General features: G+C 51.9%; 5 protein-coding genes (2 of these 5 only partly in view). All 5 read right to left on the reverse strand.

The window, feature by feature from the left end:
- Positions 1 to 9,544: the 5' portion of a non-ribosomal peptide synthetase gene (locus MAMMFC1_RS20615; RefSeq protein WP_126310272.1), read on the reverse strand. Its footprint begins 1,877 nt before the window's first position; the window shows 9,544 of its 11,421 coding nt (coding positions 1-9,544); the start codon lies at positions 9,542 to 9,544; its stop codon lies off the left edge, out of view.
- A 172-nt stretch (positions 9,545 to 9,716) separates the two neighbouring features.
- A complete protein-coding gene (locus MAMMFC1_RS20620; RefSeq protein WP_126310273.1) occupies positions 9,717 to 13,043 on the reverse strand; it encodes a non-ribosomal peptide synthetase in 3,327 nt (1,108 codons plus the stop codon).
- A gap of 1 nt (position 13,044) precedes the next feature.
- Positions 13,045 to 16,614, reverse strand: a complete 3,570-nt coding sequence (locus MAMMFC1_RS20625) for a beta-ketoacyl synthase N-terminal-like domain-containing protein (protein WP_126310274.1) — start codon at positions 16,612 to 16,614, stop codon at positions 13,045 to 13,047.
- Complete coding sequence (locus tag MAMMFC1_RS22530; RefSeq protein ID WP_126310275.1) at positions 16,604 to 44,197, reverse strand: SDR family NAD(P)-dependent oxidoreductase; 27,594 nt, start codon at positions 44,195 to 44,197, stop codon at positions 16,604 to 16,606. The genes MAMMFC1_RS20625 and MAMMFC1_RS22530 overlap by 11 nt, the downstream gene beginning before the upstream one ends.
- Before the next feature lie 69 nt (positions 44,198 to 44,266).
- Positions 44,267 to 57,671, reverse strand: partial view of an SDR family NAD(P)-dependent oxidoreductase gene (locus tag MAMMFC1_RS20635; RefSeq protein WP_126310276.1) — the 3' portion only. 1,976 nt of this gene lie beyond the right edge of the window; only the last 13,405 of its 15,381 coding nucleotides appear in the window; the start codon falls outside the window, past its right edge — the gene reads right to left on this strand; it ends in the stop codon at positions 44,267 to 44,269.

Genomic DNA, 57,671 nt, shown 5'->3' on the forward strand with positions numbered 1-57,671 from the left:
CTTCGGCGAAGACAGCCAGCATTTCTTTATTGCGTTTGACCTGCCCCCGATAGAGATCGTCTATATTGTCCTGGCCATCCAGGTAGTTTTTCAGCTTCTCCTCCAGTTCCGGGAGAGATACTGCGGTTAGGGCCAGGCGCTCCTCCATGGCCTCTCTTCCCACCTGGAGGGTGTAGGCGACGTCGGCCAGGTCGGCGGCGGCGAACTGCTGGGTTTGGATGGCTTGCAGGAGCTGTTGGGCATGTTCCTTCAGGCGCTCCTCGTTCTTGGCTGAGAGTACGATGATGGCCGGGTTTTGGGAGGTGACGGCGATTTTAGGTTTTTCCTGATTGGGGATGTACTCCTCAATCACCACATGGGCATTGGAGCCGCCGGCGCCAAAGGAAGAAATGCCGGCGATCCTGGGATATTCCCGGGTCTGGCCGTTTAGCTCAACTACAGGGCGTCTCCACTCCGCCAGTTCTTGCTGGACGACGAAGGGGGTGTTGGCAAAATCAATATTGGGATTCAGGGTCTTGGAATGGAGGGACGGCGCCAATTGGCGATGTTTCAGCTGCAGCAGCACCTTAGTCACCGCGGCAATGCCGGCGGCGCTCTCGCAGTGTCCGATGTTGGACTTGGCTGAGCCGAGGGCGCAGTACTGCTTGTCTTTGGTGTACTCCTGGAAGGCTTTCGTCAGACCGGTGATCTCAATCGGGTCTCCCAGAACGGTCCCGGTGCCATGGGCCTCAATATAGCTGATGGTCCGGGGATTTATGCCGGCCTCTTTGAGGGCTGCGCCGATAACGCTGGTCTGGGCGTTGGGGTTGGGGACCGAATAGCCGTTGGTCTTCCCGCCGTGATTGAGGGCGGTCGCCTTGATAATGCCATAGATGTGATCGCCGTCGGCGATTGCCTTGGGAAGGGGTTTGAGGAGTACCGCTCCCACACCTTCTCCCGGCACATAGCCGTCGCCTCCCTGGCCGAAGCTTTCGCAGCGGCCCTTGCTGGAGACAAACTTGCCCTGGCCGAGCATCAGGTATTTGTTGGGATGGACGGAGACATTGACGCCGCCGGCGACGGCCATTTCGCAGCCGCCCCGCTGCAGGCTGTGGCAGGCCAGGTGAATGGCGGTTAAGGAGGAGGAGCACATGGTGTCCAGACCAATGCTGGGGCCATGAAAATTGCAGAAGTAGGAAACGCGGTTGGCAACTGACGACGGACTGCCGGTAAGGGCGATATTGCGGCCCCGGGCTTGCTCCTGGGCCCCGTAGAGCTGGTACTCTTCATACATTACCCCGACGTATACCCCCACATTGCCTTCCAGGCCGAGACCCTTATACATACCGAGGTCTTCCCTGGTATAGCCGGCGTCCTCCAAAGTTTCATAAACGCATTGCAGGAATAAGCGCTCCTGGGGGTCCAGGATCATTGCGTCCCGGGGTGAGATGTTAAAGAACAAGGGATCAAATTGGTCCACTCCTTCGATAAAGCCGCCCCACTTGCTGTAGGTTTTGCCAATCTTGCTCTTGTCTTCATCGAAGTACAGGCTGTGATCCCAACGGTCTTTGGGAATCTCGGTGATGCAATCCTTGCCGTTTCTGAGGTTTTCCCAGAAGTCCCGCAGGTTTCGCGCCCCGGGGTAGCGCCCGGAGACGCCGATGATGGCGATGTCCGGGAAACTTTTTTCTTTTTCTTGCCGGGGTTGGGCTTCCAGGCGCAATGCTGCAAAACGGGAACGTCTTTTACTGCCGGCGAATGGCTTTTCCGGTTCGGCCACCGGTGTGGCTTCCTGGGATGCTGCCGGAGATGTTGTCTGGGTAGCTGCCGGTTCTTTTTCGTCAATTCCCAGCAGCGCCGTCAACTGATCCAGGTGGGATTCCAGGAAGTAGCCGGTCAGTTCCTTGATGTTCTGGTATTCAAAGAACAGGGTTTTGGACAGGGAGCCAAATGTTTTTTCCAATTGATTGGTCAGTTGGGTGACCATTATCGAATCGATCCCGTATTTCTCCATCGGCGCATCCGCTTCAATGCGGTGCGGCGGGAGTTTGATGACGGACGAGAGCAGTTTCTTAAAGTAATTGACAGCTTTTTCCCGGAGCAAGTCCTGGGCCATGACGGGAATATTTTCGGCGGCGGCAGGCTTAAGTTCAGCCGTTTTTTTCAAGATTGGCTCCGGCTGGGGCGCAACAGGTTTTTCTGCTGCAAGCAGCACTTGCCTTAGCCGGGCAGGATTGCCTTCCGCCACCAGCACCTGAGTTTCGCCCGAGGCCAGTCCCTGATAGAGGGCTTTGATGCCGGTTTGGGTTGCCATGGGGACCATGCCTGTATCTCTAGTCACTATCCTTGCGGTTTCCTCATCAACGCGCATGCCGCCCTCTCGCCAAAGCGGCCAGTTGACGGACAATGTCCGGCCGTGGCGCCGGCCGGAGGCCGCCAGGTTGTTGCGATAGGCGGCGTAGGCGTCCATAAAGGCGTTGGCTGTTGCGTAGTCGGCCTGGCCAGGGTTGCCGAAGCTTCCGCCGGTTGAGGAGAAGAGAATGAAGAAGTCAAGTTTCTGGTCTTGGCTGGCCTGATCCAGGTTGACCAGACCGGTGACCTTGGGAGCCAGTACAGCGAGGAATTCCTCCCGGTTTTTCTTGATGATGAAGTTATCTTTGATCACCCCGGCAGCGTGGATGATGCCATTGAGGCTGCCGAACTCCTGCCGGCTATCTTCGATCAGGCCGCTGACCGCTTCCTTGTCGGTCACATCCACCTGACGGTAGATGACCCGGGCGCCCGCAGCTTCCAGTTCGTTTAGCCTGGCTTGCCGGTCTTCGCCCAAAGGCGAGCGGCCGGTGAGAATGAGGGTAGTATCCTTGGCATTTCGGGTGATTTCCTGGGCAAAAATAAGTCCCAGGCCACCGGCGCCGCCGGTAATTAAATAGACCCCTTGATCTTTCCAGGGGATCTGCATTGTTTCGGCGGCAGTTTCAATTTCCCGCAAGCCGGCAACGAAACGTTTGCCGTCCTGGTAGCGGACCTGCTGGCCCAGGGGGCTGCGGCTGTTCTCCTGTAGCTGTCCGATGATTGTTTCCGTATCTTGTCCCGGTTCTACGGCAATCAACTGTCCTATCAGCTTGGGGTTCTCCAGTTGGGCTGTTTTTAAGATGCCGGCAAGGGCGGAACAGAGTTGCTGCCCATTGGAGGTGGAAACTACCATCTGGACCAGTACTTGGTCTTTGAGCTTGTTCCTGAGGATGCCTTGGATCTCCTCAAACACTTGGGCGGCATAGGTCTGGAAGCGCTCCCCCATATCCGGTTGCGGCGATTGGAGAATGAGACAGCCCGCCTTGTTCATCTGAGCGGTAATGCTCTCAAGGGAAAGCTTGTCCGGTTCGCAAAGAATCACCAGGTGCTGGGCATAGTCAGGGGTTGGGACTTCCTGGGCAAGCGGTTGTTCTCTCCAGGCGGGAGTGAGCAGCAAGGCGCCGAAGGCTGACTGGCGCTCCGCCATACCCGGTTCGCCGTCCAGAATTCTGGATGTGTATGCCTTCATGCGCACGCAAACGCGGCCTTGATCGTCACAGATGTCAATGTCCAGCTTCTGCACCCGCTCCCCAACCGCACCGCTGCCGCTATAGCGGATTAGCGCCCACATGGCGGGGGTGCAGGCGCCAAAGATTTCAAGCTCCTCTAAGGCGAAGGGGAGCGAAGGCTTAAGGGAGGCGTTGCCGCTGGTATCGCCGGAATATAAGCCGATCGTCGACTGTACCGCCGAATCCATCAAACTGGGATGCAGGACAAATTGCCCTTTCGTATCGTAAACAGCGGCAGGTAAGGCCAACTTTGCCAGTACCTGATCCGGACCTATATATACCGCCTCAATTCCCTTGTGTCCCGGGCCATAGCTGATCCCGGTCGCTTTAAATGCCTCGTAGCATTGGCTGGACGAAAGAATTTTTTGGTTGCATTGATCTTGCAAAGCTTTCAGATCCAATACCGGAATTTCCGGGATCCGGCTCAACACCGCATTTCCCTGGCTGTATACCACAAGGTCCGCGTCGGTTTCTTTCGGTTCGCTATAGATTTCATAGCTAATCTCGCCGTTGTCCTCAGGATAAAGTCCGACGTGCACCTGAAAAGGCTGATCGGTAACAGAAATGGGTCGGACCCATACCACGTTTTTCAGTTTGATTCCGGTCTGTTTTTCCTTTAAAGCTCCGGCTGCCCGCTCAACTGCCGCCCTGGCCATTTCCAGATAGGCCACGCCGGGCAATACCTTCTGGCCGTTTACGACGTGATCCCGCAAAAAGAATTCCTTGCCGCTAAAGACAGAGCTGTACCGTTGTTCCTCAAAATCCGAGTCGTTCTGATGCAACAGGGGGTGAATCAAACGGGCGGTGTCTACTGCCGCCATACTGCCAATATCGGTATCCGCTTCATCTACCGCAGGCATCCAATAACGCTCCATGTTAAATTGATAGGTAGGCAAACTGATTCGGCGCGGTTTATTATCGCCATACAGCTTATTCCAGTCAATAGTAAGGCCCTTGACCCAGAGCTTGCCTAGTTCCGGCAGCTTGCGTTTGCCAATCCAGATGTTGATTATTTCCTTGTGATCCTGATCATTGCCGTATAATTGAATAAGATCTTTGGCGCTTGTTGCTTCGCCTCTAAAGCAACCTTCAATATTTTCTTTTTCAGCAATAACCGCCGCTAGTTTTTTCTTAAGATCTTCCATGTTTTTAACAATTAAGATCATCCTGCTATCCATAGCTTCTCTGCCAACCTGAAGCGTGTAGGCAAGCTCAGCTAAATTAACAAAATCAACATCATTAACATCATTAACATCATTAACATCATTCTGGCTAACAGGTTTGCTTATGAAATCCAAAAGTTCTTGGGCATAGGCCTTAAGCCGGTCATTATTCTTTGCCGATAACGGAACGGCAAATACGCCGTTGTACTCATATTCCGCGCCGGTTTGCCCGGCCGGATTATCCAGGGCGCTTTTTTCAAAAATTACATGGGTATTGGTTCCGCCGATGCCAAATGAGCTTAGCGCCGCCCGGTTGGGAATTCCGTTTGATTCCCATTTTCTAAGCTTATCAGCAATATAAAACGGCGAGTTGTTTAAATCAAAAATTGGATTTGGTTCCTTGTAGTTAATTGACGGTGGTATTTCATTATTGCTTAGACACAACGCAACTTTAATACATCCGGCCAAACCCGCAACCGTGTCAAGATGTCCGATATTGGTTTTAACGGACCCCAGCCCGCAAAATTGGTTCTTGTTTGAATATTTTTTATAAACCTCGTGTAAAGCGGCAAATTCTATAGCGTCTCCTAATTTTGTTCCGGTTCCGTGAGCTTCAACATAACCGATTGATTCAGGATTTATGCCCGTTGAATCCAACACTTTCTGAATTACCTCGGCTTGTCCTTTTACACTGGGAGCATAAAATCCTACTTTATCCGCTCCATCGTTGTTTATGCCGATTCCTCTGAGAATTGCATAAATATTGTCGCCGTCTTCCACTGCATCTATTGCTCTCTTCAGTACAACAACCGCAACTCCTTCGCCTCCCATCATCCCATCCGCAGAAGCGTCGAAGGCTTTTATGTGTCCGTCACCGGAAAAACTCAATCCGCTTTGGTAGACATAGCCTAAATTTGATAAAGCCAGTATTGTTGCCCCGCCAACCAGAGCATACTTAACTTCACCGGACATTAAGCTTTGGTATGCCGAATATACCCCGGCCAAGGATGATGAACAATTTGAGTGGACAAAAAAGCTGGGGCCTTTTAAGCCCAATTTATAGGAAACCATTGTGGGAATTGTTCCGCCTTGCGCCAAAATCCACGCCACGTATTGCTCTACATTCTTCATTACAGTGGATGTTGTACGGTTCAGCGATAATGACAATGCCTGATAAAAATTATTGCTTGCCGACATATACACGGCTGTGTCAGGGACCTGTCTCGGAACATAGCCGGCATCCTCCATGGCTTTCCAGGAATGAAGCAATAACAGCCGCAACTGAGGATCCATCAGTTCGGCGTCCCGGTAGGAAATATTAAAGAATTCCGGATCGAATAAATCTTTTCCCTCGATTACTGAGTTTACGGGAACATAGTTGGGATCGTTAATAAGTTCTGCCGGCAAATTAAACTCGGAAAGTTCCTCTTTGGAAAAAAACTTAAAGCTTTCTTTGCCTTCTCTTAAATTGTTCCAAAACTCATTGTGGTCTTTTGCGCCGGGGAATTGGCATGAAATACCGATAATGGCCAGACTGTCCTGATAATAATCAGGATAGGATTTATTGCCTTTTTGCTCATTTTCCCGGTCGTTTAACCAATTAATTTCGCTTATATCACTGCCAGTTGTTTTGAAACCGGTTTCCCTGTCATTGGAATTATTAGCTTCCGTGATATATTTGCTGATGTCTTTAATGCTGGAATATTTAAACAATGTCGTCACGTTGAAATCACTGCTGAGAGTGTTCTTGATCTTTTCGGCTACAACTACTGCTGATAAAGAGTCTCCTCCCACTTCAAAAAAGCCGTCTTCCGTGCTTATATTGCCGACATTAAGAACATCCTTCCATATTGCCAAAATCTTTTCTTCAATTTCCGATTCAGGCAGGCATTCCTCTTTAGTCCTTGTGGACACGACTTTTCGATTCATTAATTCTTTTCTGTCTACTTTTTCGTTTGCGGTTAAAGGGATAGACTCAAGCTCTACGAACAATGCGGGGATCATATAGCCGGGCAGGGTAGTTTTCAAATGATCCCGCAATATTTGCGGATCAAGTAATGCCGAATTCTTTTGTTGCCGGACATAATAGGCTATCAGTTGTTTAATCCCCTCATGCTCCTTCACGACTACAACGCTATCCTGGATGTCTTGATGCTTGGTAAGCTGGCTTTCAATTTCACCCAGTTCGATTCGAAACCCGCGTATCTTTACTTGATGATCAATACGTCCTAAAAATTCAATATTGCCATCCGGCAGCCACCGGGCTAAATCGCCGGTTTTATAGATTTTTGCTTCCTTATTAAAAGGATTCCGGATGAATCTTTCGGCTGTAAGTTCCGGTTTATTTAAATACCCTCTGGCCAAACCATCGCCTGCTATATAGAGTTCACCCAGGATGCCTGCCGGTGCGGGCTTTAAGTCCCTGTCCAATATATATATCTGCGTATTCGCGATAGGCTTGCCAATGGTTATCGGTTCCTTCTCCCTGATCTGTTGCGTGGTTGACCAAATGGTCGTCTCCGTTGGACCAAACATATTCCATACTTCACTATTGGTATTAATAAAATATTGCTTTAATCTTTCCGGCAGCGCTTCGCCGCCGCAAAGGATTTTCACTCCTTCTTCGTTCTTCCAGCCGGCCTGAAAGAGCATTGTCCAGGTAACCGGCGTAGCTTGCATAATTGTTGGTTTTACTCTTTTTATTTCCTGCCTTAGCTTTTCCACATCCTTTGTCTTTTCCGTACTGCAGATATTGCATTGAGCGCCGTTAATCAGAGGTAAATACAACTCCAGGCCGGCAATATCAAAACAGTATGTTGTTACAGCAAGCATTTTATCTTGTGAACTTATTCCCGGTTTATCGCTCATGGTAATGAGGAAATTCGTCAATGCCTGGTGAGGGATCATTACCCCCTTGGGTTTTCCCGTTGTCCCGGATGTGTACATTACATAAGCTAAATCCGATGGTTTGTTTAAGATTTCTAAATCTTCACTGTCTTCTTCATACAGCGACTCATTGTCTAAAATTATTTTAGCGCCTTTAAAATCTATCCTATCCGCCATGTCCGCCACGCTTGATTCCGTAAGAATCATTCCGGTTTGGCTGTCTTCCAGCATGTATGATATTCTTTCTTCCGGATAGTCAGGGCTTATCGGCAAATATGTGCCTCCCGCCTTTAATATGCCCATGATTCCTATGATCATTTCCAGCGATCTTTCTACCATAATCCCAACTATAGTATTCGGTTTCACGCCTTTTTGCCGCAGCGCTCTCGCAAGTTGATTGGCTCTGGTGTTTAATTGACGGTAGGTAAGGGTATTTTCTTCAAACGCTACCGCTGTATTATCCGGCGTCTTCTTTACTTGTTCCTCGAAAAGTTTATGGATTGTTTTTTCCTGGGGATAGTCTGTTCTTGTATTATTAAATTCGTTAAGTATTTGTTCCTTTTCCTGGTCTGATAATATCTCGATTGATGATACTTTTTCCTCCGGCTTTTCGGCTATTTGCTGCAGTATCTGCTTTAAATGCCCTTCTATCCTCTTTACCTGGGATTCATCGTAAATATTGTTGTTATATGTAAGCTTGACCGTCATCTCACTGCCTGGCATCACATATATATTAAAGTTGAAATTTGTTTGCTCCGATAGTTTGATTGCTTTAACCTCAAGCAGCTCTTTTTCTGCTCCTGCTTCTGCCACTTTCTTCTCTATGGGAAAATTTTCATATACCAATACATTATTTATTAAATCTCGCTTTAATGCGGTGCCTGCCTGTATTTTGGCCAGCGGCAAATAATTATACTTTGTAGCCGCGAAGGATTGCTCCTGCACTTGTTCTATCACTTCATTGAAGGTACGGCTATGTTCAAAATTCATTCTTACCGGAATGGTATTTATAAACAGTCCCACCATGCTCTCTATGCCTTCAATTTCTGAAGGTCTTCCTGACACTACCGCCCCAAAAACCGCATCTTCCGTATAGTTGTATTTATGAAGGAGTATTCCCCATGCTATCTGAAATATCGTACTTAACGTGGTTCCCTTTTGTTTGGCCAACTCGGTAAGTTTATTTACCAAGGGATTACTTATGGTAAATATTGTTTCTCCCAGAACATACGGAACGTACCTTTCGGCCTCCTTATTTTTTTCTATACAAGCAGGAATCTCCGCCTTTTGTTCGTATCCCGCCAAATAATTACTCCAATAGGATAATCCTTCTCCTGTTTCTTGTTGCCCAATCCAATTAATAAAGTCGCTATAAGGCTTTGCCGCCTGCATTTTTAGCGGCTGGTTATTTTGCATCATATAATAGTTTTCGAAAATCTCGTTCAGTACAATCCCCAGCGACCAACCATCCATAATGATGTGATGAAAGGTCAGTATTACTGTATAGGATTTTTCATCAGTCTTAAATACTGACATCCTGACAAGAAGATCCTTGGATAGGTCAAAACCTCTTTCCTTATCTTTCTGCAAAAACGTTTCAGCATATTTTATTTTCTCATTGGCCGCCATTGCTGATCCTGTTGATCCTGTTAACCCTGATATATCTTCAAAATATATTTTCGTTGTTCTGTCCTTTAAAACCAGCTGCATCGGCTTCTTGACTTTCTTATAGATAAACATGGTTTTTAAGGCATCATATTTTGCTATAACAGTATTAAAGCTTTCTTCCAATAGCGCGATGTCCATATCTCCGGCCAGGGTAACGGTTATTTGCTGAATATATGCCCCAAAGCTTTCATCGGCTATGGCATGGAACAGCATACCCTGCTGCATCGGGGACAATGGATATATGTCCCTTATATCTTTTTTATCCAAAACTGGAACCTCCTCTACGATTTAGTAAGGTATACAATTCGCCACAAATATATGGAACGCCTTAAAGAATTGACACATCCGGGCATCAGGATAAGCTGAGGTTAAGCGACAGCGTCGAAGCGTTCCTGATACCCGGATATAATTTTAATTCTTTAATGCGACATATATAGTTTCAAACTGAATTTTCCTCAAATTCCATTAGGATATTGTCAAGCTCCTCCAACTCAATTTTGTTGGCGGCAGTATCCCTTGGTGCAAATTTAACCTCTTGTGTTACATATTTGCCGACTTCCTTGATTACCGGATTTGTCAGTAAATATTTAACGTCCAATTTTAGTTTTAAACGCTGCAGCCTTGTCAACACTTGAATTGCTTTTATTGAGTCGCCGCCCAGAGCAAAGAAATTATCGTTAATACCGATACCCTTAGTCCCCAATACTTCCTGCCATATTTCAACAAGTATTTTTTCGGTTTCGTTTCGCGGCGCTTCGTATTCCGTACCTGCTGTCATCATGCTGCTGTCCGGATCGGGCAGCACTTTTCTGTCGGCTTTGCCGCTGGATGTCAGTGGTATTTTTTCCAACTGGATAATATAGGCGGGTACCATATAATCCGGCAATTCCTTGGCAAGATACTCTTTTACTTCAGCCACGTTAAGCTCTTCCTGGGTGACAACATAACCGCAAAGGTACTTGCTTCCTTCTTTGCTTTCTTTTGTTACTACAACCGCTTCTTTTATTGCCGGGTGACTCAAAAGTTGATTTTCAATCTCACCCAGCTCTATTCTCAAGCCTCTGATTTTCACCTGGTGATCAATTCTTCCCAGATATTCTATATTCCCGTCAGGCAGCCATCTTGCCAGGTCGCCTGTTCGATACATTCTTTCACCGGGTGTGAATGGATCAGAAACAAATTTTTCAGCCGTCAGATCCGGCCGGTTCAGGTATCCTCTTGCCAGTCCATCCCCGGCTATATATAATTCCCCTGTGACGCCCACAGGTTGCAGCCTTTGGCTCTTATCCAGCACATAAAGTCTGATATTGTCTATCGGCTTGCCGATAGGTATAACATTTAACTCTTCGCCTGATGAACAATCGAAATATGATACGTCAATACTCGCTTCCGTTGGTCCGTACAAATTGTGCAGTTTGGTATTGTTGCTGGCATTGAGGGAGTTGTTGAAGCGTTTAACCTGTTGTAAGGGAAGCGCTTCGCCGCTGGCAAATACCTGCCTTAAACTTGCAAGCCTTTTTAAGTCCATACCGCCTTCAATATATTCCAGAAACGCATTCAGCATGGAAGGTACAAAATGCATGGTTGTTACCTTGTTTTTCTCTATTTCATCCACAATTTTGCCGGGGTCTTTTTCCCCGCCCGGTTGCAGGAAGCATACTCGCGAACCCTGCAAAGACCACCAAAATAACTCCCACACCGATACGTCAAAGGTATATGGCGTCTTTTGCAGTATGGTATCCTTTTCGCCGATGGGGTAACTTTTTTGCATCCAATTCAGCCTGTTGATCAGCGAGTAGTGCTCTATCAACACACCCTTGGGTTTGCCTGTTGAACCGGATGTATATATTACATAGGCGATATCCCGCGGTGAGTTTATTCTCGCCAGATTTTCTTTCTCGCCCGCGTACAGCCTTTGGTCTTCCAAATCTATGGTAAGTCCGTCAAAATTCGTTTTATTAAGAAAACGATTTTGGGTGAGAACAATTTTTGCTTCGCTGTCTTTCAACATGTATGCTATCCGGTCTGCCGGGTTGTCAGGACTTATCGGCAAATACGCGCCCCCTGCCTTTAAAATGGCCATAAGCCCGATGATCATTTCCAGCGACCGCGCGACCATTATGGCGACGATACTGTTGGGGGTCACACCCTCTTCCCGCAGCACCCTCGCCAATTGGTTGGCTTTATCGTTTAATTGTCGGTAGGTAAGGCTATTTTCTTCAAAGATTGCCGCTGTGTTATCCGGCAGTCTTTCCACTTGATCTTCAAAAAGTTGATGGATTGTTTTTTCTTTCGGATACTCCGCCTGCGTGGCATTCCAGTCAATAAGTATGGTATCCTGCTCTTCTTGCGACAGGAAGGAATATTCCGCCAGGGCCAGGCTGGGCTGGTCCACAATCTTTTCGACTAATTTGATATAGTGCCCCATCATTCTCTCAATGGTCGAAAGATCATAGATATCAGGATCATATTTGATATTTAGGGTAAACTGATCCCCTTCAAAAATCTCTAATGCAAACTCAAACTCGCCTTCCTGGTGCATATCGTCAATAAATTCTATGGACAGCGAATTGGGACTCAGATCCTTGATTGTTTGTAAACTTGTTGATTGGAGAAAATTTTGATAGACGAAGGCTACTTGAAAAACAGCGGAATTCGTCTGGGTGCGGGGCACATTTAATTCCCTGACTATGGCAGGAAACGGATAGGCGGCGTGATCCAAGCCGTCAACCACATTTAATTGCAATTCTTTGATAAGCTGGGAAAAGCTCTGTTCCCCGGTTACCTGACTTCTTATCGGCAGCATGTTAATAAAATAGCCGGGCAGGGAGTCAAATCTTTCCTGCGGCCGTCCTATGGCCGGCATGCCGACGATAATATCCTCCTGCCCGGTATAGCGATGTAACAATACGTTGAAAACCCCTAATAAAACGATTGACAAATTCATATGCTGGCTTTGGGCAAAGGCTTTTATCCGTTTGGTCAAATCAGCCGAAAGCAAGCTGGTAAAGGTTTGGCCGTTTAGGCTTTGGGAGGAAAAACGGGGACGATCGGCAGGAAGCTCCAATACCGGCAATGTTCCTGACAGTTGCCGCTGCCAGTAAGCCCTGTGCCCGTCGCCTTCTTTGCCTGCCAACATAGCTTGTTCCCATTCAACAAAATCGATGAAGCTGGTTGCAAAGGGCTGGGGCGCCTGATTCTTCCCGCCAATCAGATCCCGGTAGGTTTCCAAAATAGATTTAATAAGCAGAAAGGTGGAACTGCCGTCAAAAATAATATGATGAATGACAATAAGTACGATGTGCTCTCGTTCAGACCGGGACAAAAGCTGCACCCGCATTAAGGGACCGCATTCCAGGGAAAATGGTTCTTTTGCTTTCTTTTTGAGATACGGCAGGATCTCGTCAGATTCAAGGGCGGCAATGTCTTCCTGTTGCCAGGCGAGAGCCTGGGACGGCTGAACAATTTGGTAAGGAACGCCGTCGTTTTCACCAAATACAGTCGTCAGGATGGGATACTGCTTCAGCATGTAAGCACAGGCTTGCTTAAACTTTTCCATATCCAGCTTCTGAAAAACGCGAAAGCATAAAGGAATATTATAGGCACTCATTGCCGGCGAAATTTTTTGCAACATCCACAAGCCTTGCTGGCCTTCGGAAAGCGGATTCTTGCGAGGCTGTTCCTTCAGTGCCCGAAGCCGTTCCTGCAGCTCAGCCGTCGATAGTTTGCCTTCCTTAAATGCGATGAGAAGTTCTGTTCGCGTCACGCTATATCACTCCTTTATCTAACAGGCTCTCTATTTCCTCAAGGGTTAGTTCCCCTTGCTTAAATTTTTCTAAAGCTTCAATTTCAGGATCATTGACGGGCAACTCGCCGGGCTGGGATTTTGCCGTTAAGCTGTCGCCTGCAACAATATCCTGAATATCCTGGCTGTTCAGCCCTTCAAGTTTTAAAGCCAGATGAGCCGATAAAGATTTAATTGTTTGATGCTCCAGCATTTCCCGTCCCGTAATTTTAATGTTAAAACGCGTTTCAAAATCACGCATGAGTTTCATGCCAACAATTGAATCTACGCCGTAGTTCTGGAGATTTTTATTTACCTTGATTTGGTCCCGGGGAAGACGTAGTTCCCGCGACAAAAATTGCACAATGTAATCCTGAATACTTTCCTGGGTTGGTTTGCCGGGCTCAGCTGCCAACTGCTGCTCCTGGTCCGTAACGGGTTGTATAAAAGCTGACGGCTGAAGCTCCTCGCCCTGTTCTGAAATCCAGTAGCGTTCCCTGGCAAAAGGATAAGTAGGCAAAGGTATAATCCGGACTTTTTGACCTTCATGCAGCAACTCCCAGGAAATCCTGCCGCCCTGCGTCCAATACAGAGCAATTTTTTCAAAATCCTGCTCGGCCAGAAAAACTTGCAAAACAGCTTGCTCCGCCTTGCCGGAAAGCAGACTTCTAATTTTCGAGTGATCTCCTTCCTGGTCCCCGGTAAAGGCAGGTATGGAGGTTTCCCCCTCGTTGTTCAGATATTCTTTCATGCCCTGGATCAGCTCTTCCTTGTTGCTGCCTACCATTGCCAGGCGAAACTCCATGGCTTCCCGCCCTACCTGGAGTGTATAAGCTAAATCCGCTAAAGAAATCTCCTTGACATCCTTGATGTCCTTTTCAATTTCTATGAAATCAAGTATTTGTTGGATTACTGCCGCCAATTGGTCCGGGTTTTTTGCCGAAAAGACCACAATCTGAGGTGACTGAGGTGACTGAGGTGAGCCTGGGGAACAAGGTATAGGAGTGGGCTCTGCCTGTGAAGGGATATATTCTTCAATAATTAAATGCGCGTTGGATCCCCCGGCCCCAAAGGAACTTACCGTGGCGCGCCGGGGAAACTCCCGTTCATCTCCGTTGTTCCTGACCACAGGCCGTTTCCATTCCTGAAGCTCCCGCTGCAGGTAAAAGGGGCTGTTGTTGAAATTTATCCCGGGATTCAGTGGTTCTGCTTTGATCGAAGGAACCAGTTGTTGATGCTGCAACTGTAAAATAACTTTGGTAAGCTGGGAAATTCCTGAAGCTGCTTCGGCGTGGCCAATATTGGATTTTACCGACCCGATGGCACAAAACTGTTGATCCCTTGTAAATTTTTGAAAGGCTTTATTCAAGCCGGTGATTTCAATCGGATCTCCTAAAACGGTGCCACTGGCGGCTGCTTCAACATAACTGATGGTCCGGGGATCAATACCGGATTTTAGAAAATTATCTTCGATTAACCGGGCTTGGGCATTGGGATTAGGAACGGAAAATCCACTGGTTCGTCCGCCATGATTGGTCGCTGTCGATTTAATTACGGCCAGGATGGGGTCCCCATCTCGGATTGCTTTTGCCAGCGGTTTTAACAATACGGCGCCCACGCCTTCGGCCGGAAGAAATCCATCCCCGTTGCCAAAGCTCCTGCTGTCGGGATGGCTGCCAAGGAGTTGCATCAAGCTCAATCCCAGGTACTTATTGGGATGAATCGAAAGATTTACCCCCCCGGCAATTGCCAGCTGGCAATCTCCTTTCGTCAGGCTTTCACAGGCCATATGAATGGCGATAGCCGAGGATGAACAGGCGGTATCAATTGCCACACTGGGGCCCTGAAGGTTAAAAAAGTAAGAAACCCGGTTGGCAATAGAGCTGTAGGAAGATATGGAAATCGCCGATTCTTTAACGGTATCTGAATTATAGTAATGATATTGTTGATACATTGCGCCGACATAAACCCCGATCCTGGACTGGTATTGGCGGTGCAGGGTTTCTTGCGTATAGCCGGTGTTTTCCAGCAAATTCCAAACAGTTTCCAAGAAAAGACGGTCCATGGGATCCATGATTTCCGCTTCCCGCGGTGAGATATTGAAGAACAGGGGATCAAACTGATCCACGTCTTCTAAAAAGCCGCCCCACTTGCAGTAAGTTTTTCCCGCCTTGTCCTTATCTTCGTCGAAGTACAAATTGTAGTCCCAGCGGTCCTTGGGAATCTCCGTAATGCAATCCCTGCCCGCTTTGAGGTTTTGCCAAAACTCCTGAATGTTTCTTGCCCCGGGATAGCGCCCGGCCAGGCCGATGACGGCAATATCCGGGGTTTCTTGGGCAGACCTGGCATGATTGGTGAAAGTTTCAACAGGAGTAATCGCGGAAAGAGAATCGCCGTTTTCTTTCTTTTTTGCTTTCAAGTAATCAACTATTTCCCGGATGTTATTATTTTCAAACAACAACGTCGGACTTAGAGATACGTTCAGGGAGTTTTCAATATCATTCACTATCGCCAATAACTGGGATGATTCCAGGCCCAATTCAAAGAAACCGGCATTTATGTCGATCTGAGAGGGCGCCTGATTGAGGCGCCGGGAAAATATCTTCCGTAAAAGGCTTTCTATATGCGTTGCGGTTGTCTCCAACTGGTATTGGGAAGGTTCGGAACCTAAACTTCCCTGGATAGCGGCTGAAACGGTTTCTTTTTTGAAGCCGGGGTTGATCTGTTCCTTAAACCGTATCCGTTTTGCCGTTATTCCGTTTAACTGCGCAACCTGTTTCCCGGCGGTATTAAAGAAGGCGATATCTATGGTGCGAACATCATTAACCGTGCGGAGCGAAGTTGGGCTTACCCTGGCGTAACAATGGGTTTGCAGGGGTTCGCTGCAGGAGAATGATTCGTAATATAAGGGAATGTACAGCTCTTCCCCGTTCCCGGTATCGTCTTTGCCCTCTAAAAATCCCGTTGCCATTGCGGCGCCGTCGATAAGGGTGGGATGAAAAAGAATTTCGGTTGCTTCATCATGGTAGGCATCATCTATCCGCAGTTCGATCAAACAACCGGCATCCGCCGGATACATATTTCCTTTGGCCTTAATCATCCCCTGATGAACCAATCCCTGTGTTCCGGCTTTGGCATACACCATTTCCATATCCACGGGCTGGGCGGCGGCCTGTTTCATGGCTTCCGTATCAATTTGTTCATCAAATATTATTGTTTCTTCATGCAATTCCGCCGTAATGTACAATTTTTGCTTTGACGGTAATGGATTGCCATGGGCGTCTGTTTCCGTACCCTCAACGGTAATTTTCCAATAATCCGTTACCTTATCAAACAGGATTTCCAGCTTTACCGGCCGGTCTTCGGCCACGATCAAGGGATTGTAAATAGACAAACGCTTCAGGCAGTGCTGCCGATAATCCAATCCCATGCCTTCTTGCGCCAGTTGATACAGAACGTCAATATAAGCCAGGCCCGGCAGCAAATTTTGCTCATAAACCATGTGGCCGTTAATTATCGGATGTTCTGTGGTCATGGTTAAGCTATATTTCATGATATTCCCCCCATAAGCTTGTTTTTGCCACACGATTAGGCTGCTTCATCTTCCCCTTTGATTGTTTTTTATCTTTTTCATCATGCGCTTCTATTCTTATGTGGTCTTCCGGCTCCTCAATAACCGAGGAAAGTTTCCGTGGTAAAGGAAAGCGTTTTCTCGCCATATTAGGGACTTCCTGCGGATAAAACCGTTGTTGATAGCTTTCATCAGGCACAAACTCTTCGATCAGAACATGGCAGTTGGTGCCGCCGTCAGGAAAGGAATTCTGAGCGGCAAGGCGTTTCCTGCCCGGTTCCGCCTGCCAATCGATGGTTGTGCGGTTAAATTCAATCCGTGATGAGGAAAAATCATAATAAGTAAATGGATCCGAGGCGGATAAAAAGGGCGGAATCTGTTTGTGATGCACGCTCAACACACAACGGATAAATCCTGCCAGCCCTGACGTCAACAGCAGATGTCCGATATTGGGCTTAACGGACCCGATAAAACATTGGGACAGTGATTTGTCGCTAAGCTTATAGACATCGGACAAGGCTTTGATCTCAATGGAATCAACTACCGGGGAACCGCCGCCGTTGACCTCGATATACCCGATCTCTTCCGGTTGTTTGCCGCTTATAGCAAATGCATCCCGTATCACTTCTTTCTGGGCATTGAGATTCGGTGACCCGGGGCCGAGAGTTTGCCCGTCATTATTCACCGCTATGGCTTTGATAATGCCGTAGATGTGATTTCCGTCCTTGACGGCGTCACTGAGCCGCTTCAGAATCACAACACCGGCTCCTTCGCCTAATACTTCGCCGCCGGAACGTTTGTCAAAGATATGAAACTCGCCGTTCTTGCTTAAAATATTGCGGGCGGCAAACAGATCATGGGTATAGGGACTCACCAATACATTTACCGCGCCGACCAGGGCCATATCAATTCTTCTTTCCCGCAGGGAATCAGCGGCGAACAACATACTGGTAATTCCGGATGAGCAAGCGGTATCAACCACCAGGCTCGGGCCTTTAAGATTGAAGCACCTGGAAATATTTGTCGCCAGATAATTTTGGCCGATTCCCAAAATAGGGTTGGGAGCCTTTAAAACGTCGCTGATATTTATATTGGCCTGGGAACGGCCGCCGATATAGACCCCGATCTTCTGTCCCGTTAATTGTTTACGCTCATACCCTGCGTCATAAATCGCCCGCAGGCTTTCTTCCAGGATTAGGCGGGCCTGCGGATCCATGACCGCCGCGTCCTGCTCATTGATATTAAAGTATTTGGGATCAAAAAGCTCAATATCTTCTATCCAGCCGCCAAAGTCCGGGCGGTTATCCTTGGGGGTCCAGCGCTGCTTCGCTACCGGTCTGATGGCGGATACTCCCTTTGTCAACAGCTCCCAGTAGGCCTCTTTGGTGGGTGAACCCGGAAACCGGCTTGATATCCCCACTACAGCAATGTCTTCCGCTGGCCCGCCGGAACGAAGGGCCGTGTTTATTGTCTGGAAGGATTCATTCCTGCCGGACATGCTTGCAGCGGCAAAAGAAATTTCAGCGGTTATGCTTGTTTCGGGTTTAAGACTTGCCTGTAAAACTTCGGCATGATTGGCCAGGAAATAATCCGTCAGCGCGGTTATGGTACTGTGTTCCAGGAGCAGCGAGGGATCAAGGGTTTGGCCAACCCTCGCCTGCAAAAGCTGCGTCAACTGCGCCAGAATAATAGATTCAACCCCGTATTCATTAAATGGTTTGTCATCATCCAATTGGGCAAGAGTTAATTTTAATTCTGAACTAATAACTTGTTTTATCCACCCCAGGACCGAGGTTCTTAAATCCGGCGGTGACGCCGGCGTCACTCCCGGCGTTGGTCTTGCTGACTGTCCCGGTTCTTTTTTACCCGGTATGATTTTCAGCAGGCGCTCAGGGGTAAACTCACCCGGAACCACCACGCAGGGCAGGCTGACGATATGCGGCGTCTTCCGGATGATATCCAGGAACGCCAATCCATCCGCTGTTTTCAGGGATATAAGACCGGTCTCCACATATGCGGGGGTGCGCATCCCGCCCGTGGCCATGCCCGTTTCACCCCAGGCCGGCCATTGAATGGATTTAATGTAGGTCTTTCCTTCTCCCGCTTGGTTCTGGGCGTAATAATCCATATAGGCATTGGCCATGGCATAATCACTTTGGCCTGTTGACAGTGTTGGCGCAATGCTTGATATGGACGAGAACAGAATGAAGAATCTCAGGGGTTCCTGAAGCAGAGCCCGGTGCAGGTTCACCAGCCCGGTCATTTTCGGCTCACAGACGGCGGCGAAATCCGGTAGCGGCTTTTTGAAGAAAGCCGGGTTTTTGCTCACTAAGCCTGCACAGTGGAACACACCGGTGATTGGCCCTAAATCCTGGCGGATAGCCTGCGCTATGGTTTTTATTCCTTCTTCATCGGTTAGGGGAGTATTATAATAACGAATTCTGGCGCCGCGATCAATGAGGGATTGCATAATCCTAAGCTTTTCTTCAAGCTCGGGTTTTTCCTTGCTGGCTATTATTTTTTCCCACTGGGATGGTTCCGGCAGGGCTTCTCTCCCCATGATGGCCAGATTTTCTGCTCCCCGGGATACGACATGCGCCGCAACGGCTGCGCCAATCCCCCGTGATCCGCCGGTGATTAGAATAACGTCATCTTTGCTGTAGTTTTCGGGAATATGAAGTTTCTCCCGTATCTCATCATCAGCCTGGGACAGCGTCAGGCAGGGTTCATATCGTTCATTGTTCCGGTAACAGCATTCCGTGAGATTTTCTTTACCGGTATTCAAAAATTCTGACTGGATTTGTTTTGCCAAAACTTCATGGTCTGGCAACGGACAATCGCTGTCCATGGTCATGGATTGAATCTGCTTATACTCAGCGCCCAACATGCGATACAATCCTGCCGTGCGGGAGCCTTGCATGGTTGTTTTGGCTGATTGCAAGGCTTGCAGTTGATGTGTGGCCTGCAAAAGCTGGTAGCCTTCACTTCTGTCGTACTCGATCAGTTTTTGCAGGAAGGCTATTTTCCCGCATTCCACATTTAGGGACTGTTCGTAGTCGCCGTCATAAGCTGTAATATCGATGACGCCAAGCAATCTATTGCCGTTTTGCCGGTCTTTAATCTGTTTATAAAGGGATTCACCGGCCGCGGCGGAATAAAAATCGGTGGCTATTTCCGCGGACGAACCGGCTTCACCGTGAATAGCCGTCAACACTTGCACCGTTTCGGCCTCTTTAAACAATGCATAGGCAAGGCCGGTTGTTGCCGGTGTTCCTAAAACAACGATTACCCCTGCTTGTACGGCATCCTTAGTATCGGCGGCGCTCTTCTTCCATTCTTTGGTAAGTATGGCTTTTTCGGTCTTTACCGGCTGACTGTATTCTGCCCGGACTGGACTTTTCCGGCTGTCATCGTATTTGATCTCAGGCGCCCAACAGCGTTCTTTGGCGAAAGGATAGGTAGGCAGCGAGATGCGGCGGGGCTTGGCGCCGGGATAGAGCTTGTTCCAGTCGAAGGCCAGACCTTTGACCCAGAGGTCAAGGAATTTGGCATACTTGCCCTTGGCTATCCAGACATCAATTATGTGAGTCATATCCTCATCGGCAGCGAAGACGGCCAGGGTCTCACTATTGCGTTTGGCCTGTCCCTGGTAAAGATCGTCGATATTGTCCTCACCATTGAGGTAGTCTTGCAGTTTACCTTTAAGTTCCTGAAGCGACACTGCGGTTATGGCCAGCCTTGCCTCCATGGCTTCCCGTCCTGTCTGAAGGGTGTAAGCGATATCGGCTAAGTCGGCATCGGCGAATGGCCGGGTCTGGACGGCGGTCAGGAACTGCTGTGCCTGTTCCCGCAGGCGCTCTTCGTTCTTGGCGGACAATACAATAATGGCCGGTTTCTCGTGGGTGAAGGCGATGAGGGTTCTTTCCCCCGCGGGAATATATTCCTCGATCACCACATGGGCATTGGCGCCGCCGGCGCCGAAGGCGGAGATACCGGCAATTCTGGAATATTCCCGGGTCTGGCCGTTAATCGTGACCACCGGCCGTTTCCATTCCGCCAGTTCCTGCTGGACGGTAAAGGGAGTACCGGCAAAGTCGATATTGGGGTTAAGGGTTGCGGAATGCAGGGACGGCGCCAGTTGGCGATGTTTCAGCTGCAATAATACCTTAGTCACTGCGGCAATGCCGGCGGCGCTCTCGCAGTGTCCGATGTTGGATTTGGCTGAGCCGATGGCGCAGTACTGTTTATCCTTCGTGTATTCCTGGAAGGCTTTCGTCAGTCCGGCGATCTCGATGGGATCTCCCAGGGAAGTCCCGGTGCCGTGGGCTTCGATGTAGCTGATCAGCCTGGGATCAATTCCGGCCTCTGTCAGTGCTGCTTTAATGACGCTGCTCTGGGCATTGGGGTTGGGAACCGTATAGCCGTTGGTCTTCCCGCCGTGATTGATGGCGGTCGCCTTGATAACGCCATAGATGTGATCGCCGTCGGCGATCGCCCGGGAGAGGGGTTTGAGCAGGACTGCCCCCACGCCTTCTCCCGGCACATAGCCGTCGCCTCCCTGGCCGAAGCTTTCGCAGCGGCCCTTGCTGGAGACGAACTTGCCTTGACTGAGTATCAGGTATTTGTTGGGGTGAAGGGAGAGGTTGACGCCACCGGCGACGGCCAGTTCGCAGCCGCCCCGCTGCAGGCTCTGGCAGGCCAGGTGAATGGCGGTCAGGGATGAGGAGCACATGGTATCCAGACCCATACTGGGGCCATGGAAATTGCAGAAGTAGGAGACGCGATTGGCGATTGATGCCGCATTGCCGGCAAGGGCAATCGGCCGGCCCTGGATTTGCTCCTGGGCGCCGTAAAGCTGATATTCTTCGTACATTACCCCCACGTAGACCCCGACGTTTCCTTCCAGACCGAAGCTTTGGTACGAGCCAAGGACTTCCCGGGTATAGCCGGCGTCTTCCAGGGTTTCATAAACGCATTGCAGGAATAACCGCTCCTGGGGATCCATGATCTCCGCCTCGCGGGGCGAGATGTTGAAGAACAGGGGATCAAATCGATCCACGCCTTCCAGGAACCCGCCCCACTTGCTGTAGGCTTTTCCGGGTTTGCCCTTCTCTTCATCAAAGTACAAATTATAATCCCAGCGGTCTTTGGGGATCTCGGTGATGCAATCCTTGCCGTCTTTGAGATTTTGCCAGAATTCCTCCACGTCTCTTGCTCCGGGATAACGTCCGGACAGGCCGATAACGGCGATATCCAAGGCGCCTTTTTCTTTAGCCGGCTGGGCTTCCGTCCGGTCAGACGCAAAACGGGACCTTTTTCTGCTGCTGAAGGCCGGCTTTCCATGACCTATCGCAGTTACGGCGTTTTCGGCGCCCTTGGCGGTGGCGGCTGCCGTCGCCTCAATCCCCAATAATGCGGTCAGCTGGTTCCGATAGCTTTCCAGGAAGTAGCCGGTCAGTTCCCTGATGTTCTGGTATTCAAAGAACAGCGTTTTGGGCAGGGAGCCAAATATTTTTTCTAATTGGTTGGTCAGTTGCATAACCATGACGGAGTCGATGCCGTATTTCTCCAGCGGCGTATCCCCTTCAATACGGTGGGCCGGGAGTTTGATAATGGCTGAGAGCAGCTTTTTAAAATAGTTTTCCGCTTTCTCCTTTAGCCAGTCTTGGTCACCCGTTGGCGCTGTTATGCTTACTTCGCCGGGAGAAGGTGCTTTAAGAGTTTCCTGGTTCAATTGCCGCCGTTTCAGGAAAGTTGACTGGAGCCGTTGAGGATAGCCTTCCACTGCCAGCACCTGGGCCTGTCCGGAGGCTAAACCCTGATAGAAGGCCTGGATGCCGGAGTCGGTTTGCATGGGGATCATGCCGGTATCCTCTCCCAACATCCTCGCCGTCTCTTTATCGATGTTCATTCCTCCCTCTTGCCACAACGGCCAGTTGACGGACAGCGTCCGGCCGTGGCGCCGGCCTGAGGCCGCCAGGTCGTTGCGGTAGCCGGCGTAGGCGTCCATGAAGGCGTTGGCTGTCGCGTAGTCGGCCTGCCCCGGATTGCCAAAGTTTCCTGATATGGAGGAGAAAAGCAGGAAGAAGTCCAGTCTCTGGTCCTGGCTGGCCTGATCCAGGTTGACCGTGCCGGTGACCTTGGGAGCGAGGACAGCCTGGAACTCCTCGCCGGTTTTCTTGATGATGAAGTTGTCTTTGAGTATGCCGGCGGCATGGATGATGCCGTTAAGGCTGCCGGACTCCCGCTGGATGTCCTGAATCAGGCCGTTGACTGCTTCCTTGTCGGTCACATCCACCTGCTGATAAATGATCCGGGCGCCCGCTTCCTCCAGTTCTTTCAGCTTGGCCTGCCTGTTTTCGTCTAAAGGCGAGCGGCCGGTGAGGACCAGGGTGGTATCCTTGGCTTGCCGGATGATCTCCCGGGCAAAGAGGAGTCCCAGACCGCCGGCGCCGCCGGTGATCAGGTAAACGCCCCGGTCTTTCCAGGGGATCTCTATGGTTTCAGCGGAAGCTTCCAGTTCCCTCAGGCCGGCAACGAAACGTTTGCCGTCCTGGTAGCGGACCTGATGATCCTCAGGACTGCGGCTGTTCTCCCGCAGTTGTTCTATGATTGTTGCCGGGTCTTGTCCCGGCTCTATTGCAATCAACTGTCCCACAAGTTTGGGGTTCTCCAGCCGGGCTGTTTTTAACAGGCCGGAAAGTCCGGTGCAGAGTTGTTGTTCATTCTGGCTGGAAACCACGATTTGGATCAGTATTTGCTCTTTCGGTTTATCCCTGAGAATGCTCTGGATTTCTTCAAATACCCGGGCGGCATACGTTTGGAAGCGCTCTTCGATCTCTGGCTGCGGCGATTCTAGAGCCAGACAGCGCCCTTTGTTTACCTGGGCGGTAATATCTTCAGGGGAGATGTTATCCCGCTCGCAGAGGATTACCAGGTGCTGGGCATAATCAGGGGCGAAATTTTCCTGGGCAACGGCTTGTTCCTTCCAGAAGGGCTGGAGCAGCAGCGTCCCGCTGGGTTCGGCGCCCGGTTCGCCTTCCAGGATTCTGGTGGTAAATGCCTTCATGCGCACGCAAACGCGGCCTTGATCGTCACACAGGTCGATATCCAGCTTCTGCAGCCTGTCCGCCGGCGTGCTGCCGTCGCTGTAGCGGATCAGCGCCCACATGGCCGGGGTGCAGCTATCAAATACTTCCAGCTCTTCCATGGCGAAGGGCAGCGACAGCTTGAGCGGGATGCCGCCGCCGGACAGCGCCGTTTCATCGGCGCTCATCAGCAAGCCAATGGAGGCCTGGAGGGCAGAGTCCATCAGGCTAGGGTGCAGGACGAACTGATCCTGAGTGGCTGTTACGGCTGACGGCAGGGTGAGCTTAGCCAGGACCTGGTTTTGTCCTATATACAGTTGTTCAATTCCCTGGTGGGCCGGGCCGTAATCCAGACCTGCGGTTTTGAAGGCCTCGTACAACCCGTTCGCGGCCGGAGCGGTTTGGCTGCACGCGGCTGTAAGAGCAGACAGGTTTAGAGCCGGAGCCTCCTGGGCCGCACTCAGCACCGCCACTCCCTGGCTGTGCACGATGGGTTCATCACCGGCCTCATCAGGCTGGCTGTAGATTTCGTAGGCAATCTGGCCGGTCTCCTCGGGGTAAAGGCCGATGTGTACCTGGACCGGTCTGTCTTCTACGGTGACGGGACGGGTCCAGACGATGTTCCGGAGCCGGATCCGGGTATTTTCTTCTTGCAGGGATGCGGCGGCCTGCCCCATAGCTGCCCAGGCCATTTCCAGGTAGGCCACTCCCGGCAAAACACTGCGGCCTTTCACCCGGTGATCTTTGAGGAAGAACTCCTGGCCGGTAAATGTCGAGGTAAATCTCTGTTCGAGCAGGTCCGATGTGTTCTGGTGCAAAAGGGGATGGATGGATGCCGCATCGATTAAGGTAGCGGTGGTTTTGGCCTCGCTTGCGGGCACCCAGTAGCGCTCCCTGGCAAAAGGATAGGTAGGCAGAGAAATGCGCCGGGGCTTGGTCCCGGAATAGAGTTTATTCCAGTCGAAAGCCAGGCCCTTGACCCAGAGGTCGAGAAGCTGGGCGTATTTGCCCTTGGCCACCCAGACGTCAATTGTTTTCGCCATATCTTCATCGGCGGTAAAGACAATCATGTTTTCCTTGTCGCGCTTGACCTGTCCCCGGTAGAGGTCAGGGGTGTCGTCCCGGCCTGACAGGTAGCCCTGCAGCTTCTCTTCCAGCTCCGGCAGCGAAGCGGTAATCACCGCCAGGCGCTCCTCCATGGCCTCTCTTCCCACCTGGAGGGTGTAGGCGATGTCGGCTAAATCGGCATCGCTGAACTGCCGGGCCTGAATGGCGTCCAGGAACTGCCGGGCTTGTTCCCGCAGGCGCTCTTCGTTCTTGGCGGATAATAAGATGATGGCCGGATTCTGAGGGGTAATGGTAATGGGGGTCCTTTCCTGATCGGGAATGTATTCCTCAATCACCACATGGGCATTGGAGCCCCCGGCGCCAAAGGAGGAGATACCGGCGATCCGGGGGTATTCTTTGGTCTGACCGTTAAGTTCAAGCAGGGGACGGTTCCATTCCGCCAGCTCCTGCTGGACGATGAAGGGGGTGCCGGCAAAGTCGATATTGGGGTTAAGGGTCGCGGAATGCAAAGACGGCGCCAGTTGACCATGTTTCAGCTGCAACAGCACCTTGGTCACGCCGGCGATGCCGGCGGCGCTCTCGCAGTGCCCGATGTTGGACTTGGCCGAACCGATGGCGCAGTACTGTTTGTCCTTGGTGTACTCCTGGAAAGCTTTTGTCAGGCCGGTGATTTCGATGGGATCTCCCAGGGATGTCCCGGTGCCGTGGGCCTCGATATAGCTGATGGCTCGGGGATCGATTCCGGCCTCTTTCAGGGCTTCGCCAATGACGCCGGCCTGGGCGTTGGGGTTGGGAACCGTATAGCCGTTGGTCTTCCCGCCGTGATTGAGGGCGGTAGCCTTGATAATGCCATAGATGTGATCGCCGTCAGCGATCGCCTTGGCGAGGGGCTTGAGCAGGACCGCTCCTACGCCCTCGCCTGGTACATAGCCGTCGCCTCCTTGGCCGAAGCTTTCGCAGCGGCCCTTGCTGGAGACAAACTTGCCCTGGCCGAGCATCAGGTATTTGTTGGGATGGACGGAGACATTGACGCCGCCGGCGACGGCCAGTTCGCAGCCACCCCGCTGCAGGCTCTGGCAGGCCAGGTGAATTGCGGTTAAAGAGGAGGAGCACATGGTGTCCAGACCCATGCTGGGACCATGGAAATTACAGAAGTAAGAGACCCGGTTGGCAATCGAAGACGGACTGCCGGCAAGAGCGATATTGCGGCCCTGGGTTTGTTCCTGGGCGCCGTAGAGCTGATACTCTTCATACATCACCCCGACATAAACGCCCACGTTGCCTTCCAGACTTAAGCTCCGGTACGACCCGAGGGATTCCCGGGTATAGCCGGCATCCTCCAAGGTTTCATAGACGCATTGCAGGAATAAACGCTCCTGGGGATCTATGATCTCCGCCTCCCGGGGCGAGATGTTAAAGAACAGCGGATCAAATTGATCCACTCCTTCTATGAAGCCTCCCCACTTGCTGTAGGTTTTGCCGGGTTTATCCTTGTCGGCGTCGAAGTACAGGCTGTGATCCCAGCGGTCTTTGGGAACCTCGGTGATGCAGTCTTTGCCGTCTTTGAGGTTTTGCCAGAACGCCTGGAGGTTTCGCGCTCCGGGATAGCGTCCGGAAACGCCGATGACGGCGATATCCAGGGTTCTTTTCTCTTTTTCCGGCTGGGATTCTACGGGCAGAGACGCAAAACGGGAACGCCTTTTACTGCTGAATACCGGCTTCACCGGTTTTGCCGCCGGTATGGAATCGCCGGCGCGCTCGGCATTGGCCGCTGTCTCCTCGATTCCCAATAAGCCGGTCAGTTGGCCGCGATAGGATTCCAGGAAGTAGCCGGTAAGTTCTTTGATGCTCTGGTATTCAAAGAACAGGGTTTTGGACAGTAAGCCGAAGCTCGCTTCTAATTCGTTGGTCAGCTGCATGACCATGACTGAATCTATTCCATACTTTTCCAGCGGGGCATCGGCTTCGATACGGTGCGCCGGTAGTTTGAGGACAGTTGAGAGCAACTTTTTGAAGTAGTTTTCCGCTTTCTCCTTTAGCTGGTCTTGGGCAATTGCCGGCTCTGCCTTGCTTTCTTCGGCGGGAGAGGTTGCCTCCGTTGTTTTAAAAGTCTCCCTGGGCAGGCCGTCGGATTGGGGAGTGGCCGGAGTTATCGCCAGCAGTTTTTGCTTCATTTGTACCGGATTGCCTTCCAGCACCAGCACCCGGGCCTGTCCGGAGGCCAATCCCCGGTAGAGAGCCTGGATGCCGGACTCGGTTTGCAGGGGAATTATACCCATGATTTGCTGCATCATCCGCTCGGTCTCTTGATCCACGCTCATGCCGCCCTCTTGCCACAGCGGCCAGTTGACGGACAGTGTTCGGCCGTGGCGCCGGCCTGAAGCTGCCAGATCGTGGCGGTAGCCGGCGTAGGCGTCCATAAAGGCGTTGGCTGTTGCGTAGTCGGCCTGCCCCGGGTTGCCAAAGCTTCCTGCCATCGAGGAGAAGAGCAGGAAGAAGTCCAGTCTCTGGTCCTGGCTGGCCTGATCCAGGTTGACCAGTCCGCTAACCTTGGGAGCGAGGACTGTCAGGAATTCCTCGCTGGTCTTCTTGATAATGAAGCTGTCTTTAATCACCCCGGCGGCATGGATGATGCCGTTGAGGCTGCCGGACTCCCGCTGGATGTCCTGAATCAGGCCGTTGACTGCTTCCTTGTCGGTCACATCCACCTGCTGATAAATGATCCGGGCGCCCGCTTCCTCCAGTTCTTTCAGCCTGGCCTGTTTGTTTTCGTCTAAAGGTGAGCGGCCGGTGAGGACCAGGGTGGTATCCTTGGCTTGCCGGATGATCTCCCGGGCAAAGAGGAGTCCCAGACCGCCGGCGCCGCCGGTGATCAGGTAAACACCCCGGTCTTTCCAGGGGATCTCTATGGTTTCAGCGGAAGCTTCCAGTTCCCTCAGGCCGGCAACGAAACGTTTGCCGTCCTGGTAGCGGACCTGATGATCCTCAGGACTGCGGCTGTTTTCCTGCAGTCTGGCGATGATTGTATTGGTGTCTAACTCCGGCTCTATTGCAATCAACTGCCCCACAAGTTTGGGGTTCTCCAGCCGGGCTGTTTTTAACAGACCGGAAAGTCCGGTGCAGAGTTGTTGTTCATTCTGGCTGGAAACCACAATCTGGATCAGTACCTGCTCTTTCGGTTTATCCCTGAGAATGCTCTGGATTTCTTCCAATACCCGGGCGGCATAGCTTTGGAAGCGCTCTGCGATCTCCGGCTGCGGCGATTCTAGCAGGAGACAGTTTGCCTTCATCTCAGCGGTAATGCTTTCCGGGGAAAGACTGTCCGTATCGCAGAGGATTACCAGGTGCCGGGCATAATCAGGAACTGAGGCTTCCCGGGCAACGGTTTGTTCCTTCCATGAAGGCTGGAGCAGCAGCGTACCAATGGTTTCGGCGCCCGGTTCGCCTTCCAGGATTCTGGTGGTAAATGCCTTCATGCGCACGCAAACGCGGCCTTGATCGTCACACAGGTCAATATCCAGCTTCTGCAGCCTGTCCGCCGGCGTGCTGCCGCCGCTGTAGCGGATCAGCGCCCACATGGCCGGGGTGCAGCTATCAAAGACTTCCAGCTCCTCCATAGCGAAGGGCAGCGACAGCTTGAGCGGGATGTCGCCGCCGGCCAGCGCCGTTTCATCGGCGCTCATCAGCAAGCCAATTGTGGCCTGGAGGGCGGAATCCATCAAGCTGGGGTGCAGGACAAACTGATCCTGAGTGACTGTTACGGCTGACGGCAGGGTGAGCTTAGCCAGGACCTGATTTTGTCCTATATATAGCTGTTCAATCCCCTGGTGGGCCGGACCGTAATCCAGACCTACGGTTTTGAAGGCCTCGTACAACCGGTTCGCGGCCGGAGCGGTTTGGCTGCACGCGGCCGTAAGAGCGGACAGGTTTAAGGCCGGAGCCTCCTGGGCCGCACTCAGCACCGCCACTCCCTGGCTGTGCACGATTGGTTCATCACCGGCCTCATCGGGCTGGCTATAGATTTCGTAGGCGATCTGCCCGGTCTCCTCGGGGTAGAGTCCGATGTGTACCTGGACTGGTCTGTCGCCTACGGCGACGGGACGGGTCCAGACGATGTTCCGGAGCCGGATCCGGGTATTTTCTTCTTGCTGAACTCCCGCCGCCTGTTGTACTGCTGCCCTGGCCATTTCCAGGTAGGCCACTCCCGGCAGGAGGCGCCGGCTTTTTACTATGTGATCCGCCAGGAAGAACTCCTGGCCGGTAAATGTCGAGGTGAACCTTTGTTCGAAAAAGTCAGAAGTGTTTTGATGCAAAAGGGGATGGATTGACGCCGTGGCTATTGGCAGAGTTACGGCTGAGACAGCAGTGGTCTCGGGCACCCAGTAGCGCTCCCTGGCAAAGGGATAAGCAGGCAGGGAAATGCGGCAGGGCTTGGTCCCGGAATAGAGCCGGTTCCAGTCGAAAGCCAAGCCCTTGACCCAGAGGTCGAGAAGCTGGGCGTATTTGCCCTTGGCCACCCAGACGTCAATTATTTTCGCCATATCTTCATCGGCGATAAAGACAATCATGCTTTCCTTGTCGCGCTTGACCTGTCCCCGGTAGAGGTCGGGGGTATCGTCCCGGCCTGACAGGTAGCCCTGCAGCTTCTCTTCCAGCTCCGGCAGCGAAGCGGTAATCACCGCCAGGCGCTCCTCCATGGCCTCTCTTCCCACCTGGAGGGTGTAGGCGATGTCGGCTAAATCGGCATCGCTGAACTGCCGGGGCCGGATGGCGTCCAGGAGCTGCCGGGCTTGTTCCTGCAGGCGCTCTTCGTTCTTGGCGGATAATAAGATGATGGCCGGATTCTGAGGGGTAATGGTAATGGGGGTCCTTTCCTGATCGGGAATGTATTCCTCAATCACCACATGGGCATTGGAGCCCCCGGCGCCAAAGGAGGAGATACCGGCGATCCGGGGGTATTCTTTGGTCTGACCGTTAAGTTCAAGCAGGGGACGGTTCCATTCCGCCAGCTCCTGCTGGACGATGAAGGGGGTGCCGGCAAAGTCGATATTGGGGTTAAGGGTCGCGGAATGCAAAGACGGCGCCAATTGACCATGTTTCAGCTGCAACAGCACCTTGGTCACGCCGGCGATGCCGGCGGCGCTCTCGCAGTGCCCGATGTTGGACTTGGCCGAACCGATGGCGCAGTACTGTTTGTCCTTGGTGTACTCCTGGAAAGCTTTCGTCAGGCCGGTGATCTCGATGGGATCTCCCAGGGATGTCCCGGTGCCGTGGGCCTCGATATAACTGATGGCTCGGGGATCGATTCCGGCCTCTTTCAGGGCTTCGCCAATGACGCTGGCCTGGGCGTTGGGGTTGGGGACTGTAAAACCGTTGGTCTTCCCGCCGTGATTGAGGGCGGTAGCCTTGATAATGCCATAGATGTGATCGCCGTCGGCAATCGCCTTGGCGAGGGGCTTGAGTAGGACCGCTCCCACACCCTCGCCCGGCACATAACCGTCGCCTCCCTGGCCGAAGCTTTCGCAGCGGCCCTTGCTGGAGACAAACTTGCCCTGGCCGAGCATCAGGTATTTGTTGGGATGGACGGAGACATTGACGCCGCCGGCGACGGCCAGTTCGCATCCGCCCCGCTGCAGGCTCTGGCAGGCCAGGTGAATGGCGGTTAAGGAGGAGGAGCACATGGTGTCCAAACCCATGCTGGGGCCATGGAAATTGCAGAAGTAAGAAACGCGGTTGGCAATCGCTGACGGACTGCCGGCAAGGACGATATTGCGGCCCTGGATTTGTTCCTGGGCGCCGTAGAGCTGATACTCTTCATACATCACCCCGACGTAGACGCCCACGTTGCCGCCCTGGCCGAAGCTGCGGTAAGCACCCAGGGATTCCCGGGTATAACCGGCATCATCCAAGGTTTCATAGACGCATTGCAGGAATAAGCGTGCCTGGGGATCCATGATCTCCGCCTCCCGGGGCGAGATGTTAAAGAACAGCGGATCAAATTGATCCACTCCTTCTATGAAGCCTCCCCACTTGCTGTAGGTTTTGCCGGGTTTATCCTTGTCGGCGTCAAAGTACAGGCTGTGATCCCAGCGGTCTTTGGGGATCTCGGTGATGCAGTCTTTGCCGTCTTTAAGGTTTTGCCAGAACTCCCGGAGGTTCCGCGCTCCCGGGTAGCGTCCGGAAACGCCGATGATGGCAATATCCGGAGCTCCTTTGGCTTGTTCTTGCCGGGGTTCGGCTTCCGGACTCAGAGATGCAAAACGGGAACGTCTTTTACTGCTGAGGAGTGACTTTTCAGGTTCTGCCGCAGGTCTGGAGTCCTTGGATGTTGGTGTCGTCGCTGCTTCTTTCTCTTCGATTCCCAGCAGCGCCGTCAGCCGATCCAGGTGGGTTTCCAGGAAGTACCCGGTCAGATCCCTGATGTTCTGGTATTCAAAGAACAGAGTCTTGGACAGGGAGCCAAATATTTTTTCCAATTGATTGGTCAGTTGCATGACCATGATCGAGTCGATCCCGTATTTCTCCATCGGCGCATCCGCTTCGATGCGGTACGGCGGCATTTTGATGATGGACGAGAGCAACTGCTTAAAGTAATTAGTAGCTTTCTCCCTGAGCAAGTCTTGGGCCATAAGGGGAATATTTTCTGCGGCGGAAGACGTAACTCCAGCCGGTGTTTCCAATACTTTCTCCGGTGGGGGAGCAACCGCTGTTGCCGGCGGCAGCAGTACTTCCCTCATGCGGGCGGAATTTCCTTCCGCCACCAACAGTTGGGGCTTGCTTGCGGCCAATCCTTGATAGAGGGCCTGGATGCCGGTTTGGGTCCCCATGGGGACCATGCCGGTATCCTTACTCATCATCTTTTCCGTTTCCTCATCAATGCTCATGCCGCCCTCTTGCCACAGCGGCCAGTTGACGGACAGTGTCCGGCCGTAGCGCCGGCCTGAGGCCGCCAGGTCGTTGCGGTAGCCGGCGTAGGCGTCCATGAAGGCGTTGGCTGTTGCGTAGTCGGCCTGCCCCGGATTGCCAAAGTTTCCTGATATGGAGGAGAAAAGCAGGAAGAAGTCCAGTCTCTGGTCCTGGCTGGCCTGATCCAGGTTGACCGTGCCGGTGACCTTGGGAGCGAGGACAGCCTGGAACTCCTCGCCGGTTTTCTTGATGATGAAGTTGTCTTTGAGTATGCCGGCGGCATGGATGATGCCGTTAAGGCTGCCGGACTCCCGCTGGATGTCCTGAATCAGGCCGTTGACTGCTTCCTTGTCGGTCACATCCACCTGCTGATAAATGATCCGGGCGCCCGCTTCCTCCAGTTCTTTCAGCTTGGCCTGCCTGTTTTCGTCTAAAGGCGAGCGGCCGGTGAGGACCAGGGTGGTATCCTTGGCTTGCCGGATGATCTCCCGGGCAAAGAGGAGTCCCAGACCGCCGGCGCCGCCGGTGATCAGGTAAACGCCCCGGTCTTTCCAGGGGATCTCTATGGTTTCAGCGGAAGCTTCCAGTTCCCTCAGGCCGGCAACGAAACGTTTGCCGTCCTGGTAGCGGACCTGATGATCCTCAGGACTGCGGCTGTTCTCCCGCAGTTGTTCTATGATTGTTGCCGGGTCTTGTCCCGGCTCTATTGCAATCAACTGTCCCACAAGTTTGGGGTTCTCCAGCCGGGCTGTTTTTAACAGGCCGGAAAGTCCGGTGCAGAGTTGTTGTTCATTCTGGCTGGAAACCACGATTTGGATCAGTATTTGCTCTTTCGGTTTATCCCTGAGAATGCTCTGGATTTCTTCAAATACCCGGGCGGCATACGTTTGGAAGCGCTCTTCGATCTCCGGCTGCGGCGACTTTAGAAGCAGGCAGTTGGCCTTGTTCATCTCCGCGGTAATGCTTTCCGGGAAAAGGTTGTCCGTCTCGCAGAGGATTACCAGGTGCCGGGCATAATCAGGGGCTGAGGCTTCCCGGACAACGGTTTGTTCCTGCCAGGAATGCTCAAGCAGCAGCGTCCCGCTGGCCGCCTTCCCTGCCCGGTCCAATTCGCCCTCCAGGATTCTGGATGTGAATGCCTTCATGCACACGCAAATATCGCCCTGGTCGTTATAGAGATCAATATCCAGTTTTTGTAGTTTGTCTCCGGCTGCGGCGCCGGCGCTCGGCCGAACATGCGCCCACATGAAAGGAGCGCAACTGCCGAAGATTTCCAACTCTTCCAGGGCGAAGGGCAAGATTGGCTTGGAACTGGCCGTGCCGGCGCTCATCATCAGGCCGATGGCAGCCTGGAGCGCTGAATCCATCAGGCTGGGGTGCAGAATAAACTGGTCCTGGGTGGCAGCGACGGCTGGCGGCAGGATGAGCCTGGCCAATACCTGATTTTGTCCTACGTGCAGCTTCTCGATTCCCTGGTGAGCCGGGCCGTAGTCAAGGCCCATGATTTTGTAAGCCTCGTAAATCTGGCCGGCAGTGATGATGGTTTGAGCGCACTGGGTTTTAAGGGCGCTCAGGTCTAAGGCCGGAGGTTCCTGGGCAGCACTCAGCACCGCCACTCCCTGGCTGTGCACGATCGGTTCAACATTAATTTCATTATCTGCCTTGCTATCGTTCCGGCTGTAGATCTCGTAGGCGATCTGGCCATTTTCAGGATAGAGTCCGATGTGTACCTGGACTGATTTGTCTCTTACAGCGATGGGGCGCGCCCAGATGATGTTCTTGAGTTTTATCCTGGTCTGTCCTTTATACAGGGCATTGGCTGCCTGCTCCACTGCGGCTCTGGCCATCTCCAGGTAGGCTACTCCCGGCAGGATGCTTTCACCTTTCACGATATGATCCGTCAGGAAAAACTCCCGGCCGGTAAAATTCGAGGTGAACTTTTGTTCGGCAAGATCGGAGGTATTCTGGTGCACAAGGGGATGGAGGGAGGCTGTTGCTGAAATGGGGGTTGTTTTCGTCTCAATCTCCGGGATCCAATGGCGCTCTTTGGCAAAAGGATAGGTGGGCAGGGAGATGCGCCGGGGCTTGGCAGCGGGATAGAGCCGGTTCCAGTCGAAGGACAGGCCCTTGACCCACAGGTCAAGAAACTGGGCGTATTTGCCCTTGGCAATCCAGGCTTCGATCGCTTTTTGCAGATCTTCATCTGCTGTCATGACAGCCAATGTATCCCTGTTGCCCTTAACCTGCCCCCGGTAGAAATCATCGATATTATCCCGGCCCGCCAGATAACTTTGCAGTTTCTCCTTCAGTTCCTGGAGTGACACGGCGGTTACGGCCAGGCGTTCCTCCATGGCCTCTCTTCCCGCCTGGAGGGTATAGGCGATGTCGGCTAAGTCGGTATCGGCGAACTGCCCGCTCTGGACGGCAGCCAGGAGTTGTTCCGCCTGTTCGCGGAGGCGGTCCTCATTCTTGGCGGAGAGTACGATGATGGACAGGCTGGGGAAGGTGACGCTGCTTTCAGGTTTTTCTTCCGCCGGGATGTATTCCTCGATCACCACATGGGCATAAGCCCCGGAAAACCCGAAAGAGCTGATCCCGGCTGTTCTTGGGACTCCCGCCGGTTTCTTCCATTCCTCCAGTTCCCGGTTAATATAAAGAGGCGATTTATCCAGCTGAATATATGAATTCAACTGCTTAAATTTCGGCATCGCCGGAATCTGCCCATGTTTCATTTGCAGAATGACTTTCAGGATGCCGGCAATTCCCGCAGCGCCTTCCGCATGGCCAATGTTGGCCTTGGCCGATCCTATCGCGCAGAATTGCTCTTTCCTGGTAAATCGTTTGAACGCTTTTTTTAAGCTGTCAATTTCGATGGGATCGCCCAGTTTGGTCCCTGTGCCGTGGGCCTCGATATAACTTATGGCTTCCGGATCAATGCCGGCATCTTCCCAGGCTTTGAGAATAACATTTTCTTCGCCGGTAACGCTGGGGGCGGTTAAGGAAGGGGTGTAGCCCCCATGCAGGGACGCTGAGCCTTTAATAACCGCATAAATATGATCCCCGTCCCGTTTTGCCTGTTGTAATGGCTTTAACAAGATGCTGCCAACGCATTCTCCCGGAACATACCCATCGGCAGCTTCATCGAAAGTATGGCAGCGTCCCGTGGGCGATAAGGCGCCGATACTGCAAAAATAGCGATAATGAATGGACGATAAGAGTAAGTTAACCCCACCTACAAAAGCCATGTCACATTCTTTATTGCGTAAAGCATGACAGGCGTAATGCAGGGCAAACAAGGAGGACGAGCAGGCAGTATCCACCGCCAGACTCGGGCCTTTAAAGTCAAATGAGAATGAGACCCGGTTGGCAATGACAGTCTGCGCATTGCCGGTTCCGACATAAGGATCCACAGGGTAGTTTCTTTCGACGATCTTATCATTATAATCATGGGAACAAACGCCAACAAATACGCCTGTATTGGTTCCTCTTAACTGGTTGATGTACCCCGCATCCTCACCGGCAGCATAAATGCTTTGCAGCAGCAGCCGAAGCTGGGGATCCATCCACTCCGCTTCGCGAGGGGCAATGTTGAAGAAACCAGCGTCAAATTTATCCACATCATCAAGGAAGCTGCCCCATTTGCTATAAGTTTTATCTTTCGCTTGCGGATTTTCATCGTACCAGGGGCGGTAATCCCAATGGTCCGGCGGCACTTCCTTGATTACGTCCTTCTTGCTGCATAGATTGTTCCAGAATTGATTTAAGTTGGCGGCTTCGGCAAATAATCCATGCATCCCGATCACGGCAATATCGTCTTTCGTGGGTTCGGTAAGTGTTTTTATATTTATATTTATATTTTTTATATTTGCCGGCGCAAGTCTTTGCGCCATAACCGGGCCGGGTTGCCAAATACTTGGCGTCACCTTCGCCGGCGTGTGCCTATGCCCTTCCGTTTGGGCAGGTTCGGAAATCCGGGGTTGCTGGGCGGTAATTCCCAGCAGTTGCCTGAATGAATCCTGATGTTCCGTGGCGAAAAACTCCGTAAGTTCTTTAATATTGGCGTATTCAAAAAATAAGGTTGGGTATAGTTCAATATTTGCTTCTTTTTCAATCTCATTGGCTATCGCCACCAACTGAGAAGATCCTAACCCCAAGTCCATAAAATTGACCCCTAAGTTGGCGAGCCCTGAACGGTCATTTAGTTTATGAGCCAGTTTATTAACCAGGTATTTTTGAATTTTACCGGCAAGACCGGTTGAATCTGACGGTGATTGGACATAAGCCGGATTCTCCCGGCTTTGCTGCTGAAGTTCCGCCGAAGCGGGAATCAGCTGATCCGCCGCGGGAATTTGGCTGGTGGAACGAAGCCGCTTAATGGAGCAGCCGGCAAAACTGGCAACGACCTCCGACTCATCATTAATCAGATCGGCATCAAAAACAATCATTTCTCCCGAGTTCTTCACCAGTTTTAGAAGCAGCCAGCATTGTTCCAACCTGCCGGTTTTTTGGAACTGAATATCTTTAATTCCAAAGGGCAGATAACCGTCTTCACCATCCACTTGTCCTTCTAGCAGAGGAGCCATTGCCAGTAAAATACTGCTGTTAAAGAGGGGATGCAATTCGTAAGCATGGTTTTCTTCCCGCAGGATTTGGCTTAAATCAACTCTAGCCAATACCAGGCCGTTGCCTGCATAGAGATGAGCGATTGTCTTGAAGCTCTCTCCCAATCCAACCGCCGGATTGGCAGTATAAATCCCATTGATGTCATGGTATTCTTCTAAAGACTTTGTTATGCTCGCCACGTCTATTTTCTTGCTCTCGCCGGGGGTCTGCTGCAAGCTGACGGTAGCCGCCAGATCCCATGTCCCGGATGAAACATGCCGGTACAAAACCTGAAACTCCATTGCCAGTCCTTTCTGTACCGGTTCCACCAGGACTTCCACCTGCTGGCCCTCTTTCACAACGATTGGTTTAACAAAATTCAGGCGGTGAAGATGAAGGCTCTTTTCCTGGGGAAAAATCTTATAAAAGGCATTTATGGCCAAGCTTACATGAGTCATGCCGATGAGCACTTGCTCGCCATACACGGTGTGATCTCTGAGGTACGGTTCGTTATACACATAGATTTCCGGAGAAATCTGATAGTCATTATTGGGGGTAATTCCTTCATTTACCGTTACCGTTGCATAATCAGGCGCAAAAGTAAATTTAATATCATGATCAAAGGCATACTTGGGCAACTTTATCGGGGGGGCTTCAAGATCATTCAGTTGGCTGAATTCCACAGCTGCCCCCGCCGCCCAATATTGCGCCAGTTGCCTTAAATCCTTCCTTTCCAATGCTTGCGGCAGGTTTGATGCGTCTAAAGAACTGCCAGTAAACGCGCCGTCGAAAGAGGTGTAAATGCCGGAAGCCGCCAATCCTTCTCCCGCCGCCAGCAGATCCAGTTTTTCCAGGAGCTCCGGTACCGACGATACTGCCATCGCCGCTCTGTGCTCTAAGTTATGGTTGATTTTCTGCAAGGACCGTTCCATATCCCCGATTGCCAGCGATGCGTTCCGGGTTAAATACTCCCGCATTTCTTTAAGATACTTGCGCAAACTCCCTTCGGTCTTGGCAGAAAAAATCATGAGGTATTCCGGGCGGGGATTTAGGCTGGAAACTTGGGCCAAACCTTCCCCTGTATATTCTTCTACAATCAAATTGGTATAGGCCCCGCCGGCGCCAAAGGAGTTGATCATGCTTCTTCGCGGCAGATTCTCGCCTGTTTTGGCATCCTTTAACGGATTCCAGGGACTGGTTGTTTCCTGCAGGTAAAAGGGACTGCTTTCCAGCTTAACATTGGGATTCCTCGGATTTGCATTGATTGACGGCACCAGGGTTTTGTGTTGCAGCTGCAAGAGAACTTTACTGAGCTGGGATATCCCCGAGGCGGCTTCCAGATGACCCAGATTGGATTTTACCGAGCCCAGCGCACAGTATTGCTTCTGATCCGAATATTTTTTAAAGGCATTGCTTAGCGCGATCAACTCAATGGGATCTCCCATTTCCGACCCATTGGCGGCCGCCTCCACATAGCTGATAGTCAAAGGATCGATTCCCGCCCGCTGGATTGAATTCAGTATTAACTGGGCCTGTTGCCTGGGGTCGGGAACTGTGTATGCCTGCCGGCCGCCGCCATGATTGGCGAAACTGCTTTTAATCACGGCATCGATGCGGTCGTGATCTTTAATTGCCAGCGAGAGGGGTTTTAACAGCACCGCCCCCACGCCTTCTCCCGGAATATATCCGTCACCGGCGCCAAAGCTTTTACTCCGGTTGCCGCTGCCAAGAAATTTCATCCGTTGCAATGCATCATACTTGGATGGATCCAAGGTTAGATTCACTCCCCCGGCGATAGCCATGGAGCAGGTCTTCTGCTTCAGACTTTCACAAGCGAGATGAATCGCGGTTAACGAACTGGAGCAGGCGGAATTGACGGCCATACTCGGTCCGGTAAGATTAAAGAAATGCGAGGTTCGATTGGCAATTTGCCAGTCCGTGCCATTAGAGCTTAGCGCGGCCAGTTCCAGAGAGGGAATGCTCCAGGGATATTGGCCGTACATGGCGCCGACAAATACCCCAACCCCCTTCTGATGCCGATCTTGCAGATCCTGCAGCGCCGGTTTGGCATAACCCGCGTCCTCAAATGTCTCCCAGACAATCTCTAAAAACAACCGGACTTCCGGCGGCAGTTCCAGGACTTGATCCCGGGGGATTTCAAACAAGTAATAGTCAAATTGATCAATACTGTCCAAAACACCGCCATAGTACTTCTCATATTGATATTGCAATTGCAGCGCCTGGGCTAATGAGGTATTCCAGCGTTGGCTGGGAACTTCGGTAATACAATTGTCGCCTGCTTTCAGGTGCTCCCAGAATTCTTCTAATGTATTTGACAAGGGATAGCGGCCACTGATGCCGATAATGGCGATATCTTCCGCCGTTTGTTCCGGCAGGACCGCTCCCTGTAACTTCATAAACCGGGACCTTCTCTGAAGATTAGAAGCCGCCGGAGCATTCGGCGGCTGGATGGTAGTCTCTTGCTCCGCCGGCATTATTGATTTGGCAAATTTATCTGACAATTTACCGGAATGATTTTTAATAAGATAATTTGCCAGTTCCTGGGTATTGTTATATTCAAACAGGAGAGTCTTGGGAAGCTCTCCGGTTACCTTTTCCAACTCCTGAATTATATTTACTTGCATAATGGAGTCAATTCCATATTTTTCAAATTGCGTTTCCGGCTGTATTTTTTCCTGGGACAGACCAATTACATTCCCCAGCGCCTGTTTCACCAGGTCCAGGGTTTGGGCCTGTAAAGAATCATCGGCAGCATCGGCGGCATTGATTTTTCCTTTGGGCTTCGTAATCCCGCCGGCAGGGGAATCCAAGCCTGTAGAGCGCCTTAATTTCGCCAGGTTGCCTTCCGCCACCAGCATCTGGGTCTTGCCGGCGGCTAATCCCCGGTAGAAGGCCCGGATGCCGGTCCCGGTCTGCATGGGAACCATGCCGGTGTTTTGCTGCAGCATTGTCTCGGTCTCTTTATCGACCTGCATCCCGCCTTCCTGCCACAGCGGCCAGTTGACGGACAGTGTCCGGCCGTGACGCCGGCCGGAAGCCACCAGGTTGTTGCGGTAGTGGGCATAGGCGTCCATAAAGGCATTGCCGGTAGAGTAGTCGGCCTGGCCCGGGTTGCCCATGGCGCCTGCAATTGAGGAGAAGACTACGAAGAAGGCCAGTCTCTGGTCCTGACTGGCCTGATCCAGGTTGACCAGGCCGCTGACCTTGGGAGCAAGGACGGCCTGGAACTCCTCTTTGGTCTTCTTGATGATGAAGCTGTCCTTGAGCATGCCGGCGGCATGGATAATGCCGTCGAGATTACCGAACTCCTGCCGAATGTCTTCCATCAGACCGGTGATTGCATCCTTGTCGGTCACATCCGCCTGGCGATAGATGATCCGGCCGCCCAGGGTCTCCAGTTCTTTGAGCCGGACCTGTTTGTCTTCGGCCAGCGGCGAACGGCCGGTGAGGATCAGGACGGCTTCTTTGACTTTATGGGCAATTTCCCTGGCAAAAATGAGTCCCAGGCCGCCGGCGCCGCCGGTTATTAAATAGACCCCCCGGTCTTTCCAGGGGATCTCCATGGTTTCATCGGAAACTTCCATTTCGCTCCAGCCGGCAACGAGACGTTTGCCGTCCTGGTAGCGGACCTCCTGGTCCTGAGGGCTGCGGCTGTTTTCCTGAAGTTGTTCGATGATGGTTTCCGTATCTTGTCCCGGTTCTACGCCAATCAACTGTCCCATCAGCCGCGGGTTCTCCAGCCGGGCTGTTTTCAAGAGGCCGACTAGCCCGGCGCAAAGCTGCCGCTCGCTCAAGCTGGAAACTACGATCTGAATCAGGACCTGGTCTTGCGGCTTGTCCTTGAGGATGCTTTGGATTTCTTCAAACACCTGGGCGGCATAGGTTTGGAAACGCTCTCCGATCTCCGGCTGGGAGGAGTTAAGAGACAGGCAGCGCACCTCGCTCATCCGGGCGGCAACGTCTTCAGAGGAGATATTATCCGGCTCGCAGAGAAGTACCAGGTGCTGGGCATAATCAGGGGCGGGGACTTCCCCGGCAACCGGTTGTTCTTTCCATGAAGGCTCAAGCAGCAGTGTGCCTGGGGTTGTTGTACTTGGTTCACCTTCCAGGATTCTGGACGTGAATGCCTTCATGCGTATGCAAATGCGCCCCTGATCGTCACAGAGGTCAATGTCCAGCTTTTGCAGCTTATCCCTTGATACGCTGCCGTTGCTCGGCCGGACATACGCCCACATGGTAGTGGTGCAGCCGCCAAAGACTTCAATCTCCTCCAGGGCGAATGGCAGGATTGGCTTGGAAAGCGCCGCGCCGGCGCTCATCATCAGGCCAAGGGAGGCCTGAAGGGCGGAATCCATCAGGCTGGGGTGCAGGATGAACTGGTTCCGGGTGGCTGCGACGGATGACGGCAGGATAAGTCTGGCCAGAATTTGATTTTGTCCGATGTTCACCTGCTCGATCCCCTGGTGGGCTGGGCCATAGTCGATCCCCATCCCTTTGTAGGCCTCGTAAAGCTGGGAAGCAGCAAGGACATTCCCGGCGCACTCGGCTTGCAAAACAGCAAGATCCAGGGCAGGCACCCCTTGGGCAGGGCTCATCACTGCCACTCCCTGGCTATGCACTATTATTGATTCAACGTTAACTTCATTGGATTCGCTGTCGGCCTGGCTATTGTTCTGGCTGTAGATCTCGTAAGCGATGTGGCCGGCCTCTTCCGGATGGAGTCCGATATGGACTTGGACCGGGCGCTCTGCTACACTAACAGGACTGGTCCAGACAATGTTCTTAAGTTTTATATAAGTCTTTTCTTCGGCAAAGGCGGGAACTGCCTGCTCCACGGCGGCCCTGGCCATTTCCAGGTAAGCCACGCCGGGCAGGATGCTTTCACCCTTCACTATGTGATCCGCCAGGAAGAACTCCCGGCCGGTAAATGTCGAGGTAAATCTTTGTTCGGCTAGGTTGGAGGTGTTCAAGTGCAATAAGGGATGGATAGAGGCTGTTGTTATCGAGGCATCGAGAGTATTGGGAACGTTCTCAGGCATCCAGTAGCGCTCTGGGGCGAAAGGATAGGCAGGCAGGGAGACACGCCGGGGTTTAGCGCCGGGATAAAGCTGGTTCCAGTCAAAGGACAGGCCCTTGACCCAGAGGTCGGCTATTTTTGTAAGTTTCTTCTTTTGGAACCAGGTTTGCAGCAGGGATTTGGCATCTTCGTCCGCTTCAAAGACTGCCGTTCCTTCTTTGCTCTTTTTTACCTGGGCGGTTAGAACTCCCGCCGGCGGGTTGTTGTTGATAAAACCGTCTAAGGCTGTTAGCAGGGCGTCTTTGGAATCCGCTACAAAAGCCAGGCGGTAGTCCATTGCATCCCGGCCTGTTTGGAGAGTGTAGGCCATATCTGCCAGGTTGAGGTTTTCCTGTAATTCAAGATGGTTCTTCATGTGTTCCGCATAGGTTTTTAGTTGCTCTTCACTCTTGGCGGACAATACAAACAGGACCGGGCTGTTTGTGTCAACGGGAACCGCTGCGGCAGCCTCGGGGATATATTCTTCAATAACCAGGTGGGCATTGGTGCCGCTGAATCCAAAGGAACTCACGGCGGCCCGCCGGGGGATGCCCGGATCTGCTTCCCAGGTTTTTAATTCGGTATTGACGTAAAAGGGACTATTGTCCAGGGAGATATGTTCGTTTAGGGTTTTAAAATTAATCGTGGGCGGCAGCATACGGTGCTGCAGGGCAAGCAATATCTTGATTACCCCGGCTGCTCCCGCCGCTGTCATGAGGTGACCAATATTGCTTTTCACCGAGGTCAGGGCGCAGTAGTTTTTCTTGTCGGTGTAGGATTGGAATGACTTGGTAAGCGCTTCCACTTCAATCGGATCGCCAAGTTTTGTCCCTGTTCCGTGGGCTTCAATCAGGGAGATTGTTTCCGGGTTAATGTTAAAGGATTGATATATTTCTTTTTCTAAGAGAATCTGCGAATTTACACTGGGAGCGGTAATCCCGTTCGTTTTCCCATCCTGGTTGACGCCCCAGCCACGGATTACTCCATAAATCGGGTCCTGATCCTGAACGGCGTCGGCGAGCCGTTTCAACAAAAGAACTCCTACTCCTTCCCCGGGAACAAACCCGTTGGCACGGGTATCAAAGGCGAAGCACCGGCCATCGGCGGACAGCATGCCTGCCTTACTGGTCATGATGTGCATCACCGGTCCGGCCATAACACATACACCGCCTGCCAAGGCCAGATCGCTGTTACGCAGGATCAAGCTGTTGCAGGCTTCAACAATAGCCACCAGCGAGGAGGAGCAGGCGGTGTCGATGGCTAAACAGGGTCCCTTCAGGTTTAGCAGGTACGCAATTCGGGCCGTTAAAATCGAGGTTGCCGCTCCCATCAGGCCCTGGGCATTCAGGGCTTGGCTACCCATGTATTGCTTATAATCACTGGTGGCGCAGCCTACGAAAACACCGCAGCGGCTTCCGGACAGAGAAGAGGGGCTCAATCCGGCATCTTCGATACAGCGCCAGCAGTCTTCCAAAAACAGGCGCTGTTGGGGGTCCATCAATTCCGCTTCTGTGGGGGAAATATTGAAGAACAGGGAATCAAACTGATCGGCATCTTCCAAGACACCCATCCATTTGCTGTAGCTTTTTCCGGGAGCTTTCGGGTCTTTATCATAATGGGCTTCTATGGACCACCTGTTGGCGGGGATTTCTGAAATGCAATCTATGCCCCGGGCCAGGTTGTCCCAAAATGCCGGCAAGGTCTTGGCTTTGGGAAACTGTCCCGACATGCCGATGATCGCAATGGAATTCTGTAATGACTGATCCTGCGGCCTACCTGAAGCCTTTCCGCCAAGCGACGGGGCGCTTTTAACAGAAGGGGCATTTTCACTGCTATTGACGGCGGTGGTTATATGTTGAATTTCCTTGGTTCTATGAGCGGTTAAACTTAAAGATTGTCGTTGATCATGTTTTGGCAACTGACCATATACTGATTGAATACGTTCTCTTACTTCAGGTTGATTTACAAAAGTTTTTTCATGCATCTCTATTTCTTTTTCAATCGTTACCGACAGCTTTTTTCGAATGGATTCAGCCATATGATCCTTTAGTGCGATCAACGATTCTCTGGGGGACCCGGATAATTCTTTTGCCAGCCGGATCGCATACGACAGCACCTCTTGCCTTGGTAAAACCGGAAAAGGAATGCCTCTTAACTTTAATTCGGATCCGCTGTATCTTTTTCCCGTGAATAAAATTTCCTGCCCTAAGCTGTTGCCGAATTTCTCAGGAAAAATCAGAGTGGCGCCAAAGCCGGGAGTAAAGCCGTATTTCATGTAATTGCTGGCGTAAAAGCTTTCCAGACTCATCACGATAAAATCGCAGGACATTCCCAGGCACCAACCGGCGCCAATTCCATGGCCCTGCATGGCTGCGATCACCGGTATCTTGCAGTCGAGTGCAAGCCTGTAAAGGTTTCTTTCGGTAAACTTTATTTTGCCTTCACTTATCGCCAACAATCCCTCTTGCGTTCCGCCGGAAGCAAAATAGCTGCCATATCCGGTCAGGATTACCACTTTATAGCTGGGATTTTTCTGTATCGATTCAAATGATTGGATCAAACCGCTGACCAATTCCTCCGAAAACGCATTTTTATATGCCTGGTCCTGCATGGTCAGTTGAACAATATTGGGTTCGACCTCGCACAAAGCGACTAAAGATTGATTTACATTTGACGATTCAGAGATCTGCTGCTTGTCTGATGCTGCTGACAGATCTGAAAGTTGCACAGGAGTTTTATTAATAATTTTCATTAATTCTTTCTGTGCCTGTTCAAGACTGATTTTTCCTGTTTGCAGCGCCTGAAAAATCCCTTTTGAGGTCATCGATAGCTTCCTCCCATTCTCACAAGTAATTACATTTTCCAGTTCCCAAGTTTTGCATAACGCCTCATGTTAATCCACTATTTTCTCCGTTTCCTCATTAAGGGAATCCTGGTGTTTAAACGAACTAAACAGTTGTTCCGCCTGTTCGCCGTCTAAAACCCCGTTCTTCACTTGCTCCAAAATCTCATTCAAAGAATTCAAGGAAAGGTTCTGGGTTGATTTTGCCGATGCTTGAATCGTTTCCCCCTTCTGCTCAGGCAATTCCAATACCAGATAATTTGCCATCTTGACAATACTTGGATAATCATAGATTCTTGTTGCCGGAATTGATGTCCCATATTGCCGGTTAATTGCCTGAACCCACTCCACACCGGTAATTGAATCAAGCCCCATATCCACAAATTCTTTATCTACATCCATATCGCCCGGGTTCATTCTCAGGACTTCCGCCAGGCTTGCTTTGAGCTCTTCCCGCAGTGAGTCCGCCAAGACGCCCGGCTGGCCTTGAACCAGGGATTGGGCTTCATTGTTAATCTCAAATCGTGATGACGAGACTTGGTCTGATTTTACAGGCGCTGCTTGAATCATCTCTCTTTTTAGCTCAGTTTTTAGCTCAGCTAATTCTGTTGCCAGATAATCGGCCATTTTACCAATAGTGGGATAATCATAGATTCTTGTTGCCGGAATTGATGTCCCATACTGCCGGTTAATTGCTTGAACCCACTCCACACCGGTAATTGAATCAAGCCCCATATCTACAAATTCTTTATCTATATCAACATCGTTCAGCATCATTCTTAAGACTTCCGCCAGGCTTGCTCTGAGCTCTTCCCGCAATGATTCCACCGAGACGGCCGGCTGAACATGAGCTATGGATAAAATGTCTGGAGGCTGCAATTTCACATCCCGCCCTGTTGACGCTGCATCCCTGTTCAGCGGCGCTTGCGTCTCTGAAATCCCGGGTATGGCTTCCTCGTTAATCGCAAGTTTTGATAATAAAATGCCGGGAGGCTGCAATTTCACATCCTGCCCTGTTGACGCTGCATCCCTGTTCAGCGGCGCTTGCGTCTCTGAAGTCGCGGGTATGGCTTCTTCGTTAATCGCAAATTTTGATGATACGATGCCTGGAGGCTGCAATTTTACATCCTGCCTTGTTGGCGCTGCATCCCTGTTCAGCGGCGCTTGCGTCTCTGACAAGGTCATTAGTAAAACCCCGCTCGGTTTACTTGAGACTTTTGCAATCGTGCTTGTCACGTTGGCGGACTGTAAAGATTGCTTAGGAATTTCTGATTGAACCGACTCTTTCAATGTTAAGGTCATTGCAGCGGTTGAGATTCGGACCGGGTCGACGGGCTTTTTGGTCTCGACTGGGGGAATCCAGTAGCGCTCTTTGGCAAAGGGATAGGTGGGCAGAGAGATGCGCCTGGGTTTGGTTTCGGCATAAAGCTTGTTCCAGTCGATGGACAGGCCCTTGACCCAAAGGTCGGTGAGTTTGGCATATTTGCCGCGTTGGATCCATTTGCAAATAGCTTCCTGCAATTCTTCATCCGCTGTAAAGACGGCCAGGGTCTCCTTGTTGCGTTTGACCTGTCCCCGGTAGAGGTCTTCTAAGCCGTCCCGGCCTGCCAGATAACCTTGTAGTTTCTCCTCCAGCTCTTTAAAAGAAGCGGCGATAACAGCCAGACGTTCTTCCATAGCCTCTCTTCCCACCTGAAGGGTGTAAGCGACGTCGGTTAAGTCGCCGTCGGAGAATTGCTGGCTTTGGATGACAGTCAGCAATTGCTGCGCTTGTTCCTGCAAGCGCTCTTCGGTCTTGGCGGATAATACGATAATGGCCGGGTTTTGGGAAGTAATGGTGATTGGGATTCTTTCCTGAGCCGGGATGTACTCCTCAATTATTAGGTGAGCGTTGGAGCCCCCGGCGCCAAAGGAAGAGATGCCGGCTGTCCTGGGATATTCCCTGGTGTCTCCGTCAATCGTAACCACCGGGCGCTTCCACTGGGCCAGCTCCTGTTGGACGACGAAGGGGGTGACGGGGAAATCGATATTAGGATTTAATTCCCTGGCATGCAGACTGGGAGCAATCTTTTGATGTTTCATTTGCAGTACAATTTTGGCAACCCCTGCAATCCCGGCGGCTGCTTCCAGGTGGCCTATGTTTGATTTCACTGAACCGATGGCGCAATATCCTGTATCTTTTGTGTCCTTGCGGAATGCCTGGGTGAGGCTTGTAATTTCAATCGGGTCACCAAGTTCCGTCCCCGTCCCATGGGCTTCGATGTAGCTGACGGTCCGGGCATCCACACCGGCTTTTTCCATCGCTTTTCTGATGACATCCCCCTGAGCGTTTGGATTGGGCACGGTATATCCGTTGGTCTTGCCGCCATGATTAATACTGGTACCCCGGATGAGGGCATAGATATGATCATGGTCCTTTATTGCCTGAGACAGGGGTTTTAATAAAACGCATCCTACTCCTTCACCGGGTACAAATCCGTTGCTGCCCCGGCCAAAGCTCTTGCATTGTCCATCCGCCGACAGCATCTGTTGACCGCAAAGTCCGATATAGCTTAAAGGATGGAGATACAGATTTACCCCGCCGGCAATTGCCATCTCACATTCGCCGTGGTAAAGATGTTCGCAGGCTTCATGAATTGCGGTTAACGAGGAGGAACACATCGTGTCGACCGGCATGCTGGGACCTTGCAAATTCAGGAGATAGGAGATTCTGTTGGCCACGGAGCTAAAGGAGGTGCGGGGAAAAACTTTTTCCCCGTGTTTCCAAAGATCGGTACCGTACAGCGCAAATTCTGTCTTGGTAATTCCCGCGAAGACCCCGATCTGCCGGTTATACTGGCTTGCAAGTTGTTCCCTGGTATATCCTGCATCCTCCAACACTTCCCAACAAGCCTCCACGAACAATCTTTCCTGCGGATCCATATTAAATGCTTCCCGGGGCGCAATATTGAAGAAGATTGGGTCAAAATCCGCAAATCCTTCGATAAAACCACCCCATTTGCTGTAGCTCTTGCCTTGGGCCACGGCTTCCTGCCGGTCCGGATGATAGAATCCTTCCAATGGCCAGCGTTCCGCTGGAATTTCGGCGATGCAATCCTTGCCTGTTTGTAAATTCTCCCAGTACTCGGCCAGGGACTTCGCCTGAGGATAACGCCCGCTCATGCCAATGATGGCAATTGGTTCTCTGGTTCTTTCCCTTGCGGCGGCAAAATTTCGGGTTTGCTTCCTGCTTGTTTTCAACGATGTCAGTACGGAAAAATCGCTGTCGGCGAGGGATGTTGTTGAGGGTGCTTTAGATGTTGATGTTGGCTGTACCTGATCCTGGAGTCCGGTCCACTGCATGCACCCTTGGGGGTAGTCCGCAATAAAATAATCTGCTAAGGCTCCTAGTGTCTGATATTCATAAAACAAGGTTTTTGACAGCTCACCGAAGATTTCGGCAAGTTTTTGATTGAGCCGGTTAATCATAATCGAATCGATGCCATAGCTTTCCAGAGCCTCGTCAGGATCTATTTTCCCTATACTCAACTTGGTGGTTTCTCCAAATAGAACTTTTAGTTGATGTAAGGTTTTTTCGCGAAGCAGTCCGGGATCTTGCGCGAAGGCGGCCTGCAGCTTGGCAGGCTGGCGGTCGGATTGGGGAGTGGCCGGAGTTATCGCCAGCAGTTTTTGCTTCATCTGTACCGGATTGCCTTCCAGCACCAGCACCTGAGGCTGTTCGCAGGCCAATCCTTGGTAGAGGGCCTGGATGCCGGACTCGGTTTGCATGGGAACCATGCCGGTGCTTTGCCGCATCATCCTCTCATTCTCTCTATCCAGTTGCATCCCGCCCTCTCGCCACAGCGGCCAGTTGACGGACAGCGTCCGGCCGTGGCGCCGGCCTGAGACCGCCAAGTCGTGACGGTAGCCGGCGTAGGCGTCCATGAAGGCGTTGGCTGTTGCATAGTCGGCCTGGCCCGGGTTGCCAAAATTTCCTGATATGGAGGAGAAGAGCAGGAAGAAGTCCAGCCTCTGGTCCTGGCTGGCCTGATCCAGGTTGATCAGTCCGCTCACCTTGGGAGCGAGAACTGCCTGGAACTCCTCGCTAGTTTTCTTGATGATGAAGTTGTCTTTGAGTATGCCGGCGGCATGGATGATGCCGTTGAGGCTGCCGGACTCACGCTGGATATCCTGAATCAGGCTGTTGACTGCTTCCTTGTCGGTTACATCCACCTGATGGTAAATGATCCGGGCGCCCGCTTCCTCCAGTTCTTTCAGCCTGGCTTGTCTGTTTTCGTCTAAAGGCGAGCGGCCGGTGAGGACCAGGGTGGTATCCTTGGCTTGCCGGATGATCTCCTGGGCAAAGAGGAGTCCCAGACCGCCGGCGCCGCCGGTGATCAGGTAAACGCCCCGGTCTTTCCAGGGGATGACCCCTTCCGGGGAAGCTTCCAGTTCCCTCAGGCCGGCAACGAAACGTTTGCCGGCCTGGTAGCGGACCTGATGATCCTCAGGGCTGCGGCTGTTCTCCCGCAGTTGTTCGATGATTGTCGCCGGGTCTTGTCCCGGCTCTATGGCAATCAACTGTCCCGCAAGTTTGGGGTTCTCCAGCCGGGCTGTTTTTAACAGGCCGGCAAGGCCGGCGCAGAGTTGTTGTTCATTCTGGCTGGAAACCACGATCTGGATCAGTATTTGTTCTTTCGGTTTATCCCTGAGAATGCTTTGAGTTTCTTCAAATACCCGGGCGGCATAGCTTTGGAAGCGCTCTTCGATCTCCGGCTGCGGCGACTTTAGAAGCAGGCAGTTGGCCTTGTTCAGCTCAGCAGTAATGCTTTCCGGAGAAAGGCTGTCTGTATCGCAGAGGATTACCAGGTGCCGGGCATAGTCAGGGGCTGAGGCTTCCTGGGCAACGGCTTGTTCCTTCCAGGAGGGCTGGAGCAGCAGCGTCCTGCTGGGTTCGACGCCCGCTTCACTTTCCAGGATTCTGGTGGTGAATGCCTTCATGCGCACGCAAACGCGGCCTTGATCATCGCACAGGTCGATATCCAGCTTCTGCAGCCTGTCCGTCGGCGTGCTGCCGCCGCTGTAGCGGATTAGCGCCCACATGGCCGGGGTGCAGCTGCCAAATACTTCTAGTTCCTCCAGGGCCAAGGGCAGAATAGGTTTGAAGGAGGTGTTGTTGGCTGGTGTCATGTCAATCATTAAGCCCATGGAGGCCTGGAGGGCGGAGTCCAGCAGGCCGGGGGGCAGGACGAACTGATCCTGAGTGGCTGTTGCGGCTGACGGCAGGGTGAGCTTAGCCAGGACCTGATCTTGTCCTATATACAACTGCTGGATCATCGTATGGAAGGCCTTGTTTATCTGGGAAGCGGAAAGGATGCTCCGGGCGCACTTGGCCTTAAGGGCAGACAGGTCCAAGGCTGGAGCCTCCTGGACAAGACTCAGCATTGCCACTCCCTGGCTGTGCACGATTGGCTCGGCGCCGACCCCATCGGGCTGGCTGTAAATCTCATAGGCGATCTGGCCGGTCTCCTCGGGATAGAGTCCGATGTGTACCTGGACTGGTCTGTCTTCCACGGCAATGGGGCGTGTCCAGACGATGTCCCGGAACCGGATCCGGGTCTTTTCTTCGTGCAGGACTGCCGCTGCCTGTTCCACTGCGGCCCTGGCCATCTCCAGGCAGGCTACTCCGGGCAGGACGCTCCGGCCGTTCAGTATAGGATCCGCCAGGAAGAACTCCTGGCCGGTAAATATTGATGTGAACTTGTATTCGGCAAGGTTGGAGGTATTCTGGTGCACAAGGGGATGGAGGGAGGCTGCTGTTGTGGAGATTGAGGTTGTTTTAGCCTCGATCTCAGGCAGCCAGTAGCGCTCTTTGGCAAAAGGATAGGCAGGCAGGGAGATACGCCGGGGCTTGGCAGCGGGATAGAGCCGGTTCCAGTCAAAGGACAGGCCCTTGACCCACAGGTCGATAAGTTGGGTATATTTGCCCTTGGCGATCCAGATGTCAATTATTTTGGGCATATCTTCGTCTGCTGTCAAGACGTCCAGGGTCTCCCTGTTACGCTTAACCTGCCCCCGGTAAAGATCCTCAATATTGTCCCGGCCCGCCAGGTAGCCTTGCAATTTCTCCTTCAGTTCCTGGAGCGACACGGCGGTTATGGCCAGGCGCTCCTCCATGGCCTCTCTTCCCACCTGGAGGGTATAGGCGATGTCGGCTAAGTCGGTATCGGCGAACTGCCCGCTCTGGACGGCGGCCAGGAGTTGTTCCGCCTGTTCGCGGAGGCGGTCCTCATTCTTGGCGGAGAGTACGATGATGGCCGGACTGGGGAAGGTGACGCTGCTTTCAGGTTTTTCTTCCGCCGGGACGTATTCCTCGATCACCACATGGGCATAAGTGCCGGAAAACCCGAAAGAGCTGATCCCGGCTGTTCTTGGGACTCCCGCCGGGCTTTTCCATTCCTCCAGTTCCCGGTTAATATAAAGAGGTGATTTATCCAGCTGAATATATGAATTCAACTGCTTAAATTTCGGCATCGCCGGAATCTGCCGGTTTTTCATCTGCAGAATGACTTTTATGATGCCGGCAATTCCCGCAGCGCCTTCCGCATGGCCAATGTTGGCCTTGGCCGATCCTATCGCGCAGAATTGCTCTTTCCTGGTAAATCGTTTGAACGCTTTTTTTAAGCTGTCAATTTCAATGGGATCGCCCAATTTGGTCCCTGTGCCGTGGGCCTCGATATAACTTATGGCTTCAGGATCGATGCCGGCATCTTCCCAGGCTTTGACAATGACATTTTCTTCGCCGGCAACGCTGGGGGCGGTTAAGGAAGGGGTGTAGCCCCCATGCAGGGATGCTGAGCCTTTAATAACCGCATAAATATGATCCCCGTCCCGTTTTGCCTGTTGTAATGGCTTTAACAAGATGCTGCCCACGCATTCTCCCGGAACATACCCATCGGCAGCTTCATCGAAAGTATGGCAGCGTCCCGTGGGCGATAAGGCGCCGATACTGCAAAAATAGCGATAATGAGCAGACGATAGGAGTAAGTTGGCCCCGCCGACAAAAGCCATGTCACATTCTTTATTGCGTAAAGCATGACAGGCGTAATGCAGGGCAAACAAGGAGGACGAGCAGGCAGTATCCACCGCCAGACTCGGACCTTTAAAGTCAAATGAGAATGAGACCCGGTTGGCAATGACAGTCTGCGCATTGCCGGTTCCGATATAAGGATCTGTCGGGTAGTTCATCTCGGCGATCTTATCAGCGTAATCATGAAAACAAACGCCGACAAATACACCTGTATTGGTTCCTCTTAACTGGTTGATGTACCCCGCATCCTCACCGGCAGCGTAAATGCTTTGCAGCAGCAGCCGAAGCTGGGGATCCATCCACTCCGCTTCCCGCGGCGCAATGTTGAAGAAATCAGCGTCAAATTTATCCACATCATCAAGGAAGCTGCCCCATTTGCTATAGGTTTTATCTTTTGCCTGCGGATTTTCATCGTACCAGGGGCGATAATCCCAATGGTCCGGCGGCACTTCCTTGATTACGTCCTTCTTGCTGCATAGATTGTTCCAGAATTGATCTAAGTTGGCGGCTTCGGCAAATAATCCATGCATCCCGATCACGGCAATATCGTCTTTCGTGGGTTCGGTAAGTGTTTTTATATTTATATTTATATTTTTTATATTTGCCGGCGCAAGTCTTTGCGCCATAACCGGGCCGGGTTGGCTAATACTTGGCGTCACTTTCGGCGGCGTGTGCCCTTTATCAATTCCCAGCAGCTGCCGGAACGACTCTTGATGTTCCGTGGCGAAAAACTCCATAAGTTCTTTAATATTCGGGTATTCAAAAAATAAGGTTGGGTATAATTCAATATTTGCTTCTTTTTCAATCTCATTGGCTATCGCCACCAACTTAGAGGATTCTATCCCCAAGTCCATAAAATTGACCTCTAAGTTGGAAAGCCGTGAACTATTTTTTACGTTATTAGCCAATTTGCTTAGCAAGTATTTTTGAATTTTACCGGCAAGACCGGTTGAATCTGACGGTGATTGGACATGATAAGCCGGACTCTCCCGGCTTTGCTGCTGAAGTTCCGCCGAAGCGGGAATCAGCTGATCCGCCGCGGGAATTTGGCTGGTGGAACGAAGCCGCTTAATGGAGCAGCCGGCAAAACTGGCAACGACCTCCGACTCATCATTGATCAGATCGGCATCAAAAACAATCATTTCCCCCGAGTTCTTCACCAGTCTTACAAGCAGCCAGCATTGTTCCAGTCTGCCATTTTTCTGGAACTGAATATCTTTAATTCCAAAGGGCAGATAACCTTCTTCACCATCCGCTTGTTTGTCCAATAAAGGCGACATTGCCAGATACGCGCTATTGGCAAAAAGAGGATGTAATACATAAGCATGGTTTTCTTCCCGCAGGATTTGGCTTAAATCAACTCTGGCCATTACCAGGTCGTTTCCTGTATAAAGATGAGTGATTGTTTTGAAACTCTCCCCAAATCCAACAGCCAGATTGGCAGTATAAATCCCAGCGATGTCATGGTATTCTTCCAAAGAGTTTGTTATGATGTCCACGTCTATTTTCTTGCTCTCGCAGGGAGTCTGCTGCAAGCTGACGGTAGCCGCCAGATCCCATGCCCCGGATGAAATATGCCGGTACAGAACCTGAAACTCCATTGCCGGTCCTTTCTGTACGGGTTCCACCAGGACTTCCACCTGCTGGCCCTCTTTCACAACGATTGGTTTAACAAAATTCAGGCGGTGAAGATGAAGGCTTTTTTCCTGGGGAAAGATCTTATAAAAAGCATTGATTGCCAAGCTTGCATGAGTCACGCCGATGAGTACTTGCTCGCCATACACGGTGTGATCTCTAAGGTACGGTTCGTTGTATGCATATACCTCAGGAGTGATATTATTGTCATTATCTTTATTATCTTTAATAATTCTTTCAGTCATCATTAAATCTCCCTGTTCAAAAGCAAATTCAATATCATGATCAAAGACATACTTGGGCAGCTTTATCGGGGGGGCTTCAAGACCATTCAGTTGTCTGAATTCCACGGCCGCCCCCGCCGCCCAATATTGCGCCAGTTGCCTTAAATCCTTCCTTTCCAATGCTTGCGGCAGGTTTGATGCGTCTAAAGAACTGCCAGTAAACGCGCCGTCGAAAGAGGTGTATATGCCGGAAGCCGCCAATTCTTCTCCCGCCGCCAGCAGATCCAGTTTTTCCAAAAGCTCCGGCACCGACGCTACTGCCATCGCCGCTCTGTGCTCTAAGTTATGGTTGATTTTCTGCAAGGACCGTTCCATATCCCCGATTGCCAGCGATGCGTTCCGGGTTAAATACCCCCGCATTTCTTTAAGATACTTGCGCAAACTCCCTTCTGTCTTGGCAGAAAAAATCATGAGGTATTCCGGGCGGGGATTTAGGCTGGAAACTTGGGCCAAACCTTCCCCTGTATATTCTTCTACAATCAAATTGGTATAGGCCCCGCCGGCGCCAAAGGAGTTGATCATGCTTCTTCGCGGCAGATTCTCGCCTGTTTTGGCATCCTTTAACGGATTCCAGGGACTGGTTGTTTCCTGCAGGTAAAAGGGACTGCTTTCCAGCTTAACATTGGGATTCCTCGGATTTGCATTGATTGACGGCACCAGGGTTTTGTGTTGCAGCTGCAAGAGAACTTTACTGAGCTGGGATATCCCCGAGGCGGCTTCCAGATGACCCAGATTGGATTTTACCGAGCCCAGCGCACAGTATTGCTTCTGATCCGAATATTTTTTAAAGGCGTTGTTTAGCGCGATCAACTCAATGGGATCTCCCATTTCCGACCCATTGGCGGCCGCCTCCACATAGCTGATAGTCAAAGGATCGATTCCGGCCCGCTGGATTGAATTCAGTATTAACTGGGCCTGTTGCCTGGGGTCGGGAACTGTGTATGCCTGCCGGCCGCCGCCATGATTGGCGAAACTGCTTTTAATCACGGCATCGATGCGGTCGTGATCTTGAATTGCCAGCGAGAGGGGTTTTAACAGCACCGCCCCCACGCCTTCTCCCGGAATATATCCGTCACCGGCGCCAAAGCTTTTACTCCGGTTGCCGCTGCCAAGAAATTTCACTCGTTGCAATGCATCATACTTGGATGGATCCAGGGTTAGATTCACTCCCCCGGCGATAGCCATGGAGCAGGTCTTCTGCTTCAGACTTTCACAAGCGAGATGAATCGCGGTTAACGAACTGGAGCAGGCGGAATTGACGGCCATACTCGGTCCGGTAAGATTAAAGAAATGCGAGGTTCGATTGGCAATTTGCCAGTCCGTGCCATTAGAGCTTAGCGCGGCCAGTTCCTGGGAGGGAATGCTCCAGGGATATTGGCCGTACATGGCGCCGACAAATACCCCGATCCCCTTCTGATACCTGGCTTGCAGATCCTGCAGAGCCGGTTTGGCATAACCCGCGTCCTCAAATGTCTCCCAGACAATCTCTAAAAACAACCGGACTTCCGGCGGCAGTTCCAGGACTTGATCCCGGGGGATTTCAAACAAGTAATGGTCAAATCGATCAATACTGTCCAAAAAACCGCCATAGTACTTCTCATATTGATATGGCAATTGCCCTTTTGATAATGCTTGGGCTAATGAGGTGTTCCAGCGTTGGCTGGAAACTTCGGCAATACAATTGTCGCCCGCTTTCAGGTGCTCCCAGAATTCTTCTAATGTATTTGACAAGGGATAACGGCCACTGATGCCGATAATGGCAATATCTTCCGCCGTTTGTTCCGGCAGGACCGCTTCCTGTAACTTCATAAACCGGGACCTTCTCTGAAGATTAGAGGCCGCCGGAGCATTCGGCGGCTGGATGATAGTCTCTTGCTCCGCCGGTGCTATTGATTCTGATAATTTTTCGGAATGATTTTCAATCAGATAATCTACCAGTTCCTGGGTGTTGCTATATTCAAACAGGAGGGTCTTGGGGAGTTCTCCGGTTACTTTTTCCAACTTCCGGATTATATTTACTTGCATAATGGAGTCAATTCCATATTTTTCGAAATGTGTTTCCGGCTGTATTTTTTCCTGGGACAGACCAATTACATTCCCCAGCGCCTGTTTCACCAGGTCCAGGGTTTGGGCCTGTAAAGAATCATCGGCGGCATCGGCGGCATTGATTTTTCCTTTGGGCTTCGTAATCCCGCCGGCAGGGGAATCCAAGCCTGTAGAGCGCCTTAATTTCGCCAGGTTGCCTTCCGCCACCAGCACCTGGGTCTTGCCGGCGGCTAATCCCCGGTAGAAGGCCCGGATGCCGGTCCCGGTCTGCATGGGAAACATGCCGATGCTTTGCTGCAGTATTCTCTCGGTCTCTTTATCGACCCTCATCCCGCCTTCCTGCCACAGCGGCCAGTTGACGGACAGTGTCCGGCCGTGACGCCGGCCGGAAGCCGCCAGGTTGTTGCGGTAGTGGGCATAGGCGTCCATAAAGGCATTGCCGGTAGAGTAGTCGGCCTGGCCCGGGTTGCCCATGGTTCCTGCCAGCGAGGAGAAGACTACGAAGAAGTCCAGTCTCTGGTCCTGGCTGGCCTGATCCAGATTGACCAGGCCGCTGACCTTGGGAGCAAGGACGGCCTGGAACTCCTCTTTGGTCTTCTTGATGATGAAGCTGTCTTTGAGCATGCCGGCGGCATGGATAATGCCGTTGAGATTACCGAACTCCTGCCGGATGTCTTCCATCAGACCGGTGATTGCATCCTTGTCGGTCACATCCGCCTGGCGGTAGATGATCCGGACGCCCAGGTTCTTCAGTTCTTTGAGCCGGGCCTGTCTGTCTTCGGCCAGCGGCGAACGGCCGGTGAGGATCAGGACGGCTTCTTTGACTTTATGGGCAATTTCCCTGGCAAAAATGAGTCCCAGGCCGCCGGCGCCGCCGGTTATTAAATAGACCCCCCGGTCTTTCCAGGGGATCTCCTTGGTTTCAGGGGAAACTTCCATTTCGCTCCAGCCGGCAACCAGACGTTTGCCGTCCTGGTAGCGGACCTCCTGGTCCTGAGGGCTGCGGCTGTTTTCCTTGAGTTGTTCGATAATGGTTTCCGTATCTTGCCCCGGCTCTACGCAAATCAACTGTCCCATCAGCCGCGGGTTCTCCAGTCGGGCTGTTTTCAAGAGGCCGGCTAGGCCGGCGCAAAGCTGCTCCTCGTTTAAACCGGCAGCTACTATTTGGATCAGTACTTGTTCTTTGATCTTATCCTTGAGAATGCTTTGGATTTCTTCAAACACCTGGGCGGCATAGGTTTGGAAACGCTCCCCGATCTCCGGCTGCGCGGACTTAAGAGACAGGCAGCGCACCTTGTTCATCCGGATGCCAACGTCTTCAGGGGAGATATTATCCGGCTCGCAGAGAATTACCAGGTGCTGGGCATAGGTAGAGGCGGGGAGTTCCCGGGCAACCGGTTGTTCCCGCCAGCAGGGCTCAAGCAGCAGCGTCCCATAGGTTCCTGCGTCCAATTCGCCTTCCAGGGTTCTGGATGTGAATGCCTTCAGGCGTACGCAAATATGGCCCTGATCGTTGCAGAGATCGATGTCCAGCTTTTGCAGCCTTTCCCCTGCTACGCTACCGGCACTCGGACGTATATGCGCCCACATGACGGCAGTGCAATTATCAAATATTTCAAGCTCACCCAAAGCGAAGGGCAGAGACAGCTTGAGGGGGATGTTGCCGCCGGACAGCAACGTTTCGCCGGCGTAGAGCGTCAGGCCAACCGAGGCCTGGAGGGCAGCATCCATTAGACTGGGGTGCAAGACAAACTGGTCCTGAGTATTGGCAACGGATGATGGCAGGGTGAGTCTGGCCAGTGCCTGGTCCTTTCCGATATACAACTGTTCGATCCCTTTGTGGGCGGGGCCGTAATCCAGACCTATGGTTTTGAAGGCCTCATAGAGCTGGCTGGAGCCGAGAGCGGTTTGGCCGCACTCGGTCTGCAGGGCGGCTAGATCCAGTGTGGGGACGTCTTGATCAGCGTTCAGCACGGCAATTCCCTGGCTATGGATTATTGATTCGGTGCCAGCTTCATCGGGCTGACTGTAAATCTCATACGCGATTCGGTCCTCTTCCGGGTAGAGTCCGATGTATACCCGGACTGGTTTGTCTCTTACGACAATGGGGCGCGCCCAAACCACGTTCTTGAGTTTTATCCGGGTTTTTTCCGCTTGCAAGGCTCCGGCTGCCTGCTCCACGGCGGCTCTGGCCATCTCCAGGTAGGCTACACCGGGCAGGATGCTTTCACCTTTTACTATGTGATCCGCCAGGAAGAACTCCCGGCCGGTAAATGTCGAGGCAAATCTTTGTTCAGCCAGATCGGAGGTATTCTGGTGCAAAAGGGGATGAATTGACGCTATGTCTCCTCTGCCGGTTGGTTTGGCGTCGATGTCAGGCACCCAGTGGCGCTCCTTGGCGAAGGGATAGGTGGGCAGAGAA

Origin of the sequence: Methylomusa anaerophila (genome assembly GCF_003966895.1) — a bacterium.
GTDB lineage: Bacteria > Bacillota > Negativicutes > Sporomusales > Sporomusaceae > Methylomusa > Methylomusa anaerophila.

Bases quoted from the DNA above. Each gene is read 5' to 3' on its own strand.
- MAMMFC1_RS20625 (WP_126310274.1), bottom strand. From the start codon at position 16,614: ATGAAATATAGCTTAACCATGACCACAGAACATCCGATAATTAACGGC.
- MAMMFC1_RS22530 (WP_126310275.1), bottom strand. From the start codon at position 44,197: ATGACCTCAAAAGGGATTTTTCAGGCGCTGCAAACAGGAAAAATCAGT.